Below are 42,695 nucleotides of genomic sequence, written 5' to 3' on the forward strand. Positions count from 1 at the left end.
GGCGCCCCGGCCCGGGGGCACGCCCCCTACCCCCACTCGGGCCGGCCCCCCCGGCACGCCGCGGGCGCCGCGGCGCACAACCGCCCCGGCGCCCCCCCGGGGCCCCCCCCCCCGGGGCCGGGCTGGCGCGGCGGCGTGCGCCGCACCGGGGAGGCGCGGCGCACCGACGTCGAGCTGCCGCACTTCCCGGGCCGGGTCACCGTGCTCACCCAGCTCAGCACCGAGGACGAGCGCCTCGCCGCCGAGCTGGGCCTGGAGCGCGGCGACTGGCGCACCGTGCTGTGCGGCGAGCACGTGCCCGCCGTGTTCGACCGGGTGCGCGGGACGGACCGGGCCACCGCGATCGCCGACCTGCGCCGGGCGAGCCTGCTCGACCTGGCCGGGCGCTCCCGCTTCGTGACGATGACCGTCCGCGCGGACGGGGAACGCGGTGGTGCGCCCGAGTCCCGCACCGCCGTGCTGCACGGGGCGGGCAACGCCGAGCTCAGCGGGGAAGTGGCGGCCGCCGCCGTCGCCGCGGTGCTCGCCGGGACCGTCCCGGCCGGGCGGCACTACGCCGCGGACGTGCTCGACGCGCGCGCGGTGGTCGCCGAGCTGTCCGCCCGGGTGACCTGGCCCGCGGACGACGACGAGGAAGGTGTGCTGTGAACGTGCCCCTGGACGCGCTGCGGCGCGTCGAGCGGACCAGCCTGGCCGCGATGCTGCGGGTGCTGCGGGACGCGGTGGGTGCCCAGCCCGCGAGCGAAACCCAGCCCGTCACCGAAGCCCAGCTCCGCCGCGCGCTGCGCGTCGCACCCCGCCACGAGTGGCTGCTGCGGCGCTGGCTCGTCGCGCTCGGCGAGGAAGGGTTGCTCACCGCCGAGCAGGACCACTACCGGCTCGCCGAACCGTCCGGGATGGACGTCGACGGGCTCGCCGCCGACTACCGGGAACTCGGTTTCCCCGACGGCATGGCGCGGTTCCACCGCGCCGCGCTGGACCGGCTCCCGGAACTGCTGCGCGACGAGGTGCGCGCGCAGGACCTGCTGTTCGACGGGGACGACGTGCTGGACGCGCTCACTGCCTACCAGCGCAACGCGTTCACCGACCACCTCAACGAGACCTGCGCCGCGCTCGTGGTCGCCGCCGCCTCCCGGCGCGCCCCGCTGCGCGTGGTGGAGCTCGGCGCCGGAGGCGGCGGGACCACCGAGGCCGTGCTGCGCGCGGTGCGGGCGGCCGGGGCGCCGGTCGAGCACCGGTTCACCGACGTCTCCCGGCTGTTCGCGCCCGTCGCGCAGCGGCTCGGGCTGGCGGCGGAACTGCTCGACGTGGACGCCGACTTCGCCGCGCAGGGCTTCGCGGCGGGCAGCGCCGACCTGGTGCTGGCCGGCAACGTGCTGCACAACGCCCGCCACCTCGGCGAGACCCTGGCGCGCGTCCGCGCACTGCTGGCGCCCGGCGGGGAGCTCGTCTGCACCGAGTCGGTGCGGGACAACCGCGCGATGCTCACCTCCATGCAGTTCCTGCTGTCCGCGGAGGACGGCCGGGATCGGCACACCGACCGGCGCGCCGCGAGCGGCGAGGTGTTCCTGGACGACGCCGGGTGGCGTGCCGAACTGCGCGCCGCCGGGTTCGAGCTGCGGGCCGTGCACCCGGAACCCGGGTCGCCGTGGGCGGCCGCCGGGCAGCTGCTGTTCCACGCGGTGCGCCCCGGCGCGGCGGACGTCGCCGACGTGCTGGCCGAGCTCGGCGACCGCGTCGTGCTGGAGACCGGCACCGCGACCCGGACCGCCGCGCGGCTGCGGGCGGCGCTGGGCGGGGAACCGGAAGCGGACGAGCGGGTGCGCGGCCTCCTCGCCACGCTCGGCGCGGGCACCGGCCTCGCCGCCGCGCTCGGCCCGGAACCGGGACGCACCGGCGTGCTCACCGGCGACGGGGCGGCCGCGGTGTGGTCGGCGGGCGGAACCGCCGTGCTCGGCGACCCGGCGGCGACGCCCGCCCGGCTGCTGGCCTGGCTGGAGCGTTCCGAGGTGGAGACCGCCGTGCTGCCCGCCGAGCAGGCGCGGGCCCTCCCGGACCTGCCCGCCGCGCTGATGACGGACCTGTCCGCGCTGCGCCGGGTGGTGCTCACCGGCGCCGAGCTCACCGCGGCGGAGGCGGCCGCGTGGGCGGAGCTGGACGTGGAACCGCGCGGTGCCGTCGCGCCCCGACCGGCCGGAGATCTCGCCGCGGACGTGGCGGCCGCCGCCGACGCCGAGATCGCCGGGCTCGACCAGGACGCCGCCCTCGACGCGCTGCGGCTGGTGGACGCGGCGGCGCTGCGCTCCATGCTCGCCGCCCTGGTGCGCGCCGGATGGTCCGCCGCGGCAGGTGGAACCGACTCGGCGGAGCGGATCCTCGACGCCGCCGCGGTCGCCCCGGAGCACCGGGCGCTGGTGCGTCGCTGGCTGGTCGAACTGGCGCGGGAAGGGCTGCTGGTGCACCGCGACGGCGGCTACGCGCCCGTGCCGGAGCACGCGGAACTCCTGCGGATCGACGATCCGTGGCGGGAAGCGCGGGAGCGCTGGCTGGCCGCGTTCGGCGCCGCCGAGACCGTGGACTACGCGCGCGGCAGCGCCGAAGCGCTGCCCGAGCTGATCACCGGCCGGGCGCAGGCGGTGCTGCTGCTGTTCCCCGAAGGCCGCACCGACCTGGCCCGCGCGCTGTACCGGGAGAGCATCACCGCCCGCTACCAGCAGCGCGCCGTGGCCGCTCTCGTCGCCGAGTCCGTCCGGCGCGCGGCCCGACCGCTGCGGGTGCTGGAGGTCGGCGCGGGCACCGGCGCCACCACCGAGGTCGTGCTCGACGCGCTCGGCGGCGCCCGGGTGGACTACCTGTTCACCGACGTGTCCCGGTTCTTCCTCGACCAGGCGCGGCAGCGCTTCGGCGCCGCGGTGCGCTACGGGCTGTTCGACCTCGACGCCGAGCCGGACGCGCAGGACTTCGACGGAGGCCCCTTCGACCTCGTCCTCGGCGCGGGGGCGTTGAACGCGGCCACCGACACCGACGCCTCCGTGCGTCGGCTTCGCGGGCTGCTCGCCCCCGGCGGGCTGCTGGTGCTCACCGAACCGACCACCGAGGAGCACTGGGTGATGGCCTCGCAGGGCCTGCTCATGGCCGACGCGCACGACGACCGCGCCGGGTCCGGAGCCACGTTCCTGTCGCTGCCGCAGTGGCGCGCGGTGCTCGACCGCGCCGGGCTGCACCGCGAGCTGGAACTCCCGCCGCCCGGGCACGCGCTGGAACCCCTGGGGCACCGCGTGTTCGTCGCGCGCGCCTGAACCTCCCCGCTACGAAAGGAAGAACCCATGTGCGGCATCACCGGTTGGGTGGCGTTCGACGACGACCTGCGGGCCCACCGCGACATCGTGGAGGCCATGACCCGCACCCTCGCCGACCGCGGACCCGATGACGGCGACGTGTGGCTGGACCGCCCGGTCGCCCTCGGCCACCGCAGGCTCGCCGTCATCGACCTGCCCGGCGGCCGCCAGCCGATGCGGGTGGAGACCCCGAGCGGGCCGGTGGTGCTGGTGTACTCCGGCGAGACCTACGACTTCACCGAGCTGCGCGAGGAGCTGGCAGGCCGCGGCCACCGCTTCGCCACCGCCTCCGACACCGAGGTGGTGCTGCGCGGCTACCTGGAGTGGGGCGAGTCCGTCGCCGAACGGCTCAACGGCATGTACGCCTTCGCCATCTGGGACGGCAGGCACGAGCGGCTGGTGCTGGTGCGGGACCGGATGGGCGTGAAACCGCTGTACTACCACCGCACGCGCGACGGAGTGCTGTTCGGCTCCGAACCGAAGGCGGTGCTGGCGAACCCGGCGTTCCCGCGCCGCGTCGACACCGGCTGCCTCCGTGAGCTCGTCGGGTTCACCAAGGCCCCCGGCTGGTCGCTGTGGAAGGACCTGCACGAGGTCGAACCGGGCACGGTGCTCACCGTCGACCGGGACGGGATGCGGGAACGCACCTACTGGCGGCTGGAGACCGCGCCGCACACCGACGACGCGGAGACCACGATCGCCCGGGTCCGCGAGCTGCTCGGCGACGTGGTGCCCCGCCAGCTGGTGTCGGACGTGCCGCAGTGCGTGCTGCTGTCCGGCGGCCTCGACTCCAGCGCCATCACCGCGCTCGCCGCCCGGCACCTGGCCGGGCAGGGGCGGGCGGTGCGCTCCTACTCGGTGGACTTCGCGGGCTACGAGGAGAACTTCCGGCCCGACGAGTTCCGCGAGACCCCGGACTCGCCGTTCATCCGCGACGTCAGCGCGCACGTCGGCTCCCGGCACCGGGACGTGGTGCTGGACTCGAAGCTGCTCGGCACGCCCGAGCTGCGGCGGGCGGTGGTGGCGGCGCGGGACATGCCGATCGGGCTCGGCGACATCGACAGCTCGATGTACCTGCTGTTCCAGGCGATCCGCGAGGAATCGACCGTCGCGCTCTCCGGCGAGTTCGCCGACGAGCTGTTCGGCGGCTACGTCTGGTTCCACCACCCGGCCGCGCGCGACGCCGACACCTTCCCGTGGCTGGCGTTCCAGAACACCTACACCGCCGACCGCACCGGGCCGCTGCGGCCGGAACTGCGGCAGGCGCTGGACATCGGCGGCTACGTCGCCGACCAGTACGCGGACGCCGTCGCCCGCGTCGAGCACCTCGACCACGAGGACGCCGCCGAACGACGCATGCGCACCAGCAGCCACCTGCACATCACCCGCCTGGTGCGGGCGATGCTGGACCGCAAGGACCGGATGTCGATGGCCGTGGGCCTGGAGGTCCGCGTCCCGTTCGCCGATCACCGCCTCGTGGAGTACGTCTACAACGCGCCGTGGGCGCTGAAGACCCACGACGGCCGGGAGAAGGGCCTGCTGCGCGGCGCCGTCGCCGACCTGCTGCCGGAATCCGTGGTGCGGCGGGTGAAGAGCCCCTACCCGTCCACTCAGGACACCCGGTACGCGGAGGAGTTGCAGCGCCAGACCCGCGACGTGCTCGCCGAACCCGACCACGCCGTGTTCGAGGTCTTCGACCGGGACTGGCTGCGCGGCACCGCCGAACGCGATCCGGCCACCGTCACCGGGGAGGTCCGCACCGGACTCGAACGCGTCCTCGACTTCTACCACTGGGCCGACCTGTACCGGCCCGAACTGGAACTCGCATGACCACCACCGAAAGCGGGGGAACCGCCATGACCGACCTCCTGGAACCGCTCGTGCTGGACGAGGACTTCGTGCAGCGCTCGCACGAGGTGACCGCGCGGCTGCGCGAGACGACGCCGGTGCGGTTCGTCGTGCTGCCCGGCGGTTTCCCGGTGTGGCTCGTCACCGGCCACGCCGAGGCCCGCGCCGCGATGACCGATCCGCGGCTGAGCAGCCACCACGTCTACGACCGGCTGGAACGGATGCGGCTGGCCGCGGCCGGTGCCGGGGAGGACGCGGAGAGCCTGTTCGCCCCGGAGCTCGCGCAGAACCTGCTCAACCTGGACCCGCCGGACCACACCCGGCTGCGCAAGCTCGTCTCCGCGGTGTTCACCACCCGCTCGGTCGCCCCGCTGCGCCCCCGCATCGAGGAGATCACCGACGAGCTACTGGACGCGATGGCCGCCGCGGGGGAGGCGGAACTGCTCGCCGACTACGCCTACCCGCTGCCGATCCGGGTGATCTGCGAGCTGCTCGGCATCCCGTTCGCCGACCGGGACCGGTTCACCGACTGGTCCCGCACCATGGTCGCCGCGACCACCCCGGAGGAGGTCGGGGCCGCGTCCAAGCTGATGGCCGGCTACCTCGGTGATCTCGTGGAGGTCAAGCGGGCCGACCCCGGCGAGGACCTGCTGTCGCGGCTGGTGCACGTGAGCGAGGACGGCGACCGGCTGTCCCGGGACGAGCTGATCTCCACCGCCGTCGTGCTGCTGACCGGCGGTTTCGAGACCACGGTGAACCTGATCAGCAGCGGGATGCTGGCGCTGCTGCGCCACCCGGACCAGCTGGCGCTGCTGCGCTCCCGGCCGGACCTGCTCGGCGGGGCGGTGGAGGAGTTCCTGCGGTACGAGACGCCGAACAACCTGTCCTCGCCGCGCTTCGCCACCGAACCGGTCGAGCTGGGCGGGGTGGAGATCCCCGCCGGGCACTTCGTGATGGCCTCCTGGCTGTCGGCGAACCGCGAACCCCGCTTCGCCGACGCGGACCGGCTCGACATCACCCGCAAGCCGGGCGGGCACCTGGCCTTCGGCCACGGCATCCACTACTGCCTCGGGGCGCCGCTTGCCCGGCTGGAGGGCGAGATCGCCTTCGGCCGGTTGCTGGCGCGCTTCACCGACGTCGAGCTCGCCGTGCCGGAGGAGGAGCTGCGCTGGCGGTTCAGCACCGCCATGCACGGCCTGGAAACCCTGCCGCTGCGGCTGCGCTGACCCCGCTGGAGGAACGAGACATCATGGCTCCGCTCGAAGGAACCACCGGCTGGCCCGCCGACTTCGCCGCCCGCTACCGCGAAGCCGGGTACTGGGCCGGGCGCACGCTCGGCGGCCTGCTGCGCGACTCGGCGCGGCGCGCACCGGAGCGCACCGCGCTCGTGGACGGCGACCGCCGATGGGACTACCGGGAGCTCGACGACGCCGCCGACCGGGTCGCCGCCGGGCTCCGCGCGCACGGCATCGCGCCGGGCGACCGCGTCCTGGTGCACCTGCCGAACGTCGCCGAGTTCGCCGCGCTGCTGTTCGGCTGCGCCCGCGCCGGTGCGGTGCCGGTGCTCGCGCTGCCGCCGCACCGGGAGACCGAACTGGTGCACCTGGCCGAGCTCGCCGGTGCCGTCGCCTACGCGATCCCCGCCGAGCACGGCGGGTTCGACCACCTCCCGCTCGCCGAGGCCGTCACCGCGGGCGCCCCGTCGGTGCGGCACGTGTTCGTCGTCGGCGGCGATCCGGGCCGGTTCACCCCGTTCGACGCGCTCACCGCCGCCGAACCGGGGGACCGCGCCGACGACGCCGTGCCGGAGGACGTCGCGGTGCTGCTGCTGTCCGGCGGCACCACGGGACTGCCGAAGCTGATCCCGCGCACCCACGACGACTACGCCTACAACGCCCTCGCCAGCGCCGAGATCTCCGGGCTGGACGCGGCATCGGTGTACCTGGCGGCGTTGCCCGCGGCGCACAACTTCGCGCTCGCCTGCCCCGGTCTGCTGGGCGCGTTCGCGGTCGGTGCGACGGTCGTGCTCAGCCCCGGCGGTGACCCGGAGACCGCGTTCCCGTTGATCGAGCGGGAACGGGTCACGGTGGTCGCGCTGGTGCCGCCGCTGGTGCTGGTGTGGCTGGACGCCGCCGAGCTGTTCCGGCCGGACCTGTCCAGCCTGCGGTTGCTGCAGGCCGGTGGATCGCGGCTCAAGGACGATCCCGCCCGCCGGGTGCGGTCGGTGCTGGGCTGCGCGCTGCAGCAGGTGTACGGGATGGCCGAGGGCCTGCTCAACTTCACCCGCCTCGACGACCTGGACGAGCTGGTCATCGGCACCCAGGGCCGGCCGCTGTCCGCAGATGACGAGGTGCTGGTGTGCGACCAGGACGGCGACCCGGTCCCCGACGGCCAGGTCGGCGAGCTGCTGGTCCGCGGTCCGTACACGCTGCGCGGCTACTTCCGCGCCGAGGCGCACAACGAGCGCTCGTTCACCGCCGACGGCTTCTTCCGCACCGGCGACCTGGTGCGGCGGCTGCCTACCGGGCACCTCGTCGTGGAGGGCCGCAGCAAGGAGGTGATCAACCGCGGCGGCGACAAGATCCCCGTCGAAGAGGTGGAGAACCACCTGCTGTCCCACCCGGCGGTGCACGACGTGGCGCTCGTCGGCTTCCCCGACGAGGCGATGGGGGAGCGCAGCTGCGCGTTCGTGCTCGCCGCGGGCGAACCGCCGAACCGGCGCGACCTGGTGGAGCACCTGCGGCGGCTCGGCGTCGCCGCGTTCAAGCTGCCGGACCGGGTGCGGGTGCTGGAGTCCTTCCCGCGCACCGGCCTCGGCAAGGTCGACCGGCGGGCGCTGGCGGAAGGGCTGGTGCGGCCGTGACCGTGGAGACTTACCCGTTCAACGCGGCGGAAGGGCTCGACCTCGCCCCCGCCTACCGGCGCGCCCAGCGCACGCCGGGCCCGGTCCGCGTGCAGCTGCCGTTCGGCGAACCCGCCTGGCTGGTGACCCGCCACGACGAGGCCCGGTTCGTGTTCGCCGACCCGCGCTTCAGCCGGGCGATGGCGCAGGAGCGGGATTCGCCGCGCACCACCCCGCACAACCCGGTCGGCATCGTGACGATGGATCCGCCGGAGCACACCCGGGTGCGCACCCTCGTCGCGAAGGCGTTCACCGCGCGCCGCGCCGAACGGCTGCGCCCGTGGATCCGAGAGCTGCTGCACGAGCGCATCGACGCGATGGCGGCGCCTGCCGACCTCGTGGCCGAGCTGGCGCTGCCGGTGCCGATCGCCGTCATCTGCGAACTGCTCGGCGTCCCGGCGCGGGACCGGGACCGCTTCCAGGGGTGGAGCGAGGCGGTGCTGTCCACCAACGGGCTGCCACCGGAGCAGATCGTCGAACGCACCGGGGCGCTGCGGACCTACGTGGCCGAGCTGATCGCGGCCCGCCGCGACCGGCCCGCCGACGACCTGATGTCGGGGCTCGTCGAAGCGCGCGACGAGCAGGACCGGCTCTCCGACCTGGAGCTGGAGCAGCTGTGCATCGCGCTGCTCGTCGGCGGCTACGAGACCACCGCCTCGCAGCTGGCCAACTTCGCGCACCTGCTGCTCCAGCGGCCCGGCGGTCTCGTCGAGCTGGCCGCCGGCCCGGACCGGGACCGCCGCGCCGCCGCCTGGGTGGAGGAGCTGCTGCGCTACGTGCCGATGGCCGCCGCCGCGGCGATGCCGCGCTACGCCCGCGAGGACGTGGCCGTCGGTGGACAGGTGGTGCGCGCCGGCGAGCCGGTGCTGGTGGCGATCGGTGCCGCCGACCGCGATCCCGGGCGCTATCCGGACCCCGACGTGCTCGACCCGGACCGGGATTCCCGCGGGCACCTGGCGTTCGGGCACGGCGTGCACCACTGCGTCGGCGCCGCGCTGGCGCGGATCGAACTGCAGGAGAGCGTGCTGGCGCTGGCGGAGCGGCTGCCCCGGCTCCGCCCGGCGGGCGAGGTGCGCTGGAAGACCGGGCTGTTCTTCCGCGGCCCGCAGACGTTGCCGGTGACCTGGTGAGGAAAGGGGCCATGACCGTGCCCGCACACGACCCGACCGACCTCGCGGCGTTCCGCGCCGAAGTGGCGGAACTGCTGGACCTGCCCGCCGACGGGATCTCCGACGCGGAGAACCTGATCGCCCTCGGCCTGGACTCGATCGCGATGATGCAGCTGGCCGCGGGACTGCGCCGCCGCGGGCGCGCCGTCTCGTTCGGCGACCTGGCGGCCGAACCGACCTTGGCGGCCTGGGGAGCGCTGCTCGGCGGTGGCGCGGCAGTGTCCGAAGTGGACTCGATGGCGGCCGGAACCGCACGAGGCGAGTCCGATGTGGACGAAGGGGCGCCGTTTCCGCTCGCGCTGATGCAGCACGCCTACTGGGTCGGCAGGCGCCCCGGCCAGCGCCTCGGCGGCGTCGCCGCGCACTTCTACGACGAGTTCGACGGCCGCGGCGTCGACCCGCACCGGCTGGAGGACGCGGTGCGTGCCGTGCTGCGCAGGCACGGCATGCTGCGGGTGCGGATCCTCGACGACGGCACCCAGCGGATCCTGCCTGCCAGCCCGTGGCCCGGGCTCACCACGCACGACCTGCGCGGTCTGTCCACTTCGGATGCTGAAGCTGAGCTGGAGCTGATCCGCGCCGAACTCTCGCACCGCAGGCTCGACATCACCGCGGGCGAGGTGTTCGACGTGCGGTTGTCGCTGCTGCCCGGCGGGCGCACCCGGGTGCACGTCAACCTCGACATGATCGCCGCCGACGCGCTGAGCCTCCGGGTGCTGCTCGCCGACCTCGCCCGCCACTACCTCGGTGAGGGCGAGCCGGAACCGCTGGCGTACGGCTACCCGCGCTACCTCGCCGACCGCGCCGCCCGCCGCAGCGCCGCCGACGCGGCCGCCGACCGCGAGCACTGGCGGACCCGGCTGCCGGAACTGCCCGGCCAGCCCGAACTGCCCGCCGCGGGCGACTCCGCCGACGACGCCACCGTCGTCGTGCGGCGGCACCGGCTGCTCGGCCCCGACGAGGTGGCCCGCTGGGAGACCGCGGCCCGCGGGCACGGGTTGACGCCCGCGATGGCGCTGGCCGCCGTGTTCGCCGAAACCCTCACCGCGTGGAGCGCGCAACCCCGTTTCCTGCTGAACCTGCCGCTGTTCGACCGGGAACCGCTGCACCCCGACGTGGCCGGGCTCGTCGGCGACTTCACCTCCTCGGTGCTGCTGGAGTGGGACGGCGCCGCGCCCGGCACGTTCGCCGAGCGGGCCGGGCGGGTGCAGGAGCGGTTCCACGCCGACGCCGCGCACGCCGGGCACTCCGGCGTCGAAGTGCTCCGCGACCTGTCCCGCGCCCGCGGCGAGCAGCAGCTCGCGCCCGTCGTCTACACCAGCGCGCTCGGGCTCGGGCCGCTGTTCCCCGACGCGGTGCGCCGCGCGTTCGGCGAGGCGTCCTGGATCATCTCGCAGGGGCCGCAGGTGTGGCTGGACGCGCAGGTCACCGAACTGGACGGCGGCCTGCTGGTGAACTGGGACGCCCGCGAGCACGCGTTCGCGCCCGGCGTGCTCGACGCGATGTTCACCGCCTACTCGGACCTGCTGGACCGGCTGCTCGCCGACGACGCGGCCTGGACCGCCCCGCCGCCGCGGCTCGCGCCGGACGCGCAGCTCACCGCCCGCGCGCCGGGCGGCGACGCGCCGGAACCCCGGTGCCTGCACACCGATTTCTTCCGCCACGCCCACGAGGACCCGGGCGCGATCGCGCTGCGCTGGGGCCGCGGCGGGGAGCTGAGCTACGGCGACCTGGCCGGGCGGGCGCTCACCCTCGCGGGCGCGCTGCGCGCCCGTGGCGCCGGGCCGGGTGAACTGGTCGCGATCTCGCTGCCTAAGGGGCCGGAGCAGGTCGTCGCCGCGCTCGGCGTTCTGGCCACCGGCGCCGCCTACCTGCCGCTGCCGGTGGACCACCCGCCCGCGCGCCGGGAGCGGGTGCTCGCCTCCGCCGGAGCCCGGATCGTGGTCGACGCGGACTTCCCGGTGCACGGCGCGGCACCGCTGCCCGCACCCGCCGCGACCGCGCCGCGGGACCTGGCCTACGTGCTCTACACCTCCGGTTCCACCGGGGAACCGAAGGGCGTGGAGATCACCCACGCGGCCGCGATGAACACCATCGGCGACCTGGTGGAGCGCTTCGGCCTCGACGAGCGGGACCGCACCCTCGCCGTGTCCCGCTTCGAGTTCGACCTCTCCGTGTTCGACGTCTTCGCCCCGTTGAGCGTCGGCGGTGCCGTGGTGTGCGTCGAGCAGGACGCGCAGCGCGACGCGACGAGCTGGCTGGACTCGGTGCACCGCCACGGCGTCACGGTGCTCAACTGCGTGCCGACGCTGCTGGACATGCTGCTCACCGCCTGCGACGAGCGGCCGCTGCCGCTGCGCGCGGTGTTGCTCGGCGGGGATCGGGTCGGCACCGACCTGCCCGGCCGGCTCGCCGCCCGCGCCCCCGGTTGCCGCTTCGCCGGGCTCGGCGGCACCACCGAGACCGCCATCCACTCCACCGTCCAGGAGGTCGTCGGCGACGCGGTCCCGGCGAGCTGGAGCTGCGTCCCGTACGGCGAGCCGCTGCGCGGCGTCAGTTGCCGGGTCGTCGACGCGCTCGGCTGGGACTGCCCCGACCAGGTGCCCGGGGAGCTGTGGATCGGCGGCGCGGGAGTCGCCCGCGGCTACCGGAACGACCCGGAGCGCACCGCCGACCGGTTCGTCGAGCACGCCGGGGTCCGCTGGTACCGCACCGGCGACCGCGCCCGCTACCTGCCGGACGGCGGTATCGAGTTCCTCGGCCGCGCCGACCACCAGGTCAAGATCCGCGGCCACCGCGTCGAACTCGGCGAGGTCGAAGCGGCGCTGGCCGCGGCGGAGGGCGTGACCGGCGCGGTCGCGGTGCTCACCGGCGGCAGGCTCGGCGCCGCGGTCACCGGCGCGGCCGACCCGGAGCGGGTGCGGGCCGCGCTCGCCGAACGGCTGCCCGCGCACATGCGGCCCGACCTGCTCGTGGTGCTGCCCGCGTTCCCGCTCACCACCAACGGCAAGCTGGACCGCGCCGCGGTCGCCACCGCCGTCGCCGAGCAGGACACCGCCGTACCGGAGCGGATCAGCCCGCCGCGCGGCGCCGTGGAGCCGGCCGTGGCCGCGGCGTGGCGCGACGTGCTCGACGTCGCGGAGGTCGGCCGCGAGCAGGACTTCTTCGCGCTCGGCGGAGATTCGCTGCTGGCGACCAGGGTGGTGGCGCGGCTGCGCGCCGACGGGTTCGCCGGTGCCGGGCTCGGGGCGCTGTTCGAGAGCCCGGTGCTAGCCGATTTCGCCGCGGTGGTGGGGGAATCCGCTGCTGAGGTGGCGGGTTCCGCCGCCGCGTCGAGCGGATCCGTCGCGCCCGCCGTGCGCACCGACCCCGCGGCCCGCTTCGAACCGTTCCCGCCCACCGACGTGCAGCTGGCGTACTGGCTGGGCCGCGCGGACGGCTTCACCCTCGGCGGCGTCGGCTGCCACTTCTACCGCGAGTACGACGTCCCCGACCTGGACGTCCCGCGGCTGGAGGAGGCCGCGAACCGGCTCATCGCCCGGCACGAGATGCTGCGCGCCGTCTTCGACGAGCGCGGCGAGCAGCGGGTGCTGCCCTCGGTCGGCCGGTTCCGGATCGCGGTCACCGACGCCGGCGACGACCCGGAGCGGGCGTTCGCCGAACTCCGCGAGACCTGGTCGCACCACGTCTTCGACTCCGCGCACTGGCCGCTGTTCGGCATCGCGGCCTGCCGCGCCGGGGACCGCACCCGGCTGGCGATCGGGATGGACAACCTGGTGCTGGACGCGTTGAGCATCCTGCACTTCTACGCGGAGCTCGCCGCGCTCTACGCCGACCCGGACGCGGAGCTGCCGCCGGTCGGCCTGTCGTTCCGGGACTACGTACTCGGTGCGGAACCGGACCCGGCGGAGCTCGCCGCGGCCCGCGAGCACTGGGCGCGCGCGGTCCCGGAGCTGCCGCCCGCACCGGAGCTGCCGCTGGCGGTGGACCCGGCGCGGGTCGTGCGGCCCCGGTTCACCCGGCGCGCGGCGACGATCGACGCCGCGGACTGGGCGGTGCTCGCCGCGCGCTCCGCCGAGCACGGCGTCACCCCGTCGGCGGTGCTGCTCACCGCGTTCGCCGAAGTGCTCGGGCAGTGGAGCGCCCGGCCGGACCTGACGCTGAACCTCACCCTGTTCGACCGCCGCGAAGTGCACCCCGACGTGCAGCGGGTGTTCGGCGACTTCACCTCGCTGCTGCTGGTCGCCTGCCGGCCGGAGGCCGCGGACAGCTGGCTGGACCGCACCCGGCGGGTGCAGGGCGAGCTGTGGCAGGCGCTGGACCACCGCAGCGTGTCGGCGGTGCAGGTGCTGCGCGAACTCGCGAAGCGCACCGGCGCCGCCGAGGTCACGATGCCGGTGGTGTTCACCAGCGCGCTGGGCGTGTCGGCGGGCACCGAACCCGGCGATCCGTTCGGCGAGCAGGTCTGGGGCATCACCCAGACCCCGCAGGTGTGGCTGGACCACCAGGTGGTCGAGCGCAGCACCCCCGGCGGCACCTGCGTGGACCTGAACTGGGACGCGGTGGAGGAGCTGTTCCCGGCGGACGTCCTGGACGAGATGTTCGACGCCTACCTGCGGCTGCTCGCGCACCTGGTGCGGCGGCCGTGGCGGGATCGGGTCCCGGAACTGCTGCCCGCGGCGCAGCGCGCCGCGCGGGAACGGGTCAACGACACCGCGGCGCCGGAGCGGGAGCCGCTGCTGCACGCGCCGTTCTTCCGCCGTGCCACCGAGGATCCTGCCGCGGTGGCCGTGCTCGGCGACGAGGGCGAGCTCGCCAGGGGCGCGTTGGCGGAGCGCGCGCTGCGGATCGCCGCGCTGCTGCGCGACCGCGGCGTCGAACCCGGTGCGGCGGTGGCGATCTCGCTGCCCAAGGGCGTCGACCAGATCGCCGCGGCGCTCGGCGTGCTCGCCGCGGGCGCGCACTACGTGCCGATCGGCGTGGACCAGCCCGCGGTGCGCCGCGACCGCATCCTCGGTTCCGCGGGTGTGGCGCTCGCGATCGTCGAGGACGAGGTGGACTTCCCGGTGCCCACCGCCACCGTCGCCGAAGCCGCGGCCGGTCCGGTCGCGGAACCGGTGGCGGTGGACCCGGAATCGCTCGCGTACGTCATCTTCACCTCCGGATCCACCGGGGAACCGAAGGGCGTGGAGATCACCCACCGGGCGGCGGCGAACACCGTCGAGGACGTGGTGCGGCGCTTCGGGATCGGTTCGCGGGACCGGGTGCTGGCGGTGTCGGCGCTGGAGTTCGACCTGTCGGTGTTCGACCTGTTCGGGCTGCTCGGCGCCGGGGGAGCGGTGGTGTCGATCGCCGAGGACGAGCGCCGCGCGCCCCGGCGGTGGGCGGAATCGGCGGCCCGGCACGGGGTGACGGTGTGGAACTCGGTGCCGATGCTGCTGGACGTGCTGCTCGACGTGGTCGACGGCGGTGCTCCGACACCCGCCGCGCTGCGGCTCGCGCTGCTGTCCGGGGACTGGGTGGGGCTCGACCTGCCGGACCGGCTGCGCGCCGCGGTGCCGGGCGCGGACCTGGTCGCGCTCGGCGGGGCCACCGAGGCCGCCATCTGGTCGAACGCCTTCGAAGTGTCCGGAGTGGACTCGGAGTGGCGGTCGATCCCGTACGGTTTCCCGTTGCGCAACCAGCGGTTCCGCGTCGTCGACGAGCTCGGCCGAGACCGGCCGGAGTGGGTGCCGGGCGAGTTGTGGATCGGCGGCACCGGGGTCGCGCGCGGCTATCGGGGCTCCCCGGAGCTCACCGCCGCGAAGTTCCTCGACGACGGCGAGCACCGCTGGTACCGCACCGGTGACCTCGGCCGCTACCGGCCCGGCGGGCTGCTGGAGTTCCTGGGGCGCCGCGACGACCAGGTGAAGGTGCGCGGCTACCGGGTGGAGCTCGGCGAGGTCGAATCCGTGGTGGCCGAGCACCCGGCCGCCTCCCGCGCGCTGGCGGCGACGGCGGGCGACGGCTCCTCGCGGCGCGTCGTCGTGGGGGTGCTGCCCGGCGAGGTGGTACCGGACCCGGCCGAGATCCGGGCCTGGTGCGCGGACCGGCTGCCGGTGCACATGCTGCCGGACCAGGTGCTGCTGCTCGACGAGGTCCCGACGACCGCGAACGGCAAGCTCGACCGGGCACGGGTCGCCGAGCTGGCGGCGGCCGACGACGGCGTCGCCGAACCCCCGGCGGGCCCGGTGGAGCAGGCGGTGGCCGCGGCGTGGAGCGAACTGCTGCGCACCCCGGTGACCAGCAGGGACGCCAACTTCTTCGGTCTCGGCGGGGACAGCGTGCAGGCGATCCGGTTCATCGAGCTGGCCCGCCGCGAGCTGGACGTGGAGCTGGAGCTGGCGCAGCTGTTCATCACCCCCACCGTCCGATCGCTCGCCGAGCACGTGGCGGAACTCGGCGCCGAGGAGGTCGTGGAAGGAGCCATCTGACCGCCGCTGAGCTCTCCTCCGGTTGCGCAGCACCGGGGTGGCGGAACCTCGGGCGGTTCCCTCGCCGCCCGTTTTCCCGGTGTGGCCGCGATTTCCGATGTAGCACGACGACATCGCCGTCCTCGCGAGGGAACCGCTGAGAACCCGCGGGTGGTCCGGTTGCTCTGGTAGCCGTCAGCCGCTGCGGGACTATTCGTCCAGCAGCCGGGCCATCGCGGCGCTCGCCTTGAGGCCGGAACCGGTCAGCACCGCGACGACGGTGTCGTCCGGGCCGAGCAGCCCGTCCCGGGCGAAGCGCGCGATGGCCGGTACCACTTGGGCGCTGGTCGGCTCGGCGTACAGGCCGGTCCCGGCGAGTTCGAGGGTCGCCGGGCGCAGTTCCCGCTCCGGCACGGCGGTGGCCGCTCCGCCGCTGTCCCGGAGCGCGCGCAGCACCTCCCGGTCGCGGACCGGCCGGGCGATCGCGGTGCCCTCGGCGATCGTGCCCGGCCAGTCGGCGTCCTCGACGTGATCCGCCCCGGCGGCGAAGGCGCGCACCAGCGGGCTGCACCGCTCCGGCTGCGCGACCAGCAGCCGCGGCACCCGGTCGATCTGCCCGGCCCGCCGCAGTTCGGCGAATCCCGCGGCGCAACCCAGCACCAGGCTGCCCGCGCCCGCCGGGACGACGACCGCGGTGGGCGCCCGGAACCCGAGGTCCTCCCAGATCTCGTAGGCGATCAGCTTGATCCCGTCCAGGAACGCGGGATGCCAGTTGTGGCCGGCGTAGCACCGCCGCGCGGAACGGCGCACCGCCTCGTCCGCGGTGCGCTGCCTGCCGCCGGGGACCAGGTCGACGGTGGCGCCGTGGACGCGGCTCTGCAGCACCTTGTCCGGTGACGTGGAGTCCGGGGCGAGGATCCGCGCGTCGATGCCCGCCGCCGCGCAGTAGGCGGCGACCGAGGAACCGCCGTTCCCGCTGGAGTCCGCCAGCACCGCGCGCACGCCCTGCGCCCGCACCGTGCTGATCAGGACCGAGACGCCGCGGTCCTTGAAGCTGGCCGTCGGGTTGCTCGCCTCGACCTTCACCGCGACGTCCAGCCCCGCGAAGCGCCGCGGCAGCAGCGGAGTCCGCCCCTCGCCGAGGCTGACCGGTGCGAGGTGCGGTTGCGCGAGCGCGGCCGCGTAGCGCCACTGCGAGCCGACGCCGGTGTCGACCTGCTCCCGCCCGATGCCCGGCAGCGGCGCCACCAGCAGCGGGGACCCGTCGTCCCCGCGCCAGCGCGGTTCGTCGATCCGGTAGCGGCGCCCGGAACGGTCGACCAGGTGCGGTTCGTCGCCCACCGTCACCTCGCGTAGTTGTAGACGGTCGCCCGGGACACCCCGAGCAGGTCGGCGATGGTCCGCGCGGCGTCGTGCGAGGCGAAGTGGCCGTCCGCGCGCAGCCGCCGCACCAGCTCCCGCTTCGCCTCTCTGGGCAGCGCCCGCGGCGTGGCCGCGCGCTCCGCCGCGGCGCGTTCGACGGCCCGGCGCAGGGCGTCGCGGTCCCGCGCGTGCGCCTGCGGTTCCGGGGATTCGCCGGCGTCCGTGGCGACCAGGTTGGACAGCGCCAGCGCCACCGGCGAGAGCACCGAGACGTCCAGGTCCACCCGCAGCGCGGCGATCCGGCGGCCCGCGGCGTTCTCGATGCCGATCGAGGTGCTCTTCGCCGGACGCCCGTCGGGGAACCGGCTCGGCCGGTTCTGCAGCACGCCCGGCTGGCCGGGGTCGCTGAGCCGCGCGAGTTCCGCGGCGGGGTCGCCGACCTCGCGCCCGGGCGACCCGTTCTCGACCACCCGGGCCGGGTGCGACGGATCGCGCAGGTCGTGCAGCACGACCTCGCACAGCCCGGGGAACATCCTGCCCAGCGCGGTGGCGATCCGCCCCGCCTCGCGGAGCAGGTGTTCGTCGGAGTCGTCGCCCACGGTCCCCTCCGGTGTCGCCGTGCCGGAACCCTGGCACGGTTGGACGACGTTGTCCAGAATTGGACCGCACGTCCACGGCTGGATTACCGTCCGGGACGGCCGCGGCACGAGGACGCGGTCCCACCGCGGCGAGGAGGACGTCCCGAATGAACGTGCTGTTCCTGTACACCGGCGGCACGATCGGCATGGTCGGCACCCCGCGCGGCCTCGAACCGGGCGGCGACGTCGAAGCGGAGATCGCGTCGCTGCTGCGGGACCGGCCGGACCTCACCACCGCGTTCGCCCGCTTCGAGCACCTGATCGACTCGTCCGACGCCACCCCGGAAGACTGGCAGCGGATCGTCGACCGGCTCCGCGCGCACCGCGACGAGCACGACGCGTTCGTGGTGCTGCACGGCACCGACACCCTCGCGCACTCCGCGGCCGCCGCCTCCTACGCGCTGGCCGGGTTCGGGAAACCCGTCGTGTTCACCGGGGCCCAGGTGCCGTTCGGCATGCCGGGTTCGGACGCGCCGGACAACGTGCGCGGCGCGGTGGAAGCGGTGGCCGACGCGGCGATCGGGCGCGCGGTGTTCTTCGACGGCGAGCTCATCGCGGGCACCCGCGCGACGAAGAGCTCCGCGCTGGACCGGCACGGCTTCACCAGCCCGCACCCGGCGCCCGCCGCCGAACGCCCGGCGCCCGACCTCGGCGTCCCGCTCGCCCCCTACCGGCGCCACGACATCGCCGTGGTCACCGCGGTGCCCGGCATGACCGCCGAGCGGTTCCGGCACCTGACCAGCCCCGCGCCGGACGCGGTGCTCCTCCGCGGGTACGGGCTGGGAGTGGGCCCGAGCGGCGAGCCGGGCTTCACGCGGGTGATCGAGGACCTGAACTCCGGTGGCACGCCCGTGGTCGTGCTCAGCCAGTCGCAGCGGTCCCGGATCGACCTGGAGCGGTACGCGGCCGGGCGCGCCCTGCTCGACGCCGGGGCGATCGGCGCGGCCGACATGACCTTCGAAGCCGCCTACACCAAGCTCTGCTTCCTGCTCAGCCAGGACCTCCCCGCGGCCGACCTCCCCACCTGGCTCCACACCGACCTGGCCGGAGAACTCACGCTCCTGGCAGAGCCGGTGGCCACCGCGCTCGGGTGAGGAAACTCTTCGGGGACGCGGCGGAGGAGCGAGGTCGAGCCGGGCCGGTGCGCGGGTTCCGCGCTTCGCGCCGGGCTCACCTGTCGGGGCCAGCGCCTTGCTCCGTTCGGGCGTTGATCAACGAAACCGATCGCGTTCTCCCCGCACGGCCGGTACGGACTCTGCTGTGCACCACGATGCGAATCATCTTCCGGCCGGTTTCCGCGCGTTGCTGGGCGATCGGCGCTGGGCGGCCCTGGTCGGCTCCGGGGTACGGCGCAACCACCGCGCCGGGGAGTACCTGCTGCGCCAGAACGATCGGGGCGGGCACCTCTTCGCCTTGATCAGCGGGCGGGTCAAGGTCCTGGCGGGACTGGACGGCTCCCAGGTGTTGTTGTCGCTCCGCGGTGCCGGAGATCTGGTCGGGGAGATGGCGGCACGGGGGAATTCCCGCCGGATGGCTTCGGTCCAGGCCCTGGACGCGTGCACCTCGTGCGTGCTGAAGCGCGCCGAGTTCGACCGGTTCCTCCACGACCACGGGGCGCACGGCCTGCTCAGCGACTACCTGGTGGGGAAGCTGTCGGAAACGGTGCCCTACCAGGTCCAGCAGTTCCACTTCGGACCGTTGCAGCGAGTGGCCCGGTTGTGCTTCGAAGTCCATTCCCTGGCCGACGCGCGACAGCCGGACCGCGCGCGGATCCCCTTCTCGCAAGAAGCTCTCGCCCAGGCGTTGGGCATGGCGCGCAGCACCGTCGCCGAGCAGATCGCGGTGCTGCGTTCGTCCGGCGCGCTGGGGCCGGGACCGCGCCTCGTGGTCGACGACGAGCACGCGCTGGCCGCGCAGGCGGGCGCAGTGCCGCCGTCCTAGTGGCGCACCTCACCGGTGGACTGTCCGCTGGCGGACAGTCCCCCGCCACCGCGCGTCCGACCCTTGCGGTGATCGCACGAACGCAGTGAAGGGGCAACACGTGGAACCGCACCAGCAGCAACGGATCGCAGAACTGCCGCCGTACCGCGCACTCCTCGTGGTCGACATGAAGGACTTCAGCGGCGAGAAGGGAAGTGACCACGCCCGCATCACGGAGCAGATCCCGCTGATCCTCGAACAGGCCTTCCGCCGGCGCGGGCTCGACGAGGTGTGGCGCTCCGCGCGTTTCCACGGGACCACCGGGGACGGCTACTTCGCGGGTTTCGACCCGCACCACCTCCCGACCCTGCTCGACCCGTTCCTGGCCGATCTCCAGGCGGAGCTCGAGTACCAGAACCGGGTGCGCCCGGGAGACCGGCCGATGCGGATGCGCGTGAGCTTGACCGTCGGGCCGATGACGGATTCCGGGCGGAACGCGATCAGCGACGGCAGCGGGAACACCCGGATCGAAGCACACCGCATCCTCGACGACCGGTCCGTCCGGGACCTCCTGACCAGATCCAACGCGACGACGTGCGTAGCCGCGATCGTCTCGGGTCGAGTGCACGACGACGTGGTCGAGCCCGGCTACACCGGGGAGGACCCCGGTCTGTACGTGCCGGTGGAGGTCGAGGTGAAGACCTACCGCGGGCAGGCCTACCTGCGGGTGCCCAAGCCTTCCGGTGACCTGCTGCGCAACGGGTTCTCGGCGCCGCGGCCCCCGGAAGCGGACGGCGCGGACGAGAAGCCCCGTGGCGGCGGCGGAGGAGGGGCCGGTCCGACCTACACCGGGATCGCACAGGCGCACGGGGCGGTCGGCCACGTCGTCGTAGGACCTGACGCCCGGGTGAACACCGGATCGGGCCACCAGATCAACGATGCGCGCAACGAAGGCGACGGTGTCGCCGTGTTCGGCACCAGCAACGGTGGGGTGCAGCACCGGGTCGACAAGGGAGACCGGTGAGCGTCGACGAGCAGCGCGGGGCGCCGGACTACGTCGGGGTGGACCAGCTCGACGGGAACGTCGAGACGGTCGTCGCGGGCTCGCGTCCGCAGGTGAATTCGGGCTCCGGCTTCTTGATCAGCGGCGACGTCGGCGTCGTGCTCATCTCGGAGTCGCAGGGCCGGGAGCGCCGGAAGCGCGCACGACCGCTGAGCCATTCGGCGTGGCGGCGGGAGTACTTGAGCAAGCGCTTCGTCCCACCGCGGAAGTTCGAAGCGGCCCAGGACGCGCTCGTGCGGAACGGCACCGTCTTCATCAGCGGTGCGGACGGCAGCGGCAGGCAGAGCACCGCCGAGATGCTGCTGTGGCTGCGCTTTCCGGACAACGAAGCCGGATTCCGGCGTCTCACCTTCGACAACGAGGAGGACGTCGACGAGCGTCCGCTGGACGCGGAGTCGGTCCAGCGGGGAGAACGGCTGCTGCTCGACCTGTCCGCCGAAACGGGGGAGAACGTCGAGCCGTTGCGGCGCGATCTGGACACCTTCCGCGCGGCGGTCGAACGCGAGGGCGCCGCACTGGTCGTCGTCCTCCCGGTGGATTTCGAGCAGCTGCTCGGGGACGAGGTCACCAACCCCCGGGTCGTGATCGAGCGACCGGACGGATCAGCGGTGATCCGGAGTCATCTCCTCGCGGAGAACATCCCGGAGAACGTGCACGAGCTCGACGCACTCGGCGAAAGCCGGGCGAGTGAACCGATGCGCGGGCTGGAACGTCTCGTGGCTCGAATCGTGCAGGCCGAGGAGCGGAATCCGGAAGCGGGTTTCGCGCAGTGGGCGAAGTCGGCGACGGAGACGGTCGCCGAATACGTGTCCAAGGTCGCCGGACAGGTCAAGAACTACACGCTCGGGCAGCGGACCACGCTGCTGGCCGCGTCGATGGTGGAAGGCGCGCATCCCGACTCCGCGCACGTCGCCCGACACGCCTTGCAGACGGGACTGGGGTACCCGCAGGACGACGGTTTCGTGCTCGAACGTGCCGGTCTCGGTGACGCGCTGAAGAACATCGCAGCCGGAGTCGAGAACAGACGAGCGATCAAGTTCGAATCACCCCGTTACGCCGAGGCGGTGCGCGAGTACTTCTGGAGCAATTTCCCGGAGTTGCGCGAACATTTCCGGGACTGGGTCGGTACCTGCCTGGCGATGGATGAGCTCACGGATGCCGACCAGGACCGGATGGTGGCGCGGTTCGCGGTGCAGGCGTGCCGGACCGGTCGGACGCTCGATCTATGGGTGTTGGCAGAACGGTGGACGGCGGGCGGGGGAAGGGGAACTCGCCATCGGTCCGCCGTGAGGTGGGCGGCGAGCGCGTTGGGGTACGGCCTCCAGGACGACAGGTCTCTCGGAGGAGCCGGCGAACTCCGCCGCAAGATCTACGAAGCCGCGAGCAGAGGCGAGCCCTCCGAGGACCTCGCTCGGGTGCTCGTCCTGGTCTGCGCGAACGTCATGGCCGAGGAACACCCGGAGCAAGCGCTGGTCAGGTTGCGGTTGCTCGCCGGGCATCCTGCGCGTGACGTAGCGGATACGGCTCGCAGCGCGGTGCGCGACCTGACGAGCAGCGACCGCCTGTACCGCAGGTTCCTGTGGCGGATGGTGACCTGGCTCGAGAATCCGCGACGCGCCGACCCGGGGCTGTTCCTCCTGCTGGCGCGTGCGGACCGGGTGAGCGGGCGCGGGCCGGGTTCGCGGGTCCTACTGCACAGCAAGGTCATTCGGGAACAGCTCGCCACCTGCTGGAACCGCGTCCTGCCGCTGGACGAGTCGGTCTGGCGATCGAGCGTCCGCGCCTGGCTCGATGCCGCGGGCACGGCTCCCCACGGTGACCTCTTCCTCGACGTCCTGGTCGATGCGGCGCGAGGTCGGCTCTCGGTACTGGCGCGGTTGCACGTGGTCGCCCGGGATTGGGCCCACCAGCACGGGAACGAACGACGAGCTCGCGATCTGGAGGTGGCGCGACGGCTCGCCGTCCGTCTCGACCGAGCTCAGGAACACCGGCTCTACAGCTAGGGAAGAACATGTTGAACGACAACCAGAAGCTCGGGCTCCGCGTGGTCTCGGTGCTCGTCGCGGCTTTGTGGGTGGTGCTGGGCCTGGTCGGTGGCTGGCCGCTGTGGGTGTGGTTGCTGCTCGCGGCCTCGTCCCTCGCGGCACCAGCGCTGTTCGGGGTGGTGCTCACCGAGTCGGTGCTGCGCCGCGGTACGCGCACTCGGGTGCCACCGGAGGACTTCCGGACCGAACCGCCGCCCGCGCCCCGGCCGCCCGAACCGCCGCAACCGCAGTCCTTCCCGGTGACCGACGTGGTGCTGAGCAGTGCGCGGGCCGACTACCGGTTCCTGTTCTCGTGCACGGTCCGGTGGCTGCCGTGCGGCAGCGCATCCGGTCTGCCGCACACCAAGCCCGGAGCTCTCGCCGCCGGTGCGATCCTCGACGAGGTGACGAGGATGGCCGCCGAGGTCCGCCCGGAGGACGCGAGTCGCGCGCAGTACCAGCTCATGGGCTCGCTCGGGGCACCGCGCGTTGATCGCACCGGTCGGGTGCAGGCGTGGGCGGACCAGGTCGTGCTGCGATTGGCGGACGCGGACGCGGATCGCCTCAAGCGGTTGGCCGAGGTGCGCAAGGACGAAGAGGTCTGGGAGTACGAGCGCAGCTACGAGCGCAACGTCCGCTCCTACTTGGGTGGCGAAGTCCTGACCAGCACAGGAAACGCGCTCGTGTGGTGGTTGGCGGGTCCGCGGACCGACGAGAAGAAGCGGGTGGACGAGGCGGTCGGACGGATCGCCGATCTGAGGCAGCTGACCCGGACCGCGAACGGGGAGGACGATGGTCCGGAGCCGGTGGGATTCGCCGGTTTCGACCACGAAGGGTTCGCCTTCGCCGCCGCCGAGATGGCCGGGCCGCCGTCGCCGATGCCCGCGATGATCTCCGCGCCGGTCGCGCAGAACGGGAACGGCGCCACGGCGCAGGAAGACCGCGAGCGCCCGCTGGACGCGCGGGCGCTGGACTTCCTGAGCGAGCTGCCGGACTCGCCGGAAAGGGCGCTGCTCGCGCGCCAGGTCGCCGACCACCTGCGGGAGCAGGGCTTCGCCGACGAGGCAGCGACGATCAGCAGGCGTTTCGACTCCCCGGCGGGGGAGGGCGACTCCGGAGAACCGCACGAACCGGGCGGAACCGGCGAACTCGGAGGGGCACCCCCGCTTCCGGACGAGGTGGTCGCGGAAGCCGAAGAGGACGTGGTGGTGGACGACGAACACGACGAGACGTCCCGCGGAGCAGCGACCGGGACGGACGGCTCGGACCGGGCGGCGGCCGAGCCCGGTCACTGAGAGCCGACGGAGCAGCGGCGCGAGCGTCGCCGGTGGGGCCGGGGCGGTCACCGGCGACGGGCTCGCGCCGCTCACCTCGTGGCGGGGTCCGCCGTCACCGGCCGGCGAGGGCCGGGGCCTCGGTGTAGGTGCGGGGTTCGATCGACGCTCCCTGCTCGAAGTTGGCCTCGACCTCGGCCTTCTCCTCGGCGTTGGGCAGGGTGCTCTTGCAGTCGGTGCCCGCGCTGTGCCCGGACATCAGGTCCTCGCAGATACCGGTGCGATCGTCCGGCAGTCCGAGGATGTGGCCGAGCTCGTGGGTGGCGATGCGCGGGACGAAGTGGCCTTCGTCCACGGCCTGGCGCCCCATCCACACGGTGCCGACGCCGAGCGACTCGACCTGGGCGCGCGGCCAGTCGTCGTCGGCGAGGACGGTGAGGTCGGCCTGCCCGTCGGTGGCCTTCTCGAACTTGACGTTGGTGACCTGGTCGTTCCACGTCGCGGTGGCCTCGTCGATGGCCTCCTGGAACTCCGCGGCTTGGCTGGCGTCGTAGGTGACGACGTGCGGCTCGGCGGCCGCACCGGTGTCCGCTCCGGCAACCGGTGCGCCCGCCACCAGCAGCAACGCGGTGGCCGCACCGGAGAGTGCGGCGGTCAACGAGTACCTCGCCATGTCGGCTCCTCCTGATCGGCAGGTGTCACGCACGACGGAGGCTAAGCGCGCGCCGCTCCCCGATTCGGACAGTGGCGCCTACCCGCCAGCCCGAGGCCGCGTTCGGGTGCCGGGCCGGCACGCATGGCCGATCCGCCACGGATTTCCCATTTCCGATGCGGTTCCGGTGCGCACGGTGGTGTCACGCCCGGGAGTGCGGGAGGGCGATGACCCGCACCGCGTCCCCGGCGCGGAGGCCGCCCGGGGGGACGGCGGCGAAACCGTCGGCCAGCGCCAGGCCGCGCAGCATGGCGGGACCGCCGAAGGGCAGCGGTGCCGCGGCACCGGACCGCAGCTCCACCGGCACCAGGCTGGTGTTGCGCGGATGCCCGCGCAGATCGGCGGCGGCCGTGGCCTGCTGGAACTCGGTCTCGGCCCGCCCGCCGAGGGCGTCGAGCAGCGGCGCGGCCAGCGTGACGGTCCCGGCGACGGCGGCCAGCGGGTTCCCGGGCAGGCCGACGAGGTGCCGGACCCGGCCGTCGGCGGCGCGGGGGAGTTCGGCCAGCAGCATGGGGTGCCCGGGACGCACGGCCACGGAATCCACCAGCAGCCGGGCGCCGAGCTCGGCGAGCGTGGCGTGCAGGAAGTCGACGGGGCCGGCGGCGGTGCTGCCGGTGGTGATCACGACGTCCGCGGTCGAGTCGCGCAGCGCCTCGTGCAGCGGCTCGGCGGCGTCCGGGATGCGGCGCCGCCCGATCAGCTCGGCGCCGCAGCGCAGCCAGGGCGCGAGCATGGGGCTCAGCGCGTCCCGCACCCGGCCGCCGCGGGGCGCCCCGGAGTCGAGCAGTTCATCGCCGAGGACCAGCAGTTCCACTGTCGGCGCGCGGTGCACGACGAGCCGGTCGTACCCGGCGGCCGCGGCCAGCCCCAGCACCGCGGGCGTCACGGTGGTGCCCGCGGGCAGCAGCGGTTCGCCGACCTGGCATTCCTGCCCGCGCTTGCGGACGTCGCGCCCCGGCTCGGGCAGCGTCGCGGTCCGGTCGACGAGCAGGCCGGTGGCGCTCTCGACGCGGCCGTGCTCGCGGCGCAGCACCGCGGCCCGCCCGGGCGGCGGCAGCGCGCCGGTGGCGATGCCGACCGCGACCCCGTCGGCCAGCGGCTCGGGTTCGGTACCGGCGAGCGCCTGCCCGGCGCGCAGCCGCCACGGCCCGGGACCGGCCACGGCCCACCCGTCCATCGCGGAGCTGTCGAACGGCGGCAGGTCGGTCAACGCGGTCAGCGGTTCGGCGAGGGCGTGGCCCAGCGCGTCGTGGAGTTCGCGGTGCTGCCGCGGCAGCGGACGACCGGCGTCGCGCGCGAGGGCGCGGGCGCGGGCCCAGGGGACGTCGGTCGCGTCGTCGTGCTCCGGCATCGTCCTCGGCTGCTCCTGGTCGGTGGCGCGGGCGGCGCCGCGTGTCGGGGACCAGGGTTCGCCGGAACGCACCGCCGGTCCAAGCGGAGTTGCCGAACGGTCGATAGGCGGTCGTTATCGACGCAGGTGGCGCCGATCGGGTCCGGTCGCGGTGATCGTCTTCACCTGCCGGCGTGCCACCGGACGCGACCTGACGTCGTCCCGGACCGGCGCGGTGCCGAGCCGCGCCGCGGGAGGCGCCCGCGCGGTGCGGCCGATCGGCTGGAGAGGCCGCTCCGACCGGGCACTGGGCGTGGTCGAATGGGGCATGTTGTTCCGACAGCTCGAGTACTTCGTGGTGCTCGCCCGGGAGGGGCACTTCGCCCGCGCCGCCAACGCCTGCTACGTGTCCCAACCGGCGCTGTCCGAGGCGATCCGCAAGCTGGAGCACGAGCTGAAGGTGCCGCTGGTGCGGCGCGGGCACCAGTACGAGGGCCTCACCCCGGAAGGGGAGCGGCTGGTGCTGTGGGCGCGGCGCGTCCTGGCCGAGCACGACGCGTTGAAGCACGAGGCCGCGGCGTTGCAGACCGGCCTCACCGGCACGCTCCGGCTCGGCGTGATCCCGGCCGCGGCGAGCACCGTCGCGCTGATCACCGACCCGTTCTGCGCCGAGCACCCGCTGGCGCGGGTCCGGTTGGCGACGGACATGCGCTCGGCGGACATCCTGGAGCGGATCCGCCGGTTCGAGCTGGACGCCGGGATCATCCACCCGAAGGAGCAGGAACTGGCGGACCTGGCGGTCACCCCGCTCTACGAGGAACGGCACGTGCTGCTGGCCAGCGGTGAGCTGATCACCGGCCAGTCCGACTCGATCAGCTGGCCGGAGGCGCTGGAACTGCCGATGTGCCTGCTGGACGAGGGGATGCGCGGGCGCCAGCTCATCGACGAGGCGATCTCCGCGCGCGAGCTGGCGGTGGCGCCGCGCCTGGAGTCCGATTCACTGGTGACCTTGATCGCGCACGTCGGCACCGGCCGCTGGGCGACGATCGTCCCCGAGTCCTGGCTGCGCACCCTGCACCCGCCCGCCGGGTCCCGGGTGCTGCGGCTGGCCGACCCCGCGCCCACCGCGTCGATCGCGCTGGTCACCAGCGCGGTCGAACCGGGCTCGGTCCTCACCCGAGCCGTCCGCCGAACCGCCGAACGAGCGGCAACGGACAAGGCCTTCGGCCACCTGGGCACAACCTGACCGAAAGCCGGGCTCCTGTCAGCGGCGAAGCCGCTGAGCAGCGGCCACCTGATCAACCGGCACCGCAGCGGGTTCTCAGCGCTTTCCTCGCGAGGACAGCGTTTTCGCATGTGGCGGAGCCACCTGTGAAAACGATCCCGCAGCGAGGAAAGCGCTGAGGTTCCGCCACCCGTCCCCTACGCAACAGGGGAACGGCGATCACCCCGCGAAGCGGCGGACCGAGTTGATCTCTCCCATGTACTTGACCTCTTCGACGGTCACGGTCTGCCCCTCGGTCGGGGCGTGCACCATCTTGCCGTTGCCGAGGTAGATGCCGTCGTGGCTGCCGGAGCTGTAGAAGAAGATCACGTCCCCGGGCTTCATCTCGCTCTGCGAGACCTTCTCGCCCTCGGAGATCTGCGACTGGGTGGAGCTGGGCAGCGACACCCCGGCCTGCTTGAACGACCACTGCACGAGGCCGGAGCAGTCGAACTGGCTCGGGCCCTTCGCGCCGAAGACGTACGGGGAGCCCTGCTTGCTCAGCGCGGCGTTGACCGCCTTGATCGCGGCGCCGGAGCCGATCAGCGAGCCCACCTTGCTGCCGCCGCCGGACAGCGAGTCCTGCTCCTGCTCGGTGAGGCTCTCGTACTGCTGCTTCACCTTGGCGATCTGGGCGTCCATCTCGTCCTTCTTGCCCGCGATCTCGCCCTCCAGCCGCGCCGCGTCGGCTTCGGCCCGAGCGGCCCGCTCGTGCGCGGACCTGGCTTCCCGCTCGCCCCGCTCGGCCTGGGCGGTCGCCCCGGCGAGCTTGGTGACGGCGTCGTCGTTGTCCCGCGCGAGCACGTCCAGCGCGGAGGAGCGGTCCAGGAACTCGTTCGGCGATTCGCTGACCAGCAGCGCGGACAGCTTGCTCATCCGGGCGCCCTGGTAGGAGGCGTGCACGAACTGGTCGACCTGGCCGCGGAAGCGCTCTTCCTCGGCGCGCGCGTCGGCGGTCGTGCGCCCGGCCTGCTCCGCTTCGGCGTTCGCCCGGCCCAGCTCGTCCTGCCGCGCGGCGTGGTCGTCCTGCGCCTTCTTGTAGGCCTCGGTGAGCTCCTCGGCCTGGCGCCCCAGCTCCTTGAGCTGCTTCTGCGCGTCGGTCGCGCTGCCCGCCGGTTCCGCGGTCGCCGGGACCGAGGACAGGCCGACGGCGGTGGCGACGACCGTGGCCGCCAGCGCGGCGTTCCGCGAACGCTTCAACCGGGATGAACCCACGACACTCCTCCTGCTGCCACCGCCCGGTGGCCCCCGACCGTTCGAGGGCGCACCTGCGCGAGCCGTCCGAACCGGTCCGCGGAACGGCGAACGGCCGATCACCGCGAAACCGCGGCACAGGCTACGCACCGGGGGACGGGGTGATCTCGAACCGGGTGCGCCACGCAGCGCGAGCACCCGGTTCCACCCCGTGCACACCGCAGGTGAGCCCCGGACCGGGACGGGTGCGGCCCTCCCAGTCCGGGGTGCGGTCACCTGCCCGGCGGGCCGATGCCGACGTCCTCGCGCGGGGTGGGGCTGGTGGTGGTGATCTGCTGGGCGAGGGTGTCGCGGGCGGTGCGGGCCGCTTCGTCCCCGGCGCCTTCGGCCCGGGTGGTGACGCGGTCGAGCAGCGCGATCGCGGTGCCGTCGGCGATCAGGTCGCGGTGCAGGTCCGCGTAGGCCTGCTCGTAGGCGGCGCGGAAGTGCTCGTCGGCGAGGAAGCGCTCCTTGAGGGCGCCGCTGCCGCGAGGTCCGCCGCCGGAACCGCCCGGGCGTCCGCCGGGCTGCTCGCCGTCCGGACCGCCGGGCATCCCGCCACCGGGCATCCCGCCACCGGGTTGACCGGGCACACCGCCTTGATCTCCTGCTCCGCCGCCGGGTTCCTCGCCCGGACCGCCTCCGCCCGGGCCCATCCCCATGCCGCTGAACGACAGGTTCAGGTCCCAGGACAGCACGGTGAAGCGGTCCTGCCCGGTGTCGTACCAGAGGTAGTAGTTGTTCCCGGGCCCGTCCATGGCGTCGCCGTTGGACATCAGGTTCTGCAGCGCGAGGTACCGCGCGAACGAGGCGGTGTCCACGTGCTCGTCCAGTTCCGCGGCGAACTCCTCGTCGTCGGCCTCGTCGACGAACGACAGCAGGTCCAGCACCGGCTGCAGGTCGTAGTCGCCCTCGCTGTTGATCTGCTTGAACGCCTCCTCGTAGTCGGTGGGGTCGTCGCCCAGGTACTCGAAGGACCCGCCGGCCCGCGCCTTGTAGAGCACGCCGTCGCCGTGCTGCTCGGCCCACGCCGCGTCGGGCGGGTCGAGCAGCAACCGCGGCACCGCCGCGCCGCCGTTGACGCTGACCGTGGTGAGCGTGTACGGCTGCGTCGTCTCCCCGGCGGCCGCGGTCAGCTCCAGGGCGAGGGCCTCGTTGAGGGCGGTCGCGGTGCCGCCCGCCTCCGGGCGCAGCGTGATCTCGCTGTGGCCTTGGTAGGCGCGTCCTTCGGCGAACTCCTCGAAGCTGATGAGCCACGGCAGCTTCTCGGGCTCGTCTTCGGACAGCGATGCCATGGACGGGCCGCCGCGGCGGTTCTGCTGCCGGTCCCCGGCGTCGTCGGCGGGAGGCTCCGCGCCGTCGGCCGGAGCGTCGGCCTCGTCGGCGGGAGTCTCCGCACCATCGGCGGGAGGTTCCGCCCCGTCCACGGCCGTGCCGGTGTCGTCCGCGGGCGCATCGGCGGCGGGGTCTTGCCCGCCACCTCTCGGGACCTCCGCGTCCGGGCCGCCGCCGGGCATGCCGCCGGGGCCCCTCCCGTCCTGCCCGCGCAGGCTCATCAGGGTCGAGTTGCCCTTGAGCCGCAGCCCCACGTCCTCCACCGCGGTTCCGTCGATGGTGATGTCGGCGCGGATGAACTGCTTCTCGCCCTCCTCGCGGAAGGTGCGCATCATGTCGGCGTACTCGGCCTGGTCGAACCGGACCTCGATGCGGTGGTCCCCGCCGTCGAACAGGTCGCCGGTCCCGGCGATGTCCTGGGTGATGCTCTCCTGCACGACCGGTTCCGCGACGAACAGGGGCCGGACCCTCGCGTCCCCGAAGACGAGCAGCAGCACGGCGACGACCGCGAGCAGGCCCGCCGGGACCTTCCAGTGGTGGCGCAGCCGCACCGGGACGCGGTGCCGCCACCGGCGCTTCGGCGCCTCGGGATCCTGTGGGCTGGTCATCTCACATGTCCGTCTGGTCGTACCCGGTCAGGACGGTCGCCTTCTGCCCGGAGCTGACCTCGCGCAGGGCCTCGATCACGGCGCCCGGCTTGACGTTCTTCTTCAACCGCGCGGTGTAGGCCATCTCCAGCAGCGCGCCGCCGCGCACCGTCTCGGTGCTGATCAGCTCGTACTCGTCGGTGAACCGGATGAGCACGTCGTCGATCGCCGGGCCGCGGTCGTCGCCGTCGGCCGGGACCTGCACCTTGACGACCTGGCGCTGCACGTCCAGCGCGAACCAGTTGAGCCGGTGCATGAGCAGGACCACCGCGCAGACCAGCACCGTGGCGATGATCGCGAGCGTGTAGAAGCGCGTCCCGCAGGCCATGCCGATGCCCATGACGAGGAAGATGAACCCGACGTCGCGGGTCTCCTTGATGGCGTTGCGGAACCGCACCACCGACAGGGCGCCGACCAGCGCGAACGCCCGGGCGATGTTGGACCCGACCACCAGCATGATCAACGAGATGATCATGCCGAGCACGATCAGCGTGTGCACGTAGCTCTGGCTGTAGGAGATGTTGCGGTGGGTGGACCGGTAGGTCCAGGCGACCACGAGGCTGCACGCGAACGACAGCAGCAGCGCGATGGCCACGTCCAGGACGCTGAACGTGCCGGACAGGTCGGTGAATCCGAAGTCGAGGTTCATGGGAGGAGCTCGCGTTCTTTCTGCGGGACGTCCGGCCGCGACTCGGCGACGACGTCCTCTTCGGGAAGGTGGAAGATCGAGCGCGGGGCCAGGCCGTGCGCCTCCACGGACTGGCAGTACTTGGAGATCCGCTGGATCTGCAGGCCGTGGCGGGCGGCGAGATCGGTGATCCAGTACGGCGCGCGCTCGTTGGCCTTGACCTCCAGCACCGCGTAGTGCGGGCTGAGGATGTAGCGGTTCTCGGTCTCCGCGTTCAGGTCGAAGTCGCGGTCGCGGCCGCGGATCCGGTGGTCCATCGTCACGCGCAGCCCGAGGTCGGCGTCGACGCCCACGTAGGCCTCGCGCCGGTACCCGGTCATCGCGACCGGGCGCAGGTCCAGCCGGACGATCAGGTCGAGGACCTCGTCGACGAAGACCTGGTCGGCGCCCGGGTGCTCGATGCGTTCCCGCTGGTCGCACAGCCGGCGGGCCACGTCGTACGGCAGCAGCACCCGGCGCTTCTGCGTCACCCGGTTCACCCGTTGCTTGATCTCCACCGAGACGGGCGCGTGCTCGGCGGGCTCACCGTAGCGGCGGATCCGGAGCTTCCGGCGGAACTTCAGGCCCTCGATCTTCTCGTAGTAGAAGCGCAGCCGCCGGGTGTCGTAGTACAGGCTCCACACGTCGTAGCCGCCCGGACCGGAGTGGTGGTCCACCTCCATGCGGGCGGCGAGCTCGGCCCGGACTTCGGCGATCTGCGTCGCCGGGACCAGGTATTTGAGCTCGTAGCGGTTGAACGCGTGCAGCTTGCCCGGAGCGCGGAACCGGCTCCCCACCTCGCGGGTGTCGGGAACGGGTGCCACGTGGGCTTCGTCGGGGTCGGTGCGAGAACGGTGCCTCGACGGAGGCGACCCACCTCGCCTGCGGAAGAACATGATCGGGAACGTAGCCGAACATCCCGTGAACTCCTGGGAAACTTCCTGTGAGAACGCTGGGAACTCGCCCGCGGCCCGGACGGCGGGGCCGGATCCGGTCGCCGGTCCGACGTCCGTCCACATCGGACTTGAGTGCTCCTCCGGTGCCCGGCCCGCGCGGGTGTCCGGGGTGGGCGCGGGCGGGTTCGGCGCGCCGGAGGTCGTCTCGGTGGCCAAGGTCGTCCGCGACGTGTAACCTCTGTGGTGGTCGTTGTTTCTGGGTTCGTGTTCGCGCACGCTCGCAGGATTGTGGATGCGGGCGAGCTGCTGTCTTTGGTTAGCTGGAGTGAAGCCGCCGTCTGAGATCACCCGGCCCGGGCCTCCACGCACGTGTGGTCCGTGATACTTCCCAGCTTTCGAATGGAGATGCACATGGCTCAGGGAACCGTGAAGTGGTTCAACGCGGAAAAGGGCTTCGGTTTCATCGCCCCCGACGCGGGCGGTCCGGACGTGTTCGTGCACTACTCGGCCATCGACGGCGCGGGCTTCCGCAGCCTCGAGGAGAACCAGGCCGTCTCGTACGACGTCACCCAGGGTCCGAAGGGCCCGCAGGCCGAGCTCGTCCGCGCGGTCTGATTTCGCGCTGAGCCGCTCTCCGGCTCGTGCGATCCGCGCGAGCCGGAGACCGCGGTACCTTCCCGTCCCGCACCTGCCCGCCGCCCCGCGGCCGAGGCGTGCCGGACGGACCGGGAGCAGCGACGACCCCACCACGGCGAGGACGCCGCCCACTCAGGGCGCGACCCTCCTCCCGTCGCTCGTCGCGCACCGGTGTTCCACCTTCCGGTCGAGTCGAATCCCGCTCAGCGCGGTGCGTTCCCGGCCCACGTTCCTCCCTGCGGCCCGCAGCTGCGACGCCTCGCGTCCGCGCCGTGCCGCGCCCATCCGACTACTCGTGCTGGAGATCCCATGCGGGCCATCACACCCCACTTGATCACGAACAAACCCGTCCCGTTCACCGTGCGCGGTGACCTCGCCGGAGCCGAGGTGGCGACGCTGGCCGAGCGGCTCTGGCCCCACCTGCTGACCGCGCCACCGCAGACCGTCGTGGACCTCGCGGCGGCCGGGGAGATCGACCCGGCGGGGGTGGACCTCCTCGCCGCCGCCGACGCCTACGCGGTCCACAGAGGACTGCGGCTGCGCATCACCGGTGCGGCACCTGCCGTGCGGACCGCGTTGCGCGCCGCCGGGGTGGAGGCTTTCCCGGCCGGTGGCGAGGTGGTGCCGAGGCGAACGTCCGGGCGCCGTCCCGCCGAGGTCCCGGCCTGATGCGCCGGATCCGGTACGTCGCGCTGACCTTGGCCGAGGACGCCTGGCAGATCACCGATGCCGAGGGCCAGCACACCGCACGGGTCATCGGCACCGAAGCCGAGGCCGTGGCCAGCGCCCACCGCCAGCTCGCCGTCGTCGGCGGCGGCCGGGTGCTCGTCACGGGCTGACCCGGAACTCCGCCGCACGGCGGACATCCCACTTCGAAAGGATCGACCGATGAACCTCTCCGCAACCGATCACCCGACCCGCACGGCCCCGGCCCCTCGCGTGGTCGCCCCGCGCGCGCCGGTCGCCCCGGTCGCGTTCCTCGCGCCGGGCCCGGAAGCCGAGGTCCCGGAAACCCAGCGCCGGAGCGCGGAGCGGGACGGCGAGCTCCTGCGCGCCCCGTTCACCCCCGGCGCGGCAGACGACCGCTGAGCGGTCCCGCCGGCCCGCGACGGCCTTGGCGAGTTCCTCTGCGCGCCGCCCGGTGCCGAACACCGTGCGCGCCTCCCTCGGCGAGGTGTTGCGCGGCGCGCTTCCCGGCCGCTTCGGTGTGGTAAGCCTTGCTCCATCATGGGAGATCGCGCGGAGCACGTGCAGGGCGCGGTGCGCCGGTTCAGGACGTCGGACGGCCGCACCTTGCACGGACGAGAGCTGGAAGGGCCACCCGGTGCGCCGACCGTGGTCTTCGAGGCGGGGGCGGCAGGGACCGGTAGCACGTGGGCGCTGGTGCAACCGGCCGTCGCCGAGTTCGCCCGGGCCGTCGTCTACGACCGCAGCGGGCTGGGCGCCAGCGAACCCGATCCGGTCTCCCGCACGCTGCGGCGGATGGCTGACGACCTCGGCTCGGTGCTCGACGCGCTCGGGCCCGGGCCGTTCGTGCTCGTCGGGCACAGCGCGGGCGGACCGCTCATCCGCCTCGCCGCCGCCGACCGGCCGGAGCGGGTCGCGGGGCTCGTCCTCGTGGACCCGAGCGACGAGGCGTCGCGGACGCTGTTCACGCCCGCGTTCCGCACCGCCGAGAAGTGGGTGGTCCGGATCAACCTGATGCTGGCCCGTGCTCGCCTGCTCGGACCGCTGTGCCGGCCGATGGTGCGGCCGCTGCCCGCGGACGCGCGCCGCGATCTGGCGCGCGAGGGGTTCACCCCGCGGCTGGTGCGCACCCAGGCCGAGCAGTCGCGCACCTTCCTCGACGAGCTGCTCGCCTTCCGCGCCGCACCGCCGGACCTCGGCGACCTCGCGGTCGTGGTGATCTCCGGGGGCCGCACCGGCGGCGGCATGAACGCGACGGTGCGGGCCGACGCGAACGCGAGCCACGCGCACCGGGCCGCGCAGTCCCCGGCGGGCAGGCACGTGGTGGCGGAGCTCTCCGGTCACCAGGTGCCGATCGCGGAACCGGACGTGGTGGTCCGCGAGATCCGGCGCCTCCTCGGCTGAGCGCCGCGCTGCTCCCGGGCCGCGGCGCCGCGGCGGGTGCTGACCTCGACGCCGACCCGCAGGCCGGTGATCCGGCGCGCGTCGTCCCGGTGCTCCGGCCACGTGCTCCGGGGAACCGCGGATCGAGCTCGGATGCCACCGCACGTCCGCTCGTGGCCGGTGCGGTCCCCGCACGCCGGTGGTGGCGCACCGGATCGCGGCGCTCCACCACCGGGTGCGGTCGACGCCGGATCGCCGGGGAGGCGGCGGAACCGGCGCCGGGCGTGATCAGCCCGGGCCGGGCCGTTCCGCCCCTCCCGGAACCGGCGCGGACGCCCCGGTCGGGGCCGGTGCCCGTTCCGGGTGCCAGAAGTCCGCACCCTTGATGTTCAGCGCCACCGGGTCGAAGACCGGGTCGACGCCGAGCTTGCGCTGCCGGTCGTAGTCGCGGCAGATCTTGTGCACGACCGGGTACAGCAGCACCAGGCACGCCAGGTTGACCCACGCGATCAGCCCGAGCCCGATGTCGCCCGCGGCCCACACCAGGTCCGCGTCGAGCACCGAACCGGCGAACACCACCGCGACCGTGCCCAGCCGCAGCACCATCGTCCACCCCGGACCCTTCCGCCCGTCCAGCAGGAAGAGCAGGTTCGAGTTCGCGACGTAGAAGTACAGCAGCAGGCAGGTGAATCCGAACAACAGCACCGCCACGGCGACGAATCCAGCGCCCCACCCGGGAACGAGCGTGTCGATGGCCGCCTGCACCCAGTTCGGCCCGGCGTCGAGGCCCGGCACGTTCTCGATGAAGAACCCGCCGGAGTGGTCCGAGACGTTGTACTTCCCGGACACCACCATCATCAGCCCGGTCGCCATGCAGATCAGCAGCACGTCGATGTAGATGCTGAAGCTCTGCACCAGACCCTGCTTGCCGGGGTGCGAGGTGCGCGCCGCGGCGGCCGCGAAGGTCGCCTCGCCGAGCCCGTTCGCCGAGGCGAACACGGCCCGCCGCACGCCCCACGCCACGGCCGCACCGGTGATCCCGGCCAGCATCGGTTCCTGCCCGAACGCGGAACGCACGATGAGCGACACCGCCGCGGGCACGTTCTCGATGTTCGTGCCGATCACCGCGAGGGCCAGCACCAGGTAGCCGACCGCCAGCACCGGCACGAGCAGCTGCGTCACCTTCACGATGCGGGTGGTGCCGCCGAAGATGATCGCCGCGATCAGCGCGGTGATGATCAGCGCCGGGATCCACGACGGCAGCCCGAACGCGAGCTTCGCGCTGGAGGCGATGGTGCTCACCTGGAACCCGGGGAAGACGAACCCGTACCCGACGAGGCCGAGGACCGCGACGAGCCCGCCGAGGAACGGGATCCGCAGGCCGTGCTTGATGTAGTACGGCATGCCTCCGATGTCCTCGTTCGCCTTCTGCCGGTCCTCGTCCTGCACCTGGCGCTTGAACACCTGGGACAGGGCCGCTTCGGCGTAGCCGACGGTGCAGCCGACGAGCCCGGTGAGGCCCATCCACAGCAGCGCGCCCGGGCCACCGCCGCCGATCGCGGTCGCGACCCCGGCGATGCTGCCCACGCCGACGCGGCTGCCGAGTGCGAGCACCAGCGCCTGGAACGAGGACAGCCCGCCGGACTCGCCCGGCGTGTCCCGCAGCTGCCGGAGCATGTCCGGGACGCGGCGGAACTGCACCGCCTTGGTCGCGATCGTGAACAGCACGCCCAGTGCGATGGCGAAGTAGGCCATCGGCGTCCAGATGGCGTCGGCTACCGCCGAGAGGCGTTCCGCGAGGGAGGACAGGTCCATATCACCGCGCCTCCTCCCGGATCGCGGCCAGCGCTTCCTCCACGCGGGCCGTGCTCACCTCGTCGAGCGGCGAGGTGGGGCGCCGCGGCGAGCCGACGTCGAGCCCGCGCAGCGCGACCCCGGCCTTCACCGCGGGGATGAACGGCGCGGAGATGAGCGAGTCGATGACCGGGTACAGCGCCTTCCACCGCGCGAGCGCACCGGACAGGTCGCCCTCGGCGATGCTCCGGCTGACCGCCACGATCTCCTCCGGGACGACGTTGGCCGCACCGGCCATGACGCCCGCGGCGCCTTCGACGAGCGCGCTGTAGATGTAGACGTCCCAGCCGATGAAGGTGCCGATGACGTCGCGGTGGTGGTGGATCAGCTGCAGCGCCTGCTCCCAGTTGGCGCTGGAGTCCTTGATGTACCGGATGTTGCCGGTGCTCTCGGCGAGCCCGCGCACGGTCTCCGGGTCGAGGTTGACACCGGTCGCGGCGGGGATGTTGTAGAGCATGATCGGCAGTTCGACCGAGGCTGCGACGTCTTCGAGGTACGCGACGGTCTCGTCGAGCGTGATCGGCTCGTAGAACGGGGTGACGAGCATGAGCACGTCGGCGCCGCTGCGCTCGGCGGCGCGGGAGAGCCGGATGGCTTCGGCGGTGCTGGTGGCGCCGGTCTGCGCCACGACCGGGACCCGGCCCGCGGTGTGCTCGACGACGGTGTCGACGAGGCGGAGCCGCTCGTCCGGGCTCAGCGCGCCGACCTCGGCGGTGGAGCCGGCGGCGACGACACCGTCCACACCGGACTCGACGGAGCGGTCGACGACCTTCTTCAGCACGGGCAGGTCGATCGCCTCGTCCTGGTCGAACGGTGTGACCAGAGCGGTGAGGACGCCGTTGAGGTTGTTCGTCACGGGTGTTTCTCCTTCTCTGCTGCGACGGTGTGGCGGGTCAGACGACAGCGGGCGCGGGTGCGGCCCGGTGGGGTCGCCGTTCGGTGGCGAGGAGGCTCGCTGCCTCCTGCGCGGCCGAGAAACCGGAGGTGATGGCGCTCTCGGTGTAGAGCGTTCCGAGGTAGTCGCCGGCGAGGAACACGCGGTCGGCGCCGCGGGTGAGCGTGGACTGGAGCTTGGCGCGGCCGGGGAACGAGTACGGGGAGGCGACCGCCCAGCGCTCCGCTTCCGCTTCGACGACGGTGTCCGCGAAGCCGTGCCCGAGGATCTGGTCGAGGTCGGCCAGGTGGGTGCCCACCACCTCGTCGTCGGACTTGTCCAGCAGTGCCCGGCCGAGCGAGGCGGGGGAGAAGGTCATGAAACTGCCGCCGGGCTGCCGCGCGGATTCGGTGCCGCGCACCAGGTTCGCCTGGTTCAGCGCGATCGCGAACGAGCGCTTCGGGGCGGCGATCGCGTAGATGTCGTCCCAGGGGCGCGCGGAGGTCTCGTCGGTGAGGAAGGCGGAGCTGACGTGCGGCCCGTACTCGATGCGGCCCAGCGCGTCGCGGAGTTCGGCGGGCAGGTCCACCCCGATGCGGTGCGAGACGTCGGCGGTGGTGGCGAGCACGACGGTCCGGGCCTCGACCTCGTGGTCCACGCCGTCCTGGCGGTAGCGCACCACCACGGAGCCGGGTTTGCGCACGATCTCCTGGACGGCGGCGCCGAGCCGGACGCGGTCGCCGAGCGCGGCCGAGATCGTTTCGGTGAGGGTGGAAGGGCCGCCGACGATGCCGCGGCTGAGGCCCTGCCCGAAGCCGAGCACCAGGCTGAAGTAGCCGATGCCCGCCCCGGCCGAGATCTGGTCCATGTCCCCGGCCGAGCGGGTGACGGTCGTCCGGAACAGCGCCGCCGCGTCCTCGGGCAGGTTCCCGACGAAGTCCTGGAACGAGCGGTCGTTGGCGAAGTCGTAGATGCGCTGCTGCCGCGCGGCACCGGATTCGCCGGGGCGCTTGCGCACCACGCCGGTGTAGCGGGCGACTTCGGCGACGACCTTGAGCCCGGCGCGCACGGTGCCGATCCGCGCCGCGGTGGGCATCGGGATCCGGAACGGGTAGGTCGCGATGTGGCCCTTCTTGAGGAACTTCCCGTTCATCGCCAGCGCCTGCAGCGAGCCGGGGACGGCCATCGCGGCGACGCCGATCTCGTTGAGCAGCGCGTCGGTGGAGGAGTCGGCGCCGGCGAAGACGTGCCCGCCCCAGTTCAACCAGTAGCGCCCGCGGCGTTCCGAGCGGATCCGGCCGCCCACGCGCTCGTCGGCTTCGAGGAGCAGCGCGTCCCAGTGCCGGAGCCGCCAGGCCGCCGACAGGCCGGCCAGGCCGGCTCCGATGACGATCGCGTCCTTCATCTGTCACTCCATTCGTGGTCCGCGAGGTGGGTGCCGTCGAGCGGCGGTCGTGCGGGCGCTTCCCGCGGTGCGGGGCGTGCCGGTGGTCCGGGCGCGCGGAGGTCGCGGCCGCGAGGGGGCGCGTCCGGGCGGGAGGAGCGGGGGAGGCGGTGCGGCGCGGTGCGCACCGGGCATGGCCACGGGTCGTCCACGACGCCTCCCTCCGTTGGGATGAACTCGTCCGGGCTGGGCCGGGCGGTCAGGGTGGGGCGCGCGCCCCGCTGCGATCAGGCCGGAGCGGTGATGGGCGCCACTGACCCGAGAATGTAATCTGTGATCACAAATCAAATCAACCCTTTCGGGGGTATGAACTCAACCGGCCCCGGAGTGGACGCGGCGGCGGGGCGCAGCCGCAGGTACGGGTTGCGGCGACCCGCGATCGACGCAACTAACCTGTGATCCGTGGCCACCTCCCGACGCATCGAGCCGACCCTGCTGACCGACCAGGTCTACGAGTTCCTGCACGACGCGATCTTGAACGGCGAGTTCGCCGCGGGCGCGCGGCTGCGGATCCGGGACGTCGCCGCGGAGGTCGGCACCAGCGTCATGCCGGTCCGGGAGGCGATCCGGCGGCTGGAGGAGGCCGGGCTGGTCGAGCGCGAACCGCACAAGGGCGCCGTCGTCCGCGGGCTCTCGCTCGAAGAGCTCATCCACGTGTACGAGGCGCGGCGGGTGCTGGAGGTGGCCGCCGCGCGCGCCGGAGCCGAGCGCATCGACGCGGCCGGGCTCGCCACGATGCGCGCCGAGTACGAGCGGATGCTCGTCAGCCTCCGCGAACGGCGCGTCGTCGAGAGCCTCGACCACGATGAGGCCGTCCTGGAGACGCTGTACGCGGCCTCCGGGAACCCGGTGCTGGTGCAGCTGATCCGCAACCTGTGGCGGCAGTGCCGCCCGTACAAGATCGTCGGTGCGCAGGGTACGGTCGAGACGGCAGCGGACGATTCGCTGTGGCTGTACCAGGAACGGCTCATCGCTGCCGCGGAGCGGCACGACGCCGAGGCCGCCGCCACGGCTTCGGACGAGTCGCTGCGGGACGCGACCGGTCGGATCGAGGCGCTGCTGGCCGCGCAGCGCTCCGGCTGACGGCCACCGCGTCCCGCGGGAGCTCGGCCCGGCGCGGCCGCGCCCGGCGCCCCCGGAAGCCGTCGGCGGCCAGGAGCGCCAGCGCCACCGCCAGCAGCCCGTAGACGCCGATCGACGCCGCGTCCAGCCGTTCGCCCAGCAGCAGCGCGGCGGCGAACAGCAGCACCGGCTCGACGTAGCTCAGCAGGCCGAACAGCGGCATCGGCAGCAGGCCGGACGCGGCCAGGTAGGCGCTCATCGCGACCGCTCCGGCGAGGCCGGCGGCGAGCACCGCGGCCTGCCCGCCCGGCGTGCTCGCCCCGGGGACGGCGAACACGAGGGCGATCGCGAACGGCGCGCCGAGCAGCACCTCGCCGCCGAACGCGGCCGGACCGTCCAGGCCCGCGCGCTTGCGGGCGGTGAAGTACACCGCGTACCCGACCGCGACCACGAACGTCACCCAGGACAGCGCCAGCGTGGTGCCGATCCGGATCGCCACCGCGGCGGCGGCGATCCCCACCGCGATCCACTGCACCCGGCTCACAGCGGCTCCGAAGACCAGCCGGCCGACGATCACCAGCACGATCGGCAGCAGCAGGAAGCCGAGCGAGGCGTCGAGCGCGTGCTCGTGCACCGGCGCCCACGCGAACAGCCACAGCTGGAGCCCGATGAGGGCGGAGAGCGCCACGAACGCGAGCGGGCGCCACCACCGGGCGCGGAGCGCGGTCCGGAACGCCGCCGCGTGCGCCCGGCCGCGGCGGGTGCCGAGCAGCGCGAGGTAGAACGCGGCGGTCAGGATGACGCGCCAGCCGAACACCGCCTCGGCCGATGCGTCGACCAGCCCCGAGGTGAGGAAGATTCCGCCGAAGAGGGCTGATGCGGCCAACGATGCGGCGGTGCCCTTGGCGCGCTCGGATCCGTCGCGTTCCACGCTGCCTCCTTGCGCGAAGCCGTTCCCGGAAGGGAGTATGTGATCTGTGATCACATCCTAGGTTATCGACGGATCACGCCGAGACGAAAGGATTTCCCATGTCCCGGACCAGCACCCACGACAACGCCAACGCCGTGATGCGCCGCGCGGGCGAACGCACCCCCGCCCGCGACTCGTTCCCGCCCCTCGGGCACTTCATCGACGGCGCCTTCCACACCACCGCCGCCGAGACGATCGCCCTGATCGATCCGTCCACCGGCGGGACCGTCGCCGAAGTGCCCAGCGGCACCCGCGCCGACGTGGACCGGGCGGCCGCCGCCGCACGCGCCGCTTTCGCCGACTGGGGCCGGACCACCCCGCGCGAACGCGCCGACCTCCTGCTGGAGATCGCGAGCCGCGTCGAGGCGCGCGCGGACGAGTTCGCCCGGCTGGAATCCCTCGACACCGGCAAACCCCGCACCGTCGCCGCCGACGACGTCCAGGGCACCGTCGACGTCTTCCGGTTCGCCGCGGGCGCGGGCCGCGCCTTCACCGAGGCCGGGGCCGCCGAGTACGTGCGCGACCACACCTCGATCCTGCTGCGCGAACCGGTCGGCGTCGTCGGCGCGATCGTGCCGTGGAACTACCCGCTGCTGATGGCCGCGTGGAAGATCGCGCCGATCCTCGCCGTCGGCGACACCGTGATCGTCAAGCCCGCCGAGCAGACGCCGCTGACGCTGCTGCTGCTCGCCGACGTGGTGCGCGACCTGCTGCCCGCCGGGGTGTTCAACGTCGTGCTGGGGATCGGTCCCGTGGTCGGCGCGGCGCTGGCCGAGCACCCGCAGATCGACCTCGTCGCCGTCACCGGCAGCGTCGGCAGCGGCCGGGCCGGCGCGGCGGCCGCGGCCGACTCCGTCAAGCGGGTGCACCTGGAACTCGGCGGCAAGGCGCCCGTGGTGATCTTCGAGGACGCCGATCTCGAAGCCGCCGCCGAAGCGCTGCGCACCGCCGGGTACTGGAACTCCGGGCAGGAATGCGGCGCGGGCACCCGCGTGCTCGTGCACGAGAGCGTCGCGGACCGGTTCGTCGAGCTGCTCGCCGAGCAGGTGGGCGCCATCGCAGTCGGCGAACCCGGCGCCGGGGACGACATCGAGGTCGGTCCGCTGATCTCGCAGGCCCAGCTGGACCGCGTGCGGGGGTTCGTCGAGCGCGCCGAGGGCGAAGGCGCCCGCGCCGTCGTGGGCGGCCGCGCGCTGCCCGGCCCCGGTTTCTTCCTGGCACCGACCGTCCTCGTCGACGTCGAGCAGGGGACCGAGGCCTCGCGGGAGGAGATCTTCGGGCCGGTGATCACGGTCGAGACCTTCCAGGACGAGGAGGAGGCCGTGACCAGGGCGAACGATGTCGTGTACGGGCTGGCGGCCTCGGTGTGGACGACGAACGCCGCGCGTTCCCTCGACGTTCCGCGCCGCCTGGACTTCGGCACGGTGTGGGTCAACAGCCACCTCGTGCTCGCCAGCGAGGTCCCGTGGGGCGGGTTCAAGGGATCCGGCTACGGGCGGGACCTGTCGGTGTACGCGCTCCAAGACTTCTCGCGGACCAAACACATCCAGCTCAACCACGCTCGATGAGCGAACGGCGGCCACCCGGCGAGGAACCGCGCGGTGGCCCGTCCACCGCATCTCCGCCGGGGGGCGCGGGCCCCCCCCCGGGGGGGGGGGGCCCCCGCCCCGGCCCCCCCCCCCCCGCCCCCCCGGGGGGGGCCCCCGCGGCC

The 42,695-nt window shown here is 73.5% G+C and carries 32 protein-coding genes; 20 read left to right on the forward strand and 12 right to left on the reverse strand.

Translation table 11 applies throughout. From position 1 onward, the window contains the following. The first annotated feature begins 135 nt into the window (after positions 1 to 135). The 7 genes from LCD35_RS00695 to LCD35_RS00725 are packed head-to-tail and all read left to right on the forward strand — an operon-like array spanning position 136 to position 15,730. Positions 136 to 648 carry a hypothetical protein gene (locus LCD35_RS00695; RefSeq protein ID WP_224965850.1) on the forward strand — a complete coding sequence of 171 codons (513 nt, stop codon included), beginning with the start codon at positions 136 to 138 and terminating at the stop codon, positions 646 to 648. Next, positions 645 to 3,299 (forward strand): methyltransferase, encoded by a 2,655-nt coding sequence (locus LCD35_RS00700; protein ID WP_225043561.1) that lies wholly within the window; start codon positions 645 to 647, stop codon positions 3,297 to 3,299. Before LCD35_RS00695 ends, LCD35_RS00700 begins: the two co-directional genes overlap by 4 nt. A 27-nt stretch (positions 3,300 to 3,326) precedes the next feature. Further along, the gene (gene asnB / locus LCD35_RS00705; protein WP_224965852.1) at positions 3,327 to 5,168 is read left to right on the forward strand and encodes an asparagine synthase (glutamine-hydrolyzing); all 1,842 of its coding nucleotides are present in this window, start codon (positions 3,327 to 3,329) and stop codon (positions 5,166 to 5,168) included. A gap of 26 nt (positions 5,169 to 5,194) precedes the next feature. Next, positions 5,195 to 6,412: a cytochrome P450 gene (locus tag LCD35_RS00710; protein WP_224965853.1), complete on the forward strand. Its 1,218-nt coding sequence runs from the start codon at positions 5,195 to 5,197 to the stop codon at positions 6,410 to 6,412. 23 nt (positions 6,413 to 6,435) lie between these two features. After that, a complete protein-coding gene (locus LCD35_RS00715; RefSeq protein ID WP_224965854.1) occupies positions 6,436 to 8,049 on the forward strand; it encodes a (2,3-dihydroxybenzoyl)adenylate synthase in 1,614 nt (537 codons plus the stop codon). After that, entirely contained in the window at positions 8,046 to 9,218 is a 1,173-nt protein-coding gene (locus LCD35_RS00720; protein WP_224965855.1) for a cytochrome P450, read from the forward strand. The genes LCD35_RS00715 and LCD35_RS00720 overlap by 4 nt, the downstream gene beginning before the upstream one ends. A gap of 11 nt (positions 9,219 to 9,229) precedes the next feature. Beyond that, positions 9,230 to 15,730, forward strand: a complete 6,501-nt coding sequence (locus tag LCD35_RS00725; RefSeq protein WP_225043562.1) for a non-ribosomal peptide synthetase — start codon at positions 9,230 to 9,232, stop codon at positions 15,728 to 15,730. Positions 15,731 to 15,919: 189 nt separating this feature from the next. On the opposite strand, the gene LCD35_RS00730 is transcribed toward LCD35_RS00725, so the two are convergent. Then, on the reverse strand, positions 15,920 to 17,050 hold the full coding sequence (locus LCD35_RS00730; protein ID WP_224965857.1) for a threonine synthase: 1,131 nt from the start codon (positions 17,048 to 17,050) through the stop codon (positions 15,920 to 15,922). Between the two features lie 2 nt (positions 17,051 to 17,052). After that, positions 17,053 to 17,670, reverse strand: coding sequence for a transcriptional regulator (locus tag LCD35_RS00735; RefSeq protein WP_224956328.1), 618 nt, complete (start codon positions 17,668 to 17,670; stop codon positions 17,053 to 17,055). A 146-nt stretch (positions 17,671 to 17,816) separates the two neighbouring features. Here LCD35_RS00735 and LCD35_RS00740 point away from each other — a divergent pair, with 146 nt between their 5' ends. From LCD35_RS00740 to LCD35_RS00760, 5 genes are all read left to right on the forward strand, one after another. Further along, positions 17,817 to 18,803 carry an asparaginase gene (locus tag LCD35_RS00740; RefSeq protein ID WP_224965858.1) on the forward strand — a complete coding sequence of 329 codons (987 nt, stop codon included), beginning with the start codon at positions 17,817 to 17,819 and terminating at the stop codon, positions 18,801 to 18,803. Between the two features lie 166 nt (positions 18,804 to 18,969). Continuing rightward, entirely contained in the window at positions 18,970 to 19,650 is a 681-nt protein-coding gene (locus LCD35_RS00745) for a Crp/Fnr family transcriptional regulator (protein WP_224965859.1), read from the forward strand. A 100-nt stretch (positions 19,651 to 19,750) separates the two neighbouring features. Continuing rightward, on the forward strand, positions 19,751 to 20,653 hold the full coding sequence (locus tag LCD35_RS00750) for a hypothetical protein (RefSeq protein WP_224977356.1): 903 nt from the start codon (positions 19,751 to 19,753) through the stop codon (positions 20,651 to 20,653). Then, positions 20,650 to 22,695, forward strand: a complete 2,046-nt coding sequence (locus LCD35_RS00755; RefSeq protein ID WP_225043563.1) for a hypothetical protein — start codon at positions 20,650 to 20,652, stop codon at positions 22,693 to 22,695. Before LCD35_RS00750 ends, LCD35_RS00755 begins: the two co-directional genes overlap by 4 nt. Positions 22,696 to 22,703: 8 nt before the next feature. Next, positions 22,704 to 24,011 carry a hypothetical protein gene (locus LCD35_RS00760; RefSeq protein ID WP_225043564.1) on the forward strand — a complete coding sequence of 436 codons (1,308 nt, stop codon included), beginning with the start codon at positions 22,704 to 22,706 and terminating at the stop codon, positions 24,009 to 24,011. Between the two features lie 94 nt (positions 24,012 to 24,105). On the opposite strand, the gene LCD35_RS00765 is transcribed toward LCD35_RS00760, so the two are convergent. Then, positions 24,106 to 24,663 carry a snapalysin family zinc-dependent metalloprotease gene (locus LCD35_RS00765; protein ID WP_224956338.1) on the reverse strand — a complete coding sequence of 186 codons (558 nt, stop codon included), beginning with the start codon at positions 24,661 to 24,663 and terminating at the stop codon, positions 24,106 to 24,108. 181 nt (positions 24,664 to 24,844) lie between these two features. After that, positions 24,845 to 26,053, reverse strand: coding sequence for a molybdopterin molybdotransferase MoeA (locus tag LCD35_RS00770; RefSeq protein WP_225043565.1), 1,209 nt, complete (start codon positions 26,051 to 26,053; stop codon positions 24,845 to 24,847). 307 nt (positions 26,054 to 26,360) lie between these two features. Here LCD35_RS00770 and LCD35_RS00775 point away from each other — a divergent pair, with 307 nt between their 5' ends. After that, on the forward strand, positions 26,361 to 27,278 hold the full coding sequence (locus LCD35_RS00775; RefSeq protein ID WP_224956340.1) for a LysR family transcriptional regulator: 918 nt from the start codon (positions 26,361 to 26,363) through the stop codon (positions 27,276 to 27,278). 198 nt (positions 27,279 to 27,476) lie between these two features. Here LCD35_RS00775 and LCD35_RS00780 read toward each other — a convergent pair whose 3' ends face one another. From LCD35_RS00780 to LCD35_RS00795, 4 genes are all read right to left on the reverse strand, one after another. Further along, positions 27,477 to 28,511: a C40 family peptidase gene (locus LCD35_RS00780; protein WP_224956341.1), complete on the reverse strand. Its 1,035-nt coding sequence runs from the start codon at positions 28,509 to 28,511 to the stop codon at positions 27,477 to 27,479. A 251-nt stretch (positions 28,512 to 28,762) separates the two neighbouring features. Next, positions 28,763 to 30,472 (reverse strand): CotH kinase family protein, encoded by a 1,710-nt coding sequence (locus tag LCD35_RS00785; RefSeq protein WP_225043566.1) that lies wholly within the window; start codon positions 30,470 to 30,472, stop codon positions 28,763 to 28,765. 1 nt (position 30,473) lies between these two features. Continuing rightward, positions 30,474 to 31,160, reverse strand: a complete 687-nt coding sequence (locus LCD35_RS00790) for a DUF4956 domain-containing protein (protein WP_224965866.1) — start codon at positions 31,158 to 31,160, stop codon at positions 30,474 to 30,476. Next, positions 31,157 to 32,002: a polyphosphate polymerase domain-containing protein gene (locus tag LCD35_RS00795; RefSeq protein ID WP_224965867.1), complete on the reverse strand. Its 846-nt coding sequence runs from the start codon at positions 32,000 to 32,002 to the stop codon at positions 31,157 to 31,159. Before LCD35_RS00795 ends, LCD35_RS00790 begins: the two co-directional genes overlap by 4 nt. Positions 32,003 to 32,485: 483 nt before the next feature. On the opposite strand from LCD35_RS00795, the gene LCD35_RS00800 reads away from it, so the two are divergent. The 5 genes from LCD35_RS00800 to LCD35_RS00820 all read left to right on the forward strand — a co-directional run bounded on the left by LCD35_RS00800 (position 32,486) and on the right by LCD35_RS00820 (position 34,801). Further along, positions 32,486 to 32,689: a cold-shock protein gene (locus LCD35_RS00800; RefSeq protein WP_224956345.1), complete on the forward strand. Its 204-nt coding sequence runs from the start codon at positions 32,486 to 32,488 to the stop codon at positions 32,687 to 32,689. Between the two features lie 330 nt (positions 32,690 to 33,019). Beyond that, positions 33,020 to 33,379 (forward strand): STAS domain-containing protein, encoded by a 360-nt coding sequence (locus LCD35_RS00805; RefSeq protein WP_224956346.1) that lies wholly within the window; start codon positions 33,020 to 33,022, stop codon positions 33,377 to 33,379. Further along, on the forward strand, positions 33,379 to 33,549 hold the full coding sequence (locus LCD35_RS00810) for a hypothetical protein (RefSeq protein ID WP_224956348.1): 171 nt from the start codon (positions 33,379 to 33,381) through the stop codon (positions 33,547 to 33,549). The genes LCD35_RS00805 and LCD35_RS00810 overlap by 1 nt, the downstream gene beginning before the upstream one ends. A 49-nt stretch (positions 33,550 to 33,598) precedes the next feature. Beyond that, positions 33,599 to 33,799, forward strand: coding sequence for a hypothetical protein (locus LCD35_RS00815; RefSeq protein ID WP_224956350.1), 201 nt, complete (start codon positions 33,599 to 33,601; stop codon positions 33,797 to 33,799). A 138-nt stretch (positions 33,800 to 33,937) separates the two neighbouring features. Beyond that, positions 33,938 to 34,801: an alpha/beta fold hydrolase gene (locus tag LCD35_RS00820; protein ID WP_225043567.1), complete on the forward strand. Its 864-nt coding sequence runs from the start codon at positions 33,938 to 33,940 to the stop codon at positions 34,799 to 34,801. A gap of 267 nt (positions 34,802 to 35,068) precedes the next feature. Here LCD35_RS00820 and LCD35_RS00825 read toward each other — a convergent pair whose 3' ends face one another. From LCD35_RS00825 to LCD35_RS00835, 3 genes are read right to left on the reverse strand one after another with little or no spacing between them, the layout of a single operon-like run. After that, entirely contained in the window at positions 35,069 to 36,595 is a 1,527-nt protein-coding gene (locus LCD35_RS00825; RefSeq protein ID WP_224956352.1) for a sodium:alanine symporter family protein, read from the reverse strand. 1 nt (position 36,596) lies between these two features. Further along, the gene (dapA, locus tag LCD35_RS00830; RefSeq protein ID WP_224956353.1) at positions 36,597 to 37,490 is read right to left on the reverse strand and encodes a 4-hydroxy-tetrahydrodipicolinate synthase; all 894 of its coding nucleotides are present in this window, start codon (positions 37,488 to 37,490) and stop codon (positions 36,597 to 36,599) included. Between the two features lie 37 nt (positions 37,491 to 37,527). Continuing rightward, complete coding sequence (locus LCD35_RS00835) at positions 37,528 to 38,913, reverse strand: NAD(P)/FAD-dependent oxidoreductase (protein ID WP_224956354.1); 1,386 nt, start codon at positions 38,911 to 38,913, stop codon at positions 37,528 to 37,530. A gap of 441 nt (positions 38,914 to 39,354) precedes the next feature. Between LCD35_RS00835 and LCD35_RS00840 the strand changes: the two genes are divergently transcribed. Further along, a complete protein-coding gene (locus LCD35_RS00840; RefSeq protein ID WP_224956355.1) occupies positions 39,355 to 40,035 on the forward strand; it encodes a GntR family transcriptional regulator in 681 nt (226 codons plus the stop codon). On the opposite strand, the gene rarD is transcribed toward LCD35_RS00840, so the two are convergent. Then, on the reverse strand, positions 39,920 to 40,945 hold the full coding sequence (rarD, locus tag LCD35_RS00845) for an EamA family transporter RarD (RefSeq protein ID WP_225043568.1): 1,026 nt from the start codon (positions 40,943 to 40,945) through the stop codon (positions 39,920 to 39,922). The two genes, LCD35_RS00840 and rarD, sit on opposite strands and share 116 nt — an antisense overlap. A 98-nt stretch (positions 40,946 to 41,043) precedes the next feature. Here rarD and LCD35_RS00850 point away from each other — a divergent pair, with 98 nt between their 5' ends. Continuing rightward, the gene (locus tag LCD35_RS00850; protein ID WP_225043569.1) at positions 41,044 to 42,552 is read left to right on the forward strand and encodes an aldehyde dehydrogenase family protein; all 1,509 of its coding nucleotides are present in this window, start codon (positions 41,044 to 41,046) and stop codon (positions 42,550 to 42,552) included. The last annotated feature ends 143 nt before the right edge of the window (positions 42,553 to 42,695 follow it).

Source organism: Saccharopolyspora sp. 6V (genome assembly GCF_020176785.1).
Lineage (GTDB): Bacteria > Actinomycetota > Actinomycetes > Mycobacteriales > Pseudonocardiaceae > Saccharopolyspora_C > Saccharopolyspora_C gregorii.

Coding starts and splice junctions, on each gene's coding strand:
- LCD35_RS00810 (WP_224956348.1), top strand. CDS start 33,379: ATGCGCCGGATCCGGTACGTCGCGCTGACCTTGGCCGAGGACGCCTGG.
- LCD35_RS00765 (WP_224956338.1), bottom strand. CDS start 24,663: ATGGCGAGGTACTCGTTGACCGCCGCACTCTCCGGTGCGGCCACCGCG.
- LCD35_RS00775 (WP_224956340.1), top strand. CDS start 26,361: ATGTTGTTCCGACAGCTCGAGTACTTCGTGGTGCTCGCCCGGGAGGGG.
- LCD35_RS00835 (WP_224956354.1), bottom strand. CDS start 38,913: ATGAAGGACGCGATCGTCATCGGAGCCGGCCTGGCCGGCCTGTCGGCG.
- LCD35_RS00815 (WP_224956350.1), top strand. CDS start 33,599: ATGAACCTCTCCGCAACCGATCACCCGACCCGCACGGCCCCGGCCCCT.
- LCD35_RS00710 (WP_224965853.1), top strand. CDS start 5,195: ATGACCGACCTCCTGGAACCGCTCGTGCTGGACGAGGACTTCGTGCAG.
- LCD35_RS00740 (WP_224965858.1), top strand. CDS start 17,817: ATGAACGTGCTGTTCCTGTACACCGGCGGCACGATCGGCATGGTCGGC.
- LCD35_RS00805 (WP_224956346.1), top strand. CDS start 33,020: ATGCGGGCCATCACACCCCACTTGATCACGAACAAACCCGTCCCGTTC.
- asnB (WP_224965852.1), top strand. CDS start 3,327: ATGTGCGGCATCACCGGTTGGGTGGCGTTCGACGACGACCTGCGGGCC.
- LCD35_RS00790 (WP_224965866.1), bottom strand. CDS start 31,160: ATGAACCTCGACTTCGGATTCACCGACCTGTCCGGCACGTTCAGCGTC.
- LCD35_RS00785 (WP_225043566.1), bottom strand. CDS start 30,472: ATGACCAGCCCACAGGATCCCGAGGCGCCGAAGCGCCGGTGGCGGCAC.
- LCD35_RS00825 (WP_224956352.1), bottom strand. CDS start 36,595: ATGGACCTGTCCTCCCTCGCGGAACGCCTCTCGGCGGTAGCCGACGCC.
- LCD35_RS00770 (WP_225043565.1), bottom strand. CDS start 26,053: ATGCCGGAGCACGACGACGCGACCGACGTCCCCTGGGCCCGCGCCCGC.
- LCD35_RS00820 (WP_225043567.1), top strand. CDS start 33,938: ATGGGAGATCGCGCGGAGCACGTGCAGGGCGCGGTGCGCCGGTTCAGG.
- LCD35_RS00725 (WP_225043562.1), top strand. CDS start 9,230: ATGACCGTGCCCGCACACGACCCGACCGACCTCGCGGCGTTCCGCGCC.
- LCD35_RS00800 (WP_224956345.1), top strand. CDS start 32,486: ATGGCTCAGGGAACCGTGAAGTGGTTCAACGCGGAAAAGGGCTTCGGT.
- LCD35_RS00760 (WP_225043564.1), top strand. CDS start 22,704: ATGTTGAACGACAACCAGAAGCTCGGGCTCCGCGTGGTCTCGGTGCTC.
- LCD35_RS00715 (WP_224965854.1), top strand. CDS start 6,436: ATGGCTCCGCTCGAAGGAACCACCGGCTGGCCCGCCGACTTCGCCGCC.
- LCD35_RS00850 (WP_225043569.1), top strand. CDS start 41,044: ATGTCCCGGACCAGCACCCACGACAACGCCAACGCCGTGATGCGCCGC.